This window comes from Oligella ureolytica DSM 18253 (assembly GCF_000373745.1).
Classification (GTDB): domain Bacteria; phylum Pseudomonadota; class Gammaproteobacteria; order Burkholderiales; family Burkholderiaceae_B; genus Oligella; species Oligella ureolytica.
The window spans coordinates 1-57,671 of sequence record NZ_KB892302.1; the positions used below are offsets into that span (position 1 = coordinate 1).

Here is a 57,671-nt window from a genome sequence, read left to right on the forward strand (position 1 = left end):
GACAGCCATAAAATCAAAGTTATTTAAATGCTTCCCGATGGGTAGTGTGGCATCTTTTAGGTTGCGTGCTAAACGTTTATCCTCGCGTGCCAATAGCTCCTGATGGCATAACTCAGCCAAGTATTGCTGGGGTGACCATTGTTCTTTAGTCGCTTTATCTGCCACGCTCTCCCAGAGCGTGCCAANCGTGGCTAATCTTAGCTGCTTTAGCATCAAGGGTAAGGAAGCGGTATTTCTATGCATGATGGGCTCCAAACAATTGACTGTAGTCTTGAAGCGAGTGCTGTTTAATCGCTATGCTAGGCGGCATCGCAATGATGCGAATGAATCGCTCTTCACACTGCCGGATGGTGGGTAATTGTCGCTGTCTTATCCCCTCCAATACATACGTTTCTAATGAATGCTCGCAGTCATGTCGGTGAGCTAGGTACAGCAATTTAACGATGTAATAACACGCCTCATCAGCCGATAAACTGTCATCCACATAGTGCCAGATGCTTTTATAATTGTCGTTAGGCAAGATATCATCGCGTAGCTTACTATGCCTAAATGCCAATGGTTTNTTATTGAGCGCATCAATGATGTGCCGGTAATTGACGCTNCGTGCACGTCCTGTCTTGTTNCGTGTNTATAGACGNTCTAATTCTAGNACTTGCTCCATCCCAAGATATAGNGCTATTCGTTGNTCATATACCCTAGCAAGTAGTCGATTACCGATGAGTCGTGAGGGAACGGTGTAGGTGACGCGTTTTAAAGAAATGGTACTCGTTCTGCTGACACTGACATAGTGCTCTGAGTAGTTGTCGCTAGGGTACGCTGGGAGCGCTTGTAATTGACGCTGCTCCAAGGCAAACTTATCGTGCACGCGTTGGTTACGTCGGTCGATGAGACTCTGGATAAAAGCCTGATACTCAGCGCGACAATTAAAATTACTACTGCCTCGTAATTTAAGTGCTTGTGTAATTTGCGCTTTAATATGTCGGTGGGCAGACTCAATGGCACCGTTCTCATGAGCTACTCCACGATTATTACGGGTGGGTTTAAAGCCGTAATGCTTAGCGAAGTCATGATAACGTCCAGTAAAATCTTCTCGACTGGACATATTCTTATAAGCAGCACTTAGGCTATCGGTACGCACATCAAGAGGAACGCCATTAGAAGCTTGAAAGGCGTTCTGTAAACCCTCAGATAATGCCGTAAAACTCTCGCCACCGTAGACTACCTGCGCATAAGCCCAACCACTGGCTGGCAGACGATAATGAAATAATAAGTGCTTGAGTGGATCATCGGCAATGCGAACCCCTAAGTTGATGTACGTAAAATCCGCTATCCCCAATTCACCATAGCCATGTGTCTGCAGGAAGATAACGTCTTTAGGACTGCCGTGGACACTTCGCCAGTTAGCGATACGACGTTCCAAGGTACGCCGAGCGCTAGGCCTAAAGATGTCTTGATGGTGTTGGCATAAATAATCAAAGATTCCCACAGGGGTAATCTCATTATCCTCACGAATCCATGGCAAAACGATACTGTCCCAAACTGCTTGTAAAGGATCGTCACGAGTACGCCAGTGGCGTGGTTGCGAGGACTTGGGCTGAAGTTGGTTGTGTTCAATACGCCTTGCGCTGCGCTCAGAGATGCCCGCTTTAGCAGCGGATACTGCTTGAGTGTGTTTCTTTCTAAAATCCATATAACGCTTAACTTGTTGCTTAGTAATCTTACTACCAGACACAGTAAAACCCTCCGTTTTNTCTGTGTCTGACCTTAGCAGATTAACCGGCCAACATAATTGTCGCTACGCCGGTCAAGTTAATTGTCGCTCTATACACGACAGTAGCATTTCACCTAAAATGATTATCGTATTAATGCTGTTATGCTACTTTGTTTTGGGTATGTTTCTGGATGATTTTGCAATTGCCTTTATCACAGTACCTATTTTTGTGCCTATTGTAAGTGAACTAGGTTTTGATACCGTTCGGTTTGCTATCTTATTCGTATTGAGCATGCAAACGGCTTATCTAACCCCACCATTTGGTTACAACCTCTTTTATATGCGATCGGTGACGCCCAAAAATATATCTATTTATGATATTTATGTAGCTGCCTTACCGTTTATTTTATTACAGACTTTTGGCTTAATTATTGTGTTCTTGTTTCCGGAAATTGCATTGTGGTTGCCAAATAAATTGTTTTAATCAAAGAGGCTAATCTTTCATTCGCCTAACTTAATAGGATCATTCAGCTGAATTTGGACGATTTGGAGTAATGCTATTTTGGCATATGCCGCTTAAAAAACTCCCATATCAATTGGCTTGAGTTGGGACCATGTGTCGAGTTAAAGGGCAGGTGAGCATCACCACCTGCCCAAGCATGGTTTAAGTGCCTTACTTTTATCAGCTCAAGAATTCTTTTGGAGCCAGCACGATAAATTGTTTGGTGATATTCCTTATTACTACCGGCAAAGTGCGTTTTGCTCAGTCCAGCCATATCCATTGGTAGATTATTCATATATAGAAACTGCTTAACGAGTTCGTCAGCATTACGCTGATTGACCACCGTATCCCGTTGGCCTTGAATAATTAGGGTGGGTATCAGATGTTTTTCATGTGGATTTAGCGGTGCTATATAGGAAGCGAGGGCTTGGTCACTATCTAAGTGGCTATCTTGCATGACGTTGACTGCTGTTAGTGTATCGTGAGCGCGACCTAAAACCGGGCAGCTGTGCATTGCCACGGCTGCAAATTTATCGGGGTAACTGGCTGCTAAGACGCCTGCCATTGCCGCCCCTGCAGATAGGCCGGCTACATAGATCTTTTGTGGATCTAAGTCATGCATAATAACCGCACTGCGGATGATTTTCATGATTGTATTCGCTTCGGCCATGCCGGGTCCATCGATAATATGATGCCAACGCCAACAGTTACTGATGTGGTTTCGTCTACTTTGTTGGGGATAAAGCACCACAAAGCGATTGCGCTGTGCGATGACATTCATTTGTGTGCCTTGAGCAAATAAAGCGGCATCTTGTTGGCAACCGTGCAGCATGACGACTAAGGGCATGCGTTTGCTGTCAGCTTTGCGTGCTGTTGAAGAAGGTTTGAAAATAAAGTAATCGAGTCTAGAGATGAGCTTGTTTTGATTAAAAGCCGGTGCGATAAAAACGTGCTTTTTCCATTCGCCGCGTTTTTGCGGTTCCGGTCGTGTCAACAAGACATTAGCTGCTTTTAGCTGTTCAGGCAATATTGTTTGGGCATGTTTTGAAATATTGCCTTGGAGCTTTAAAAGTTGTCTTGTAGCCTTAATAACGGATTGTTTAGAACGGGGGCGTTTAGCCATTTATTTTTTCTCAACAGGGCGTGTGACATAGTTAGAGAAGAATTTTAAAATCGTCTCGCTGGAGTTTGGCCCATTGTCCGTGTTAAATGGTAATGAGGTATCACCACCCGCCCATTCATGAGCCATCTCATCAACCTCCATTACCTTAACAATGGGCATTTTCTGGTGGTAATAGACTTTTTGAGTATAAGCATGAGGTGTGTCAGGATTATGTCGTGTCACGGTAACTTTGGTGTCTAGGGGTAAGTCATTTAAATAAAGTGCTTGCTTACTGAGCGCGGTGGCATTGCTGATGTTAACGACATCATCTTTTGCTCCATGAATAATTAGCGTGGGTATGTCGTGTGGCTTAGGTTTTGAAAAGGTTTTAAGAAAGGAGGTTAACTCCTCATCACTTTCGTTAATCAGGCCTCCCATCACTGTTAAGCCACTACGGACATCACGTGCTTGTCCAAATACCGGGCCGCTATGTAGGGCAACTGCGGTGATTTTTTCCGGAAAACTAAAAGCAATCGCATTTGCCATACCGGCGCCGGCTGACATGCCAGCCACAAAGACATTATTTGAATCGATTTTATATTTTTTGATGGTTCGAGAGATTAGCTCCATAATCGTATTGACTTCAGCCATACCGCTGTCGGAATCTAGGTTATACCATCGCCAACATTGAGCAAAGTTATGTCGCTTATTTTGCTGAGGATACAGCACAATAAAACCATACTTTTGTGCATATAAGTTCATCTGAGTGCCTTGTGCAAAGACACTGGCATTTTGGTCGCAACCGTGTAACATAACCACCATACCGCGATGCTTTGCTTGCTGTTTGTTATCAGCGATACTTGGAATAAAGGTATAATATTCCAGTTCGTTCACAAATTGTTCGGTCGTATTTTCCGGCGCTGTAAATACCGATCGTTCCCAGGTCCCCACATCGACAGGGTCTGGATGCAATACAGTCATATCACTCGACTGAAAGCTAGTAGGAAGTAAGTGCCTGACATTGTTCATAAACTCTTTTTGCATGTCATAAAAAACTTGAGTTTGCTTAAAAAAGTTTGATGCACCTGCCATAAAGGGATTAAAAACCATCAATTTGTTATGTCCTATGCAAAGAACAAGCTACCCGATAGGGTTAGCTATTCTATTAATTGAAGAATCTCAAGGCTCTAGCATAGCAACCTCTACTCTTGGCTGGCAAGAGCAATTATTGACTGTACAGTGATTATGAATCAGGATCTTGTTTTTATGGAAATGGCGTTGCAGCAAGCAGAAAAGGCGGCAGCGCTTGGCGAGGTGCCTATAGGCGCCGTGATTATAGGGCCGGATAATCGTTTGCTTGCCGAAGGTTTTAATCAGACCATTTATCGCAATGATCCGACGGCCCACGCTGAAATAGTCGCACTGAGACACGCAGCATCCGCATTGGGTAATTACCGTTTAACTGATTGCACGTTGTATGTGAGCTTGGAGCCTTGTGCCATGTGTATGGGAGCCATTTTACATAGTCGTCTTAAACGCGTGGTTTTTGCTGCGAGTGATGCAAAAACAGGGGCATGTGGTAGTGTGATTAGCTTGCAGTCTGAGCCTAAACTAAATCACCATTGTGTGGTGACTCAGGGGGTGATGGCTGAGGCTGCAGCCACTATGTTGAGAAATTTTTTTAAAGCAAAGCGTTTAGCCAAAAGAGGCTGTTAAATGTGTCATTACTTATATAATACAGCGGTAGTTTTTAAGGATAAAGTCTGATGGATAATCACGAGCACAGCGGCAAAAGTTTTCTTGAGCAAACAGCAGAAGAAGAGTTTAATAATGAGCAGATAGTATCTGATGAGGCCAACGACGTGCCACCCTATGTGGCAGAGTACGATGAGCAGATACCACTCTATATCCTATCCCCGTCTAGTGCTGTAGCGGATATCTCAATGTTTGATACAGCGTCAGCACGCCTGACAGATTATGGTTTTGATGTGCGGCGTGACCCGATGGCAGACGCTAAAGAGACTCGCTTTGCAGGTACGGATGAGCAGCGTGCAGCAGCTTTTAGTCGCGCGGCGTCCAGCGGGGCAGAGGTTGTTATGGCCAGTCGAGGTGGTTATGGTCTTAGCCGTATTTTGCACCTCATCGATTGGGAGTTGCTTGCCAAACACCCTAAGCGTTATGTCGGTTACAGCGATTTTACTGCATTTAATTTGGCTCTTTTAGCCAAAACAGGGATGAGTAGTTACACCGGGCCGGCAGCGATTCCTGATTTTGGTCACACTGAGGTCGATGAGCTAACCGCTGAGCTTTTTGTCGAGTCAATGCGCGATGAACTCGAAATTTTATGTTTTGAAGCCGAGGGCTCAGACGAGGTTGACGTTCGTGGTACCCTGTGGGGCGGCAATTTAGCGATGATCTGCTCCCTGATCGGTACCCCTTATATGCCTAAAATAGATAATGGCATTTTATTTATAGAGGATGTTTCTGAACATCCATACCGTATTGAGCGGATGCTTTGGCAGCTCTGGCAAGCCGGCGTTTTAGCTAATCAGCAAGCAATTATGTTAGGTCACTTTACTGATTATCAGTTAGTCGTGCATGATAATGGTTTTAATTTCAACTCGGTAATCCAATGGCTTCGCTCAGTGGTCGGGATTCCTGTGGTGACCGGCTTACCTTACGGCCATGGTGAGGTACGTGCTACCTTGCCCATTGGCGAAGAGGTTGGATTAGCTACGCAAAATGATATTGCTTATCTGGTATTAAAAGAGCATGCGCACGGTGATGATGAACATGCGCATCATCAGCACGATCATCATGACTAGATTTTATAAAAATAGCTTAAGCTTAAAAGGAAAAATTAATTGATATCCACATCGAATTTGACCATTCAATTTGGTCCTAAACCCTTATTTGAAAATGTTAGTGTAAAGTTTTCTGATGGTAATCGTTATGGTTTGATTGGGGCAAACGGCTCCGGAAAATCAACCTTTATGAAAATCATTGGTGGTGATTTAGAACCAAGCTCCGGTTCTGTGACGTTAGAGCAGGGTCTACGGTTGGGTAAGTTACGCCAGGATCAGTTTGCTTTTGAAGAACACCAAGTGATTGATGTGGTCATGATGGGTCATACTGAAATGTGGGCTGCCATGCAAGAACGTGATGCGATCTACATGGATCCTGAAGCGACTGACGATGATTATATGCGCGCGGCTGAATTAGAGGCCAAGTTTGCCGAATATGATGGCTATACGGCAGAAGCCCGTGCGTCAGAGCTACTGTTAGGGCTTGAGTTTCCCATTGAAGAGCATCGCCTATTGATGAGTGAGATTGCGCCGGGTTGGAAGTTGCGCGTCTTGTTAGCGCAGGCACTATTCTCTAATCCTGATGTCTTGCTACTCGATGAGCCTACCAATAACTTAGATATTCATACCATTCGTTGGTTGGGCGATGTACTGGATAGCTATGATTCAACTATGATTATTATCAGTCACGACCGTCATTTTTTAAATCGAGTCTGTACGCATATGGCCGATGTGGATTATGGTGAGATTCGTGTTTACCCGGGCAACTACGATGACTATATGTTAGCTTCAGCACAAGCGCGTGAGCGTTTGTTAGCTAACAATGCTAAAGCCAAAGAGCGTATGGCTGAGTTGCAAGATTTTGTCAGCCGTTTCTCTGCTAATAAATCAAAAGCTCGACAAGCCACGTCACGCTTAAAGCAAATTGATCGCCTCAAATCTGAGCAGGTTGAAGTAAAGCCTTCGTCGCGACAAAACCCTTTTATTCGTTTTGAGCAAAATAAAGCCTTGCATCGTCTAGCGGTTAGCGCTGAGAAGGTCAGTAAAAGTTATGATCAACCGGTGATTAATAATTTTAATGCCATGATCGAAGCAGGGCAAAAGGTCGCCATCATTGGTGCTAATGGCGTTGGTAAGACAACTTTATTAAGACTCCTAGCGGGTGATATTAAACCGGATAGTGGTGAGGTCAAATGGGCAGAAAATGCGGATATAGGTTATATGGCGCAGGACGTTTCTGATCAGTTTGAAGCGACGGTTAATGTATTTGATTGGATGACAAATTTCCGCCAAGCAGGTGATGATGACCAAGCTGTACGATCAGTTTTAGGTCGTTTGTTATTTTCAGCTGATGATATTATTAAGCAGGTTTCAGTGCTTTCCGGTGGTGAAAAGAATCGCATGACCTTTGGTCGCCTCATGCTAGGCCGTCATAATATTTTATTATTAGATGAACCGACTAACCACTTGGATATGGAATCAATTGAATCATTACAAATGGCGTTGGAGAAGTACAAAGGTACCGTTATTTTGGTATCCCATGACCGCCAATTTGTTTCGGGTATCGCTGACCGAATCATCGAGATTATGCCAAATGGTGAGATTGTTGATTATTTAGGCGATTATGATGGTTATTTGGCTTCTCGCGGTTTAGAGGATTAATCTTAATTTTTTGAGGTCAATTTTTGTTAGAACTGATAGGTACGGTCTCTTACGAAGAAACAATTAAAAAAAGTCTTTTTATCGTTCATGCTGCTCCGGTGCTGTCGGCCGAAGAGGCGCTGCGTTTTGTTGAGGAGCATAGCAAGGTCGATGCTACTCATAATTGTTGGGCATTCCGTATTGGTGATGAGTATCGTTTTAATGACGATGGTGAACCCGGTGGTACCGCAGGGCGTCCAATTTTAGCTGCTATCGAGGGGCGTGACTTAACCAATATCGTTGTTTTAGTGATCCGTTATTATGGTGGCATTAAGTTGGGCACAGGTGGTTTAGTGCGTGCTTATGGTGGAACCGCTGCTAAGTGTTTGCATGATGCCCCTAAGCGAGAAATTGTCGCTATGAGCCGTGTACTTTGCGATTGCCCGTACTCTGATATGGAGCGGCTTAAAGTGCAGCTACAACAAGATGGTGTGGTATTGGTTTCAGAAGATTTTGATGCGGTAGGTGTCAAGTGGGAATGGCTTATCCCCGTGACAAAAGTACCGGAGCTTGAAGAAATTCATCGTAACCTCACAAGGGGACAAGCCTATTGGAAAATCATTTCTAAAGAAGAGATGATTTAAATTTAAAAAAAGTCGACACATGATAGGTGCCGACTTTTTTAATATGGCATAAGAGCGCTTTTTATTAAGCTTGGTCTTGACCGCCATCCTGCTCTTGGGCCGCGATTTCGGCACGAACTTGGTCCATATCAACTTCTTGAACCTTTGTTAATAGGCTTTCAAAGTCAGCTGGGGCCAACGCACCAGGCTGAGAAAATAAAAGAATACGATCACGAAAGATCATTAGCGTAGGAATTGAGCGAATTTTTAGCGCTTGGGCGATTTCCTGCTCTTCGTCCGTATTTACTTTATAAAATTTAATATCAGTGTGCTTTTCTGCTGCTGCTTCAAAGGTAGGGCTGAATTGCTGACAAGGGCCACACCAGGGTGCCCAGAAATCGATCACCAAGGTGCCATCTTGATTTAGGGCATCTTGGAAAGTGTCTTTGGTTAAATCTTGATAACTCATAACTGTCCTTTTCTGTAAAGTGGGTGGGCAGAAACTTAAAGCAACTGCTAGACTGATTCATTATATTAAGATAGATTGAATAAATCCAAGTGCATAATCATATATTGTCCCGTCGTTATAGCGTGTATTGTACCTAGGCCATCCCGAAACGTATTACAAACAGGGTGGCTACAATGATTGTTGCAAAATGTAATTCTTTGGCTTTGCCTGTAATTAGCTTAAGTACAACATAGCTAATAAAGCCAAAAGCAATCCCTTCAGCAATTGAGTAAGTAAATGGCATGATCAATGCAGTGAGTGAGGCAGGGACAGCTTCAGTTGGATCTGACCAGTCAATTTCTACTAATTCTCGCATCATCAGGCCTGCGACGTAGAGTAACGCAGGGGCAGTGGCGTAGGCTGGAATGACACCGGCTATCGGTGAGAAAAAGAGCGATAGGAGGAATAAAATACCGACGACCATGGCAGTCATGCCGGTGCGACCGCCACTTTGTACGCCGGCAGCACTTTCGGCAAAAGCAGTGGTACTGCTGGTACCTAATAAAGAACCACCCAAGATCGCTGTACTATCGGCAAATAAAGCTTTGCCAAGGCGACTTGGCTTGCCCTCAGGCATCAGGCCGGCGCGTTTGGCGACACCGATTAACGTACCGGTAGCATCAAATACCTCGACTAAAACAAACACTAAAATGATATTAATAAAACCAACATGCAATACGCCCAAGACATCTAACTGCATAAAGGTAGGAGCCACAGAAGGAGGCATAGAGATAGGGCTGCTGGGAGCGTCCGTATAGCCAAATAATATTGATAAGATACTGACTGATAAGATGCCGATTAAGATAGCACCACGTACACGGAGTGTATCTAAGGCAACAATAATAAAAAATCCGATGATGGTAAAGATGACTTCATAGGATGTTAAATCGCCATGAGCGACTAGCGTTGCTGGATTAGCGACAACAATACCGGAAGTTTGTAGCGCAATAAAAGCGAGGAATAAACCAATACCTGCAACAATTGCTGAGCGCAGAGATTTTGGAATTCCTTCAATTAACCACGCACGAATGCCGGTTGCGGTTAAAATAATAAAGATTATCCCGGAAATAAATACAGCACCTAGCGCTTGTTGCCACGTGTATCCCATTGCTCCCACCACGGTAAAAGCAAAAAATGCATTTAACCCCATGCCTGGCGCCATACCGATTGGCCAGTTAGCAAAAAAGGCCATAATAAAGCAACCCAGTGCTGCCGCTAAGCAGGTGCTTACAAAAACGGCACCCTGATCCATACCAGCGGTGCCTAGAATTTGAGGGTTAACAAATATAATATACGCCATGGTCAAAAAGGTAGTGATACCGGCGACCAATTCGGTGCGAGCAGTGGTGTTGTGCTCTTTTAATTTGAAGATAGACTCAAACATAGTGCTTTGCGCTCTTTTAAATGGAAATAAAAACTAACTTTGTAAGGTAGTATTTTAATTCTTTACAAAAATTTATACAGCGATTTATGAATATACTCGGTTTTGAAAGTTCCTGTGATGAAACAGGTGTCGCCATTGTAAATACAGAACAAGGTTTGCTTGCGCACGCCGTACATAGTCAGATTGATATGCACAAGGCATACGGTGGCGTGGTGCCTGAATTGGCGTCACGTGATCATATCCGTCGGGTGCTGCCGCTAACATACGATGTATTAAAAAATGCTAGTTTGACGATTGAGGATATTGATGCGGTGGCTTTTACCGCGGGGCCCGGCTTATCCGGTGCTTTATTAGTAACGGCTAGCGTGGCTCAAGCCTTTGCTTGGAGTCATGATTTGCCGACGATTCCTATTCATCACTTAGAGGGGCATTTGCTGTCGCCGATGTTATCACCGGAGGTGCCAGAGTTTCCGTTTGTCGCTCTTTTAGTGTCGGGTGGTCATACGCAATTAATGCGAGTTGATGCTGTAGGTCAATATGAATTGCTCGGAGAAACCTTGGACGACGCAGCGGGTGAGGCGTTTGATAAGTCCGCTAAGCTCATGGGTCTGCCATACCCTGGTGGACCTCATCTTGCTAAGTTGGCACAAGGAGGAGACCCTAATCGTTTTCAATTGCCGCGACCGCTTAAGCATAGTCCGAACTTGGATTTTAGTTTTAGTGGTCTCAAAACGGCGGTGCTTACTACGTTAAGAAAACTGGAAAAAGAAGGTGAGGTGAGTGCTCAGGACTATTCTGATCTGGCGGCCGCAACTGAAACTGCCATTGTTGATGTCTTAGGCTATAAGTCAATTAAAGCGATGAAGCAAAGCGGCCTTAAGCGTTTAGTGGTGGCCGGTGGTGTGGGCGCTAATATCCACCTAAGAAGCTTTTTAGAAAAGCAAATGGCCAAACTAGGTGGTGAGGTTTTCTTCCCGCCTCTCGCACTCTGTACGGATAATGGCGCAATGATTGCTCACGCAGCAAGTGAGCGGGTAAAAGCGGGTTTGGTTGATTTGACTGAGCGCAATTACAGCACTCGTATCCGCACCCGCTGGGATCTCGCTGAGATTTAGCGATGAGTTTTTTGACGTTTTTTCTTTGTTGAGACAGTGGCAGCAGGCTTGATAACCGCTGCCTTTTTACTACCAATTTTGCTCTCTTTGCCGTGCAAAAGATTATCAATATTTTTCTTATGCTTGTAGACTAAGCAAGACACAATAAATAAAATAGCAACAAACCAAGGCCACGAGAAAGTGCCGTTACCGATATTTAAAAATAAATAATAAATAGGTGCCATGACAGCACTGACGATAGCGGCTAAAGAAGAATATTTGAATAATATCGCGATGAGCAGCCAAGTGATAATACAAATTAGTCCGAGTAAGGGACTAAGAGCTAATAACACCCCCACACCGGTCGCTACTCCTTTGCCACCTTTAAAACCAAGCATGATTGAATACACATGACCTAAAAACACGGCAATGGCGGCGATTGTTACTAGCCACGGGGAGAGGTGCCAATGCTGGACTATTTTTATAGTGATAAAGACAGTTACATAGCCTTTTAGCAGATCTCCCAGTAGAGTGATAATCGCGGCTTTTTTATTGCCACTCCGTAAGACATTAGTGGCGCCGGGATTGCCTGACCCATAGCTGCGAGGATCTTCGAGGTTAAGTAGCTTAGAACTGATGATCGCAAAAGAAACTGAGCCAATCAGGTAGCCGGATATAGCACAAATGACGGCAAATAATAAAGAGGACATGCTTGCTGACTCTTAAAATAGTTAATTAAGTTTTGTATTATATGGAAAAATATAAACTATCTAGCAATAGAGGCAAGAAAAATAATTTTCTAAACTTTTTTCATTGTAGTCAATGTCAGAGACTGTCTCTAAGGCTGCTATAATCTTTTAGTCTAAATTGATTTATCATTCTTTTTGGTATTTATGAGAAAACATATTCTTCTTTCTAATGATGACGGTTACAGCGCTAGAGGTATAGAGGCATTGTACGAAGCCCTCAGTGATATCGCTGATGTGACGGTCGTCGCACCTGAAACCAATCATAGTGGCGCCTCTAATTCATTAACTTTAAATCGTCCGCTGGCTATACGCCAAGCTAAAAATGGCTTTTACTATGTTAATGGCACGCCATCAGACTCGGTGCATGTGGCTCTAACAGGTTTAGTTGACAAAAAGATTGATTTAGTAGTAGCCGGTATTAATAACGGCGCCAATCTAGGCGAAGATACTTTATATTCTGGTACGGTCGCAGCAGCCACAGAGGGTTTCTTATTTGGCTATCCGGCCATTGCCTTTTCTTTGGTAGAGCGTGAGTGGCCACATTTAGATGCGGCGGCTGAGATTAGCCAATACATTGTTAAAAAGCAGTTAGAGAAGCCGCGCCAATCGCCTATGCTCTTAAGCGTTAATATTCCTGCTTTAGCGAGTCATGATCCAAATAATATTCGTATCACTCGTTTGGGTCGACGTCATCCTTCACAAGCCGTTGTTCCAACGATCAGTCCTAACGGTGAAACAATGTACTGGATTGGTTCGGTGGGTAATGTCCGAGATTTTGCCGATGACACTGATTTTGGTACGGTACAAAATGGTCACGTCGCGATTACTCCTTTGGATTTGGATCTAACCCATCATGACGAAATAGAATTAACTCAACGCTGGATTCACAGTTAGCAGTTTTAGTTTTAATGACAAAAAAATCTTTAACATTTAGACCGCATTTGCGTGATGGGCAGATTAAGCGAGAAGCAGCTAAGCTCGAAGGGATGGGAATGATTCGTAAGCCTGTTGTGTCTGCAGCTAATAGCAATACTCGCATTCTTTCAGCGAATCGTCCTTTAATTGACGGTTCGCTTAAATCGTCCCGTTCGCCGACGCAGTCAAGCTGTCGTATTTCTGTAAATATCGGGCTCAACTCAACACGTATGCGCGAGTTGATGGTGGAGCGTTTGCAACAACAAGGTATCAGTAATCAGGCGGCACTGGAAGCTATGTTAGCGGTGCCGCGTCATGCTTTTGTGGATCAGGGCTTAGCAAGTCGGGCATATGATGATGCGGCTTTGCCCATTGGGTTTAAACAAACTATTTCCCAGCCTTATATCGTTGCGCGCATGGTGTCCCTAGCGCTCGAAGGCGCTTCAAATCAGCGTGTCTTGGAAATAGGGGCTGGGTGTGGTTATCAAACGGCGGTGCTAGCTGAGGTTTATCAGCAAGTGTTTGCGATCGAACGCATCCGTGGTCTTTATGAGTTAGGCTCAGAAAATCTTGCTCATTTGCCTTATACTTCGCATATTCATTTGAAATATGGGGATGGTCTAAAGGGGCTGCCACAATATGCGCCATTTGATGCTATTGTCATTGCTGCTGCGGGCTTGGAAATTCCCCAAACATTATTAGATCAATTGGTCATCGGTGGGCGCTTAATTGCCCCGGTGGGTGACGCACGGCAGTATTTAGTCATGTTTGAGAGGGTGGGCCAACAACGCTGGGAAAGGCATGAACTTGAAGAAACGCGTTTTGTGCCTTTGCTTCCGGGTATTCAGTCTTAATAAAAAATGTTACCCTCAAGAAAGAGTCGATAGGCTACAATTAATTTAATATAGCGAATTTTCCGAATTTTCGTTAGATAGTATCGTAATTTTGATTTTTAAAGTCCCTTAGTGAAAAGGTTTATTTGATGAATAGAAAAATATATACCGTCGGAGCAATATGTTTTTCAGCTTTATTGGCTGCTTGTGGTTCTAGCTCAAAAGCCCCAATTACATCGGCTGGTGGTTCAGGCGCTACAAGTTCAGCCGGTACCTACGTCGTTCAGCGTGGTGACACTTTGTATTCAATTGCGCAAAGACATGGCACGACAGTAGCGAATCTTAGCAGTCTTAATCGTATTAGCAATCCATCACAGTTGGAGGTTGGTCAGCGCTTAACTGTTCGTGGCGGTACGGCTGCTCGCTCGTCGGCGTCAACAGCAACTGCGAGTAGGGCGTCTGCAGCCAGCTCTTCTCAACCTACGCGTGCGGCTGATGCAGCGGCCATATCTTGGGAGTGGCCGGTGCGTGGCAAGGTCATCACCCAATTTTCCAATACGACACGTGGTATAGATATCGCCGGTACTGTCGGGACACCGATCAATTCAGCCGCTGATGGTACTGTGTCTTATGTGGGTAATGGTTTGCGTGGTCTTGGCAATTTGGTGTTGGTCACGCACAGTAACGGATTCATCACTGCTTATGCACACAATAGTCGCATTACAGTACAGACTAATGAGCGTGTCAAAAAGGGTCAAAAAATCGCTGAGTTAGGTGATACTGATGCGACGTCTCCTCGCTTACATTTCCAGGTTCGTCGTAATGGCACACCCGTCAATCCTCTTTCTTACTTACCTCGATAGTTTTTATAAGTTGTTATGAGCCCACACCTTGTCTTTGACCTTGAAACTATTCCTGATGCGCATGGTATTCGTCAGTTAATGCAATTTGATGAGGAGTTATCGGATGCTGAGGTGGTGGAGCTTGCGCAGCAGCAAAGACTTGAGCAGACAGGTTCAGATTTTATGCCGTTGCATCTTCAGAAAATTGTCGCGATTGGGTGTGTTTTTAGAAATAAAAACGACTTCCACGTGAAGTGTCTTGGTGAGCCTGATGACGATGAAGCAAGCTTGGTGCGTAGTTTTTTTAAAGTCATTGATCATTACACGCCGACGATCGTCTCATGGAATGGTTCCGGCTTTGATTTTCCGGTGCTGCATTACCGAGCATTAATTCATGGCATAGCTTCTAGGCGTTATTGGGATAAGGGTCAAGATGATCGTGATTTTAAATTTAATAATTACTTAAGTCGTTATCACGACAGGCACGTTGATTTGATGGATGTGTTGTCTGGCTATACGTTTAAGGCCAATGCACCTTTAGATCAACTGGCCAAGTTGTGTGGGTTTCCCGGCAAGTTGGGTATGGATGGGAGTCAGGTTTGGCCGACATGGCTTGCGGGTGGTATTGATGAGATCCGAGCTTATTGCGAGACGGATGTTGTCAATACCTGGCTCATGTATTTGCGCTATCAACTACTAAGATGTGATCTTGATCAGGTCGCTTACGATGAAGAGATTCGCTTGGTCTATGAGTCTTTATCTGCGATTAGCGATCGCGCTCCTTGGGATGAATATCTTGCCCAATGGGACCTGTAATTAACTGAAATATATCAACCGATTTTGAAATCTTTTTGAAACTCCTCCTACGTTAAACTGATTTTGATTGTTAACCAATAGGAGTTTTTTCATGAAGATTAATTCATTATTAAAAGTATCTGCCATTGCTTTAGGCCTTTCATTAGCCGGCACAACAATGGCTCAATCAGCCCCTGATTCTCAGGCAGCCGAAGCAGTCAGTCAACGCGCTGACAAAACAGAACGTGGTCATCACGCTCACCAGGGTGACAAATCTCGACGAGGACATCACCATCATGGCATGAGAGGTGGCAAGTATCATCATGGTTTTAAGGGCGATGTGGGGTTATTAGTACCGGGCTACGGTCCAGTTAGTCAAGAGTTTACTGATACCTTGGCTTTGTCTGATGATCAAAAATCTAAAATCGAAGCACTTAAAGCAGAGATTAAGCAAGCAATGGAGGAGCGCCGAGAGTCTAAAGAGCATCCATTTGCTGCAGTTGAAGAAAAGCGTGCTAAGCAGTTAGCTGAACAAAAGCTTGATCCTGAAGCCATGCTTAAAGAGCGCCAGAAAATTAAAGAGTCTATGCAAGAGCGTCATGAGGAATTCACCGAAGAGTGGCTGGCGATATGGAATGATCTAAATGATGAGCAACAAGCTAAAGTTGCTGGTTATTTCCAAGAGCAAGATGCTAAGCGTGCTGAACGAGCAGAAAAAAGACAGCAGAAAAAGCAAGAGCGTAGCGAACAAAAGTCTCAGTAATTAAAGTTGTATAAGTTGTTCAATGTGTTTCTCCAACAAATCAACTAAGTAGTAGACTTCCCCTTAGCGGCATTAGAGATTAATTTCCTAATGCCGTTTTTTTTAATCATCATGAATCTCGGGTAAAATAGCCACTTAGCTTTATCAGGTGAGATATGTCCGAAGTTTTAACGATTGAATCTATGGATCTTGAGGCGCGTGGTGTTGCGCGTCGTGATGGTAAGACAATTTTTGTAGTTGGTGCATTGCCGGGCGAAAAAGTACTGGCTAATGTTTATAGAAAAAAGCCTTCTTATGAACTTGCTTTTGCTGAAAAAATCTTAGAGCCTTCTTCGTTGAGGGTGGAGCCGCCTTGTCCTAATTACGGGATGTGCGGTGGATGTGCGATGCAGCATCTTGACCCCAGTGCGCAAGTTGCGATTAAGCAAAGAGCGTTAGAAGACTGTTTTAAGCATATTGCTAAGCTGAAAATACCACAGATTTTACCGGCGATTTATGGTCCATCATGGCAATATCGCTATCGTGCGCGTTTGTCTGTGCGTTATGTGATTAAAAAAGGTACTGTTCTAGTTGGTTTCAGAGAGCGTAAGGGTAGGTATATTGCTGATATGACCGAATGTTTGGTGCTACCTAAAAAGGTATCGGATATGTTGGCTCCCTTACGTCAGTTAATTGCTTCTTTGACTGTTAAAGAGAGAGTCCCTCAAATTGAGGTGGCCGTCGGTGATGAATCGTTGGTGTTGGTGTTGCGCCATCTAGACCCGCTAATAGCAGAAGATATCACTAACTTAAGGCAGTTTGCACTTGAGCACGGAATTAGTTGGTGGTTGCAACCTGAAGGGCCTGAGAGTGTTTATGCTTTAGAACCGGAAGACGAAGATAGATTAGCCTACGGCTTGCCTCAATTTGATTTGCGAATGGGGTATAAACCGGCTGATTTTACTCAGGTTAATCCTTTAATTAATCGTGCCATGATCGCCAAAGCCTTAAGCCTGTTGGCTGTTGAGCCGGAGGATAGAGTTGCTGATTTATTTTGTGGACTCGGTAATTTCAGTTTACCCTTGGCAACTCAAGCTAAAGAAGTTGTGGGGATTGAGGGTAGTGCAACCCTAACCGCACGCGCAACCGAAGCGGCTAGAGCTCATGGTCTAGAGGATACAGCCACTTTTTCGACATTGAATTTATTTGAGGTTGATGTGGAGTGGCTGAGAGCACTAGGTTACTTTGATCGTATGTTGATTGACCCACCACGTGATGGTGCCATGGCAGTCTGTACCGCCTTAGCAGCTTTGAGTGCAGAGGAACGGCCTAAACGTATCGTCTATGTATCCTGTAGTCCTTCGACTTTAGCGCGCGATGCCGATATCTTGGTTCACCAAGGGGGTTATCGCTTAATTAGTGCCGGGGTGATTAATATGTTTCCGCATACAGCTCATGTTGAGTCTATCGCTGTATTTGAATATCATCTGGGTGACCCGATTCCTGAGCTGAAGGTTGAGGAAGTCGAGGAAGAAGAAGTTGTGATTGTTTAGTAGATAGCGTGCTTTGTGATAGTAAAGAAGGCTCCGGCAGTGATGTGCGGGGCTTTTTTATATTATCTTTATCTAATTTTTCTAAAAAGGTAATAAATTTTAGACATCAAATATTTTCACCCTATAATAAGTAATTGAGAAGCATTTTATTTTGAATATAAAATTTCAAGCTAACTTTGTATAAGATAAGAGGCGTGTGTGGAGCAGTTGACAGACTTAAAAGCAATCCTACATTCAAAAAGAGCCAATATCTATTATCTGCAGTATTGCAGAGTCATGCAGAAGGACGGTCGAGTCCTTTATCTCACAGAAGAAGACAAGAAAAATCTTTATTACAACATCCCTATAGCTAACACGACTTGCTTGTTGCTAGGAACTGGTACATCTATTACTCAGGCAGCTATGCGTATGTTAGCTCAAGCCGGCGTGTTAGTTGGTTTTTCCGGAGGTGGTGGCACACCGCTACTGATGGGCTCAGAAATAGAATGGCTAACTCCCCAAAGTGAGTATCGTCCTACGGAGTATGTCCAAGGATGGATGAGTTTCTGGTTTGATGAAGACAAACGCTTGGAAGTAGCAAAAGAGTTTCAGATTGCACGTTTGCATTTTTTACAAAAACTCTGGTCAAAAGATAGGGAGTTAAAGCAGGAAGGCTTTGATTCTGGCGAACCTATCATCAAGAGCCTTGTAGAAGAGTTTTCGATGAAGATCGCTACAGCCGATAGAGTAGGAAAATTACTGCAATTAGAAGCGGAAGTCACAAAAAAATTATATAAATTTGCTGCAGGAAGAACTGGTTATCAGGACTTTAGTAGAGACCGTGATGCGACAGACAAAGCAAATGAGTTTCTCAATCATGGCAATTATTTAGCCTATGGTTTAGCGGCAACCACGCTCTGGGTTTTGGGGATTCCACATGGTTTTGCAGTAATGCACGGTAAAACTCGCCGTGGTGCTTTAGTGTTTGATGTTGCAGACCTTATTAAAGATTCAATTATCTTACCCTGGGCATTTATTTGTGCTAAAGAAAAAGCTACAGAGCAAGAATTCCGACAACAGTGCTTGCAAGCTTTTACTGATCATAAGGTTTTAGATTTCATGTTTAATGAAGTAAAGCGAGCTGCTCTTAAGTACACGTCACAAAAAGCTGATGGTGAAGACTTATGATGGTTGTTTTGGTTTCACAGTGTGAGAAAAATGCTTTAGCTAAAACCCGCAGAGTCCTTGATGCTTTTGCTGACCGGATAGGGGACAACACTTGGCAAACTGTTATTACCGAAGAAGGTCTTCAAGCAGTCAAAAAACTATTACGAAAAACGGCAAGTAAAAGTACAGCCGTCAGTTGTCACTGGATACGTTCTAGATCAAGAAGTGACCTCTTGTGGATCGTTGGCAATAGAAGAAAATTTAATGAACAAGGTATTGTGCCGGTTAATTATACGGAGATGGATGTTTTTATGGATGTTGTAACAGATAAACCCAAACAAGGCGTGTTATATGCCAACACTCACTTGCAGCTATTAAGTGAACACTTATTTGCAATCGGGTATGTTGCAGAACAGTTGCATCGAAGATTATTTCCTGAAAGTAGTACACAACTTTCATTTGTAAACTTTGTTGCTGGTTCTCTACATGATCTAGGTAAAGTTGACCCAAAATTCCAAGAATGGGTCACAAATCCAAAAAAGAAAGCGTTTATACCTGAAGATGGCCAACACATTGATGATGCTAAATTTAGCTTTGATAAACACCCAAGGCATAATGAAATATCATTGCTGCTGTATCACCTTCTTGATAGTACGGAGCTAAAAGCATTAAATCTTAGTAATAAACGCTCTGTGAAGCATGCGATTTATTGGCATCATGCCAAGCCATATCGTAAAGAAAATAATGGTTTTGACTCTTATAAAGATATTTCTAAAAAGCTGCTAGTAAACCAGCAAGGTCTAGGTTTAAGCGATATAGTCACACAAGCACAATCTCTCCTTAAACAAGTTATTGCTATTGATAAAAAATATAGAAACTCAAGCAATAGTCTCCTAGAAAAAATCTGTTTGATTGAAGCTGTAAATGAGTTGGAAGAGAATCTTCCTGATGCACCACCTTTACCAAGTTATAAAGAGTATGAGTTAGAGGAGTCAGTATCAAGCAATAGCGATAATGTAAAAGTTAATGCTTTGAATAATATTGTGCGTGCTTGTTTGATTACTGCTGATCGTAAAGTATCTGCTTTAAGTGCAGCAGAATTACATTCTGCTATTTTTGAGCGGAATTTAGACGATATTGTTACTGATTTGCTTGACGTTGAATCGACTCTATCTAGTGATATTGATGCATGCCTTAGCGCCTTTTTTCCTAGTAGTGAACGTAGCAAAAAACAAAGTGATATCGCTAGGCAACTAACTACTGCAGAAGATGTTGCTGTACTAGCTGGGGCTGCTGGTTGTGGTAAAACTAAAATTGCATTGGAGTGGGCAAAGTTGCAAGGTGCGAAACGCATCATTTGGGTATGCCCTCGAGTGCAAGTGTGTCAAGGTTTGTTTTATGAGTTAACCTCTGAGCAATACCTACCTAACAGTACCATTGAAATCAATACTGGTGAGTTTAAGTTTCATAATCAGTGGGATAACCCAATTCCTGATGAAGAAAACTTTTCTGGCGATATCGTTATCACTACCATAGATCAAATTCTCGGCTCAGTGATAAGTCACACTAAAGCTAATACTCTTATTGATTTTTTAAACGTGCATGTGGTGTTTGATGAGTTTCATGAGTACGTGAATATGCCATCGTTTAATTTGTTATTTGCTGAACTTATCGCGGCTAAAAAAATGCAGCAACAACAGGCAAATACCTTATTAGTATCGGCTACACCACATTATGTTTTTGTTGAAGACTTATTGAACATTCATCCGGATGATATCAAAGTCATGCCATCGTTTAACAAAAGTCAGTATCAACTCGATTTCAAAATTTTTGATGACAGTAAACTTGATAACACTAACCCATTATTTGAACAGCAAAGCAACTGTACATTTGTGATCAGTAATATGGCGCTAACTGCACAAAACAGTTTTATAGCTAATCAACATAGCGAGAATGCAGTACTGTTGCATTCAAAATTTATTAAAAGTGATAAACGAAAATGGTTTGAAGAGGTATTCGAGGCATTTAAACGCAATGGTACACGAAAATATGAGGTATTACGTAGTGGTCCTATTGTCCAAGCTTCACTTAACATTAGCTGCGATTATATGATTGCGGAAATCGCTAGTGCTGAAGATTGCTTACAGAGATTAGGACGCTTAGATCGTTTTGGTGAGAATAGTAATGTAAATATTTATACACTAGCTGTGCCAGAATCTATCGCCAATGGCAGGGGGAAAAGTTCAGCAGCAAATTTTTTAGGAAAAATGTATGTGCTAAGTTCGGTAAGGGAGTGGTATCAATTTTTACATAATGAGCTTACTGACAGAACATTTACCCTGCCAGACATTTATCAACTTTATTTCAACTTTCATCATAATGAGCGCGAGCGAAGTTTCATAGAGAGCGATCTTGTCGCAGCACTTAAAAATAGTGTGCAACAAATTAATGCAAAAGTGATCGATCCGATCATAGCGTCACCGAAGAAAAATAAAAATCAAAGTCGTAGCAAGATTAGTAAAACATCTTTACGCGGTGACAATCGATTTGTGCAATTGGCGCTAATCGATTTAACAAATTCAACGCCTGAATTCTTAGAAAAGTACGCTTATTCTATACCCTTAGATGATGACAGCGATATTGATAATCTTACATACTCTACTAGTGCTATCTCTGGTTACGGTCAAAGTGATAAAGACTTACTATCCCATATGTTTAAAAAACACCATAATATTATGGGTGGGGTGAAGTCATTCAAAGATAGTATTTTGCTGAACGATGCGAGAAATCCTGAGTTTCCGATATATTTAAGCTACACAACTAATGATTTGATAGCGGTGGGCGGCGAGAGTTCTCGACATCCAAACGCTATTTATTACGCAGTGTGCGACAAACAACCCATAGGCGCAATGTCTATCAATCAAATTAATCAAACCACAGAAGATGAGGAATAAACAATGGAAAAAGTAACAGGAATTAAAAGCGTAGACTTTAAAATTAAAGCATTAGGCCATGGTGTAGTGAATTGGAATGGCCCAACTACCTTAACTGGCGATAGTGGAAAAACAGTAGATAACCATACTTTGCCAAAATTAAGAGGCTACACAAACTTAACGGGAAAAATAAAAGAGGATACTGGTTATAAATATAAAAAAGAGGCAACTGACATTGATTTTAAAAAAACGCCTCTATACATCAGTCAGAATTGTATTCGACATCATTTATTTAAAGAGCAAGCATTTGATCTGCATTTTGCAGGAGAAAAAAACTTAGAAAAAGTATTGGCTTCTATTACTGGCCTTGTTCGTGGTTATGTTGTCCCTTCTAGCCAATGTAAAAGAACTAGTCCATTATTAATAGAAGATTTTGTAGATCAATTAGGAAATGGCAACTTTGAGCAGTTTGGGCAAGCAGGTGAGAGGGATAGCTCATCATTCTTTTCTAAAACTACTTTTGGTGATACTGAATATTTATCTTATGGTTCAATCAGTATTGAACAATTGCAATTTATCTCATTAGATAAAAAGTTTGATCGTGCAAGCATGATCATTAAAGAGGGACAAGGTGAAGAAGTTGCAGAAAAAGTACAAAATTTTATTAAAGAACTCAATCCATCATTGAATCCAATCGCTACCTTTCATAGTAATTATGTTCGCAAAGGTACAATCTTCGAAGAAGGTGAGTGCGGGATTTTGCTTAATAACGATGCAATACAAGCAATTATTGAGCATACGTTGTCACGCATTGCTAATTTAAATATTCGCCAGGCTAAAGGTTATATGTATGTTGATGAAATTACTGTCGATTATAACGATAGCCATAAGATGATGCGCATTAAGCGCGATGAGTCTGAGATTGTTAGCGAACCACAGGTTGAATATGCACAATATTTTTATGCGAAGTAGGTGGCTAATATGAAAATAACCATAGATTATGATTCATCATGGCGAAATTCATTTTTAGGAGGTTCAAATAATGAGCCTGTACCAAAAAAAGGCAGAGAGTTTTTGGGCTCTATGACTAATCTGAAAAAAGAAGGTAATTTCAAATTTCGCGACAATACGCTAGATACAGTTATGGGATTATTGAATCGTTTAATTGGTGATCAACGAAAACTCTATCAAGCACGTAGCAAAATGTATGAAAACTCTTATTATTTTGAAGATCTTGAAAGTAAAATCTCTTTTGAGGATAAGCCCAAATTCACGAATGAAATAACTTTTATTCGTAACATGAATGGTAGTACGGATCAAAATTCATTTACTGGAATGATTAAAGTAGCCGACCCTATTTTTACGTCTGATTATTCAAAAGATTTTTGGGGAGTATTAAGTTTAGATACGCAAAAATTATGCAGATATATTGTTGATGACATAATGATAGATGAAAACATTCAACTAGATCCAATTAGTATTATTGACCGTCTTGAGTTTTTAAACAAAGAAAAACCTTTGGAAAATCAGGATGTTGTTGAGAATGCAGTGAATTCTTTAAAGTCAACGTTCCCTGATATTGATTATTTTAATAAAAAAGGTCAAGTTATAACCCTTAGCCTTTATTGTTCAGCTTTGTATTTGCAATTAGTTAGATTAGAAGATAAGTATGATATGTCTTCTGCAAAAACTAAAGCCGGTGGGATAAGCGGTATCTCAAAACGAGGGTTTACTAAAAAAGACTTCATGGATCGTTTTACGACCGGACCAAAAAAAACGATATGGGGGAACCCTTATATTAAAAAAGAAAAGATAAAGGGCGAAGGAGAAGTAACATCCATGATGACTAAAGCCAGCGGTCAACTAGAAATCATTATCGATGTCGAACGTGAAAAAGGACTCGAAATTAAACAAATGATAGAGAATGCCGGTGTGTCTTCTTTTTATTTGGGAAAGAAAGGTTTGGCTTATGTATCTAATATCAGGGTATAAGGAGATACTATGAAATATTATATTGAAATAACCCTTATTGATGATAGTAAGTATTCTCTGCCCCAACTATGGGGCAAGCTTTATATGCAGATTCATTTAGCATTAGTAGAGCAACAAAACCCAGACAAAACGGTAAATATTGGCGTAAGTTTTCCTGAGTATCAATACACTGCAAAAGGGGGGGTAGAGTTTGCTATCTTAGGTTCAAAATTACGTGTTTTTGCTAATACTGAAGATGAGCTAGTAAAACTTAACTTAACTCAATGGCTAGAACGCTTAACGAATTATGTGCATATTAAAAGTGTTCAGCCTGTACCTGAAAAGTCTAATTGTTATTTGTTAGTTAAACGCTACCGAGTTGACATGAATTTAGAGAGTTTAACTCGCAGGTTTATGCAACGAGAAAGTAAAAGAACGGGCAGAGAAATTAGCTTTGAAGAGGCTAGAAGTATACAAAATCAGCGTTTTGCTAAAATTAATAACTTAACCATACAAGAGGCTGAAAAACATTATGAGGAGCCAAATGTAAAGAACTTACCATTCATTAAGTTGAAAAGTTTGAGTTCAGGAGAGGAATACTCTTTGCTAATAGAACAGATTAGCTCTGAGCGACAACGTATTGGTAGCTTTAATACTTATGGGTTAAGTAGTCAAAGCACTGTTCCACACTGGTAGTGTAAAAATACCTTTATTTTTTTCTTTAAAAATTTGGAATAAAAATCAATGAGTTACATTAGGTAGTAATATTTTGGTAAAAAAAGGTTTTATCAATAACTACTTGATGTAGCTTATATTTTTCGGTTATTATTGTTGTTAGCCACCGCACAGGTGGCTTAGAAATATTCTAATAGTAGTAAGTGCTGAAGCTAACCGTTAGCCACCGCACAGGTGGCTTAGAAAGAAACGGAAAGTGAGCTCATCGAGTGGGTAAAGTTAGCCACCGCACAGGTGGCTTAGAAAAAACGTTTTGTGTATAGCGAGGTTCATGTTCAGTTAGCCACCGCACAGGTGGCTTAGAAATAGTAGTGATACTTTAAGAATCGCCTTTAAAAGTTAGCCACCGCACAGGTGGCTTAGAAATTCAAAAATTGCGATAACTTTACCCTACCTTTGTTAGCCACCGCACAGGTGGCTTAGAAAGCATGGCATTTGCATGTACCCCACACCGTAGAGTTAGCCACCGCACAGGTGGCTTAGAAAAAAGACATGATTACTGATTTAGAAGCCCTGCAGTTAGCCACCGCACAGGTGGCTTAGAAAGCTACCGTCTGCAGCTTCTGATATGCGTCTAGGTTAGCCACCGCACAGGTGGCTTAGAAAATATTGACTTGCCCCTCAGTCGCAAATGTGCGGTTAGCCACCGCACAGGTGGCTTAGAAAAACTAACTGGCTATTAACCAAGTATCCAGACGGTTAGCCACCGCACAGGTGGCTTAGAAATTCGGGTGGTTTTTTTGTGTCTATACAAATCAGTTAGCCACCGCACAGGTGGCTTAGAAAACTCGTTGGCGTCTCGCTTAGTCTTAAATCGCGTTAGCCACCGCACAGGTGGCTTAGAAACAGAAGTAAATGGCGAGGAGTTCTTATTCATAGTTAGCCACCGCACAGGTGGCTTAGAAAATCAGAAGCGACCGGTGGCTCAGTGATAACAGGTTAGCCACCGCACAGGTGGCTTAGAAAAATCATCACTCGGTCGTCTGCAATGGCTTCTAGTTAGCCACCGCACAGGTGGCTTAGAAAATCAGAAGCGACCGGTGGCTCAGTGATAACAGGTTAGCCACCGCACAGGTGGCTTAGAAAAATCATCACTCGGTCGTCTGCAATGGCTTCTAGTTAGCCACCGCACAGGTGGCTTAGAAAGAATAATGGCTTAAGCGAATACTCAGGACATGGTTAGCCACCGCACAGGTGGCTTAGAAAATATGAATCAGCACTTACAAGAAAATGTGTGGGTTAGCCACCGCACAGGTGGCTTAGAAATACTCGCCGACATGAATATTTTGTTCTTACCCGTTAGCCACCGCACAGGTGGCTTAGAAAATCATCTCAAAGTCTTCAGCAAGAGCTGCTTCGTTAGCCACCGCACAGGTGGCTTAGAAATAATTTTTAATGAACAAACTAATTAAGTAAAAGTTAGCCACCGCACAGGTGGCTTAGAAATTGATATTACTTTCGTTAATAGCTAGCAGCGAGTTAGCCACCGCACAGGTGGCTTAGAAATGCTTTTGAGGATGAGCTAAGAGCAGCTTTATGTTAGCCACCGCACAGGTGGCTTAGAAATCAATCGGATCACACGGAGTTAGCGACTGATAGTTAGCCACCGCACAGGTGGCTTAGAAATGCTTTTGAGGATGAGCTAAGAGCAGCTTTATGTTAGCCACCGCACAGGTGGCTTAGAAATCAATCGGATCACACGGAGTTAGCGACTGATAGTTAGCCACCGCACAGGTGGCTTAGAAATGAAGATTGGAAGCGCTTTGCTCCAATGCGAAGTTAGCCACCGCACAGGTGGCTTAGAAATCTTCAGAAAGTCTGTGGATTTGACTAAACCCGTTAGCCACCGCACAGGTGGCTTAGAAATCCCATCACAAGCAATGTACAGCCCAGTTAAAGTTAGCCACCGCACAGGTGGCTTAGAAATAAATATCATTCCCCAAAAGCAGCTTCCATCGGTTAGCCACCGCACAGGTGGCTTAGAAATGCATCACCAACACCTCCCACTGTCTGCAAATGTTAGCCACCGCACAGGTGGCTTAGAAATGCAGCTAACACCAAAAGTACCCGCGGCAAAAGTTAGCCACCGCACAGGTGGCTTAGAAAAACATGCCTCCTGTAGCAGCCCAGTTTTGTGCGTTAGCCACCGCACAGGTGGCTTAGAAAAAGCAAGATGTGCCGGCCGGCACTCCTGTGTCGTTAGCCACCGCACAGGTGGCTTAGAAATGAAAAGATAGTGTGTATCGCTCTCCTGCAACGTTAGCCACCGCACAGGTGGCTTAGAAATTACTAAGCGACAACCACTAATTCCAAGTGAAGTTAGCCACCGCACAGGTGGCTTAGAAATTACGGTGTACCGGCAATACGAGGGACACATAGTTAGCCACCGCACAGGTGGCTTAGAAAGGAACGATGCTGCAAGTAAAATCAGTCGTACCGTTAGCCACCGCACAGGTGGCTTAGAAATGCTGTTGCGTCACTTACGACTGAGTCTCAGCGTTAGCCACCGCACAGGTGGCTTAGAAACGTGGTTGCTATTGATTCTGACGACAACAAAAGTTAGCCACCGCACAGGTGGCTTAGAAATCTAATGCTTGAATAGTGGACTCAAGGCGATAGTTAGCCACCGCACAGGTGGCTTAGAAAAGTAGACAGACCAGGCTTGCCCTACGCTAATAGTTAGCCACCGCACAGGTGGCTTAGAAAACGAGGATAATTAGTGCCAACAAGTAAGTTGTGTTAGCCACCGCACAGGTGGCTTAGAAATCTTGAATGATAACTGCATCGCTCGTACCACTGTTAGCCACCGCACAGGTGGCTTAGAAATAACGATTTTAGCGACAGACATGAGCAGCATCGTTAGCCACCGCACAGGTGGCTTAGAAATTTTTTAACGCGCTAGGCGTTGGCGTGGTGGAGTTAGCCACCGCACAGGTGGCTTAGAAAGTAAAAAAATTAAACAGTCGTCGCAAGCAGTAGTTAGCCACCGCACAGGTGGCTTAGAAACCTCTAGAAGTGCGTTATTGTGTGTCGATACCGTTAGCCACCGCACAGGTGGCTTAGAAATCATAGCTAGGCCGTTTGCATGTGCTTAAGCGGTTAGCCACCGCACAGGTGGCTTAGAAAATTGGCTTTTAAACTTTTACATTAAAACAACAGTTAGCCACCGCACAGGTGGCTTAGAAAATTTTATTTATTCCTTAAAGGCAGCCTGACGGGTTAGCCACCGCACAGGTGGCTTAGAAAATCTCCCGTAGCAAACTGAAAAGGTACCTCTTGTTAGCCACCGCACAGGTGGCTTAGAAAATTTACATATCTTGCGAATCTTGTTTAAGTTAGTTAGCTACCGCACAGGTGGCTTAGAAAATTATTATCAAACCGACCTAAAGCCCAATGCAGTTAGCCACCGCACAGGTGGCTTAGAAAAAAGGCGTTATCCGCTTGGAAGCCCTCTAGCTGTTAGCCACCGCACAGGTGGCTTAGAAATTAAACTGATATTAATCAATTATTCAATTGTAGTTAGCCACCGCACAGGTGGCTTAGAAACCAGTCAGCACTTTGTGTTCGCTGACACAATAGATGTTTTTTAATTGAGTTTATTAGAGTGAAGCTATGGAATGATAGAGTGTAGCTTCTACAGTGATACGCTTATAGAGCAGTTTATCAAAGGAATAATTACGCCTACTAAGCAGTATCCTGCCATTTTAGTACTAAATTGAGCGTCCTATAAATATAACATATCACCGAAGTTATCAACTTTGAGCACAAGATATGTGATGCCAATGCTTTGACTATGGATAAAAAGCTCAGATTACCGTCTTTTAAATAGCAGGCATTGCAAAAGTAAGGCGCTTTTTTTATATTATTCAAGACAGTTCATAAATTAAACTGTTATTTTGTCAATTCTTGACGTGATTAAGCCCAAATTTTAAGGTTCAGAAAACGCCGCATTACGACAATAGCTTGCTCTCAGTCACTAACTAAAATGGAGTATATAAGTGTCTTTTCTACTGGTTTTTCTTGGTGGTGGTTTAGGATCTGTAGCACGCTATAGCGTCAGCATCATGACGACCAAGCTATTTGGTATTCAATTTCTCTTAGGCACTTTATTAGTCAATGTTCTTGGTTCTTTTTTGATGGGATTAGCTGTCGAGTATTGGGCTCTCAAGAGTGGTTTATCAGAACAAACTAAGCTTTTTCTTACTACCGGTTTCTTTGGTGGTTTTACTACATTTTCTGCTTTTTCATTAGAGCTTGTTTTGCTATGGTCAAAAGGTGAGTTTTTACAAGCGACCTTGTATGTCATTGCATCAGTATTACTTAGTGTTGCGGCGTTATTTGTTGGAATGGCACTTATACGCTAAATGGCATACTAAGCTCACGATGGTCTTTGGGTTAACCCTAATCTATCTTGCTGTTTTCTGTATAAGCCCGTCTTTTGGGCTTCTCTGCTATTAATGTGGTGCCTGATGATGGGCCTAAAGACGTGATTTCAATAACATAGTAATTTGCTTTTGCTGTATACTCAAGTGGGTAAAAAAATTCACAATACTTATTTGAGGTTTTTAAACTCAACGTGGTTAGACGAAAAAAAATTCATACAAGACAAATGGCCATCGAATCTTATGAGAGAGACGATGGTCTTTGGGATCTGGAGGCTAAATTAGTTGACTTCAAAAGCTATGACTTTACAAGGTCAGATGGTTCGGTCAGAAAGGCAGGGGAGGCCGTTCATGATATGACTATCTGTCTAACAGTAGAGGATAGCGGTTTGATTGTTGATGCCAATGTCCACTATGACGCCGCACCTTACGGCGACGTCTGTCGGTCCATCGAGGAAGCATACAAGGGCTTTATTGGTTTACATCTATTAAAAGGCTTTCGTCACAAGGTTCGTGATAAATTTGCAAAGACGCAGGGCTGTACACACATGAGTGAGTTGTCTGTATTGATTCCTACTGTATTTGTTCAGAGTTTATCACGTAAGCGTATTAATGACGCGGTTGATGGTGGGCGCCGACCATTTCAGCTCGAAGGTTGCCATGCCTACTCTTTGGATTCCCCAGTTGTTAAAAAGTTTTACCCCCAATGGTATGTACCCAGTACAGACTAATGTGTAGTAAATTAAGTACTTTATTTTGGATAAAGTTTTTTCAATATTTCTTATAGGTCATCTATGAATATTCATGAGTATCAAGGCAAGGAACTATTAAGAAAGTTCGGCGTTAATGTACCTCGCGGTATTCCGGCTTTTACGGTAGAAGAGGCTGTTAAAGCAGCTGAAGAGCTAGGCGGTCCAGTTTGGGTTGTTAAAGCACAAATTCATGCCGGCGGTCGTGGTAAAGGCGGTGGTGTTAAATTAGCTAAATCAATCGATGAAGTGCGCGAACTGGCTAATGAAATTCTTGGTATGCAATTAATTACACACCAAACCGGCCCTGAAGGTCGTAAAGTTCAACGTCTTCTTATCGAAGAAGGCGCGGACATTAAAAAAGAGTATTATCTCGGTATCGTTACTGACCGTGGTACGCAGAAGAATGCTGTTATGGCTTCTAGCGAAGGCGGTATGGATATTGAAGAAGTTGCTGCCGAAACGCCGGAAAAACTGTTAAAAGTTTTTGTTGATCCTGCGACCGGATTGACTGCAGAAGATGCAGAGCAATTAGCTCGTGGTATTGGTATTCCTGAAGAAGCCATTGCTGAAGCGGTGGATCAATTCCAGAAGCTATACCAAGCCTACTGGGAAACTGATGCGTCATTAGCAGAAATTAACCCATTAATTTTAACTGGCGATGGCCATATTCGTGCGTTAGATGCGAAGTTTAACTTTGACTCCAATGCGTTATTCCGTCAGGAAGAAATTGTTGCTTACCGTGATTTGGATGAAGAGGACCCAGCTGAGATCGAAGCAAGTAAATTTGATTTAGCTTATATTCAGTTAGATGGTAATATCGGTTGCTTGGTCAATGGTGCCGGCCTAGCCATGGCGACCATGGATACGATTAAGTTGTTTGGCGGTGAACCTGCTAACTTCTTAGACGTTGGTGGCGGTGCAACAGCTGAAAAAGTAACTGAAGCGTTTAAAATCATGTTGAAAAACGACGATGTTAAAGCTATTTTAGTTAATATTTTCGGTGGTATTATGCGCTGTGATGTAATTGCTGAAGGTGTTATTGCCGCGTGTAAAGCAGTTAATCTAGATGTACCTCTTGTGGTTCGCATGAAAGGTACTAACGAGGAGTTAGGCAAGAAGATGCTAGCCGAGTCCGGATTGCCGATTATCAGTGCCGATACGATGGCTGAAGCAGCAACTAAAGTTGTTGAAGCTGCCAAATAAGATAGAGGATTACACATGTCAATTTTAATCAATAAAGATACCAAAGTTATTACTCAGGGGATCACAGGTAAGACTGGTCAATACCACACACGTTTTAGCCGTGAGTATGCTAATGGCCAGGCAGCTTATGTTGCAGGCGTAAATCCTAAACGCGCAGGCGAGGATTTTGAGGGTATTCCTATCTTCGGTACGGTACAAGACGCTAAAAATGAAACTGGCGCTAATGTCTCAGTTATCTATGTACCACCTGCAGGTGCAGCGGCTGCCATTATGGAAGCAGTAGAAGCTGAGTTAGATCTAGTGATTTGTATTACTGAGGGTATTCCTGTCCGTGATATGTTGGAAGTACGCAATAAAATGCGTGCAATGAACAGCAAAACACATCTACTAGGCCCTAACTGCCCAGGGATCGTTGTTCCTGATGAGCTTAAAATCGGCATTATGCCTGCACACATTCACCGTAAGGGTAGTATTGGTGTGGTTAGCCGTTCAGGTACCCTAACCTATGAAGCAGTTGCTCAATTAACTGAGCTTGGCTTAGGTCAGTCTGCAGCAGTCGGTATTGGTGGTGACCCGATCAATGGTCTTAAGCACATCGATGTGTTGAAGATGTTCAATGAGGACCCAGAAACCGAAGCGGTTGTGATGATCGGTGAAATCGGTGGTCCGGATGAGGTTGAAGCTGCTCGTTGGGCTAAAGACAATATGACTAAACCGGTAGTTGGCTTTATCGCCGGTGTAACAGCTCCTGCTGGTAAGCGTATGGGTCACGCAGGTGCGTTAATTTCAGGTGGTGATGACACCGCTAATGCTAAGTTGGCAGTCATGGAAGAGTGCGGTATCAAAACGACTCGCAATCCTTCAGAAATGGGTAAATTACTTAAATCTATCCTATAAAACTGACAGGCATTAGTTGAACCCCTAGTTATGTGTTGTGTAACTAGGGGTTTTTTGCTGTGCTAATTTTCTGAGAAATTATTAATTATTGAAAGCATTATCAACTTTCATTGAGTTATAATTTTTCACTTATTCGTGTAAATCAGGAACAAAGGAACATGATTGAATTTATTCAGATGATTCACTGGGGTGCAGTGTTTCAGATTATTTTAATTGACATTCTTCTTGGCGGGGATAATGCAATTATCATCGCATTGGCTTGTCGTAATTTAGAGAAAAGCCAACGCGTCAAGGGTATTCTTTGGGGTACAGCCGGTGCCATTATTATGAGAGTGATTCTTATCGCTTTCGCCATGTCGTTGTTATTAATTCCGTATCTAAAAATTATTGGTGCCATACTATTATTATGGATTGGTATCAAGTTGCTTGTTCCTCAAGATGAGCATCACGAGGTCAAGGCGAGTGGGAATGTCTGGGGAGCTGTACGGACTATTTTAATCGCTGACTTAGTGATGAGTTTTGATAATGTAATTGCCATTGCCGGTGCTGCCCAAAATACGGCAGATGGTCATCAGTTGTTCTATGTGATCTTTGGTCTGTTAGTGAGTGTGCCTATTATTATCTGGGGTAGTGCGCTCGTGCTTAAATTAATCGATCGATTCCCATGGGTGGTTATATTCGGTGCCGGTTTATTAGGTTGGATTGCCGGTAGTTTAATCGTTGGTGACGTTGCGGTTAAAGACCACTTCTTTGATGGCGCTGCAGCTCCTTCCACAGTCAAGTATGGTGCTGAAATTATCGGTGCGCTGTTTGTTGTCGGTATAGGGTTGTTATGGGCAAGAAAGCAAAAAAATAATTCTAAGGATGCTGTCGCAGGGCAATAATCACTTAAATTGATTGTGTAACTAACCACCATGTGTGTAGCTTTGATATCATTAATTAAAGTCTAGCCTTGGTGGTTAGTTGTTTTTGAATATTAAGAATAGAATTGAGAGTACATTGAAGTTACCTGAAAAAATCGTTATTGCGACCCGTGCCAGTCGTTTAGCTCTTTGGCAAGCCGAGTTTGTTCAAGACGCTTTGCAGAAGCAGTATCCCGGACTAATCGTTGAACTACTTAAGATGACGACTAAGGGTGATCAGATTATTGATCGCAGCCTATCAAAAATCGGCGGTAAGGGATTATTTGTTAAGGAGCTGGAAACAGCGCTACTTGATGGTCGTGCTGATTTAGCGGTGCATTCACTTAAGGATGTGCCGATGGAGCTTTATGACGAATTCTCTCTAAGCACCATCTTAAAGCGTGCTGATGCGCGTGATGCTTTTGTTTCAAATAAATATGAAAACTTGGATGACTTACCAGAAGGTTCTGTGGTGGGTACATCAAGTTTGCGACGTGAGTCGCAAATTCGAGCGCGTTATCCTAAGTTAGTGGTACAGCCTTTACGCGGTAACTTAGATACTCGCCTTGGCAAGTTAGATGCGGGTGAGTATGATGCCATTATTTTGGCTGCTTCGGGTTTGGAGCGCTTAGGTTTAGGCGCGCGTATTCGTTCACGTCTGTCTTTAGAGCAGAGTTTACCTGCAGCGGGACAAGGGGCACTGGGTATTGAGGTGCTTAACACTCGTGACGATATGAAGGAGCTATTGTCTTTTCTATCTTGTCATGAAACAACGGCAGCAGCTACTGCAGAGCGAGCTATTTCCCAAGCTCTAGGTGGTTCGTGTCAGGTGCCTATCGCGGCACATGCTGTGGTAGAGGATAACCAGCTTTATTTAAGAGCGATGGTGGCGTTGCCGGATGGTACTGAAAGCTTATCAACCGATATTCGAGGAGAGCTGGATAAAGCGCAGGAATTAGGTGATAAAGCGGCAAATGACCTATTAGACCGAGGTGGTAAGAAGCTTCTAGCAAAAGCGTTGGAGCAGAGTGCTGCACGTCAATTCTAAAATTTAAATTTTGCAGCGTTGCCTTTCGCTTCACCTTTTATATGTCCTTTGATTTAGTCATTAATACGCGTCCTGCACATAAAAACTTAGAACTTCAAGCTTTATTAGCTGATTTTGACGTTTTGAGTTTGCCTGCATTGTGTTTGCAGCCGTTGGACTTTGAGCTGCCTGATGATTGGCAAAGCAGTGATTTTGTTTTTTTCGTCAGTCAATATGCGGTAGATAGTTTTTTTAATAGGCTTAACGCTAAAGAAGTTAGCTGGCCTTCCACACTTTTTGCGGCTGCTGTAGGACAAGTTTCAGCAGCGGCTTTAATTAATCATGGTGTTGCACCAGATAAGGTGTTGCTTGCGCCAACCGGTGACTCTGATTCTGAGTCTTTTTTGGATTGGTTTGAAAAAAAATACCAGGTGCCTAAACAGGTCATGATTGTGCGTGCTCAGCAGGGGCGTAATTGGTTAAATGAGCAGCTTAAGCAGCGCTCTGTAAAAACCTCTTTTTTGACGGTGTATAAAAGAGCTCCTGCGGTTTGGACAGAACAGCAAATACAGCCTTTATTAGCGCTACTTCACAAAAATGAACATGCACGAGTTTGTTGGTTATTAACAAGTCGTGAGAGTGTCGATGCCATAATTCAACAATGGCTAAAGGTACCTACATTTGCAAAGCTTTGTTGGGCGCATGAGTTTTTGGTGTTTCATCCCCGCATTGCAGAGCATCTAGAGCAAAAGAGAGTTCAATTTGCTCCATCGCAACATCGTGCGCTTAGTGTGCATTTGACTCAGCCGGATAATCCAAGTATCGCAGAAACTCTTATTAGCTTAATATAAAGCAAGGATATATGGAGTGAGTATAGCTACGAGTCACTTCGTCTTATTGGACGATATTATTAATGAAAAAGCCACTTTGCTAAGTGGCTTTCAGCATCATTTGAGTTTTGCTGCTGACGAGCTGGTAATGCTCGATATAGCCTTAGATACAGGCTGGAAGCAGGGCTTGTTTTCATTTCTCTACATACCCTATGAGTTTGGTGCTGACCTTGTCAATGAACAGCTTAGTTCGCCTAACGCTTCAGATAATCATATTCATATATTTTGGTTTTCCCAAAAACGCTATTTATCGGTAACTGAAATCACTTATTATTTAGATAGCTATTCTACGGCAACAGCAGGCATTGCAGAGGCCAATCTTTCTATTGATGCAGCAGCATATACTAAGAAAATCACAGCGATTCATGAAGCAATTAGCCGCGGTGATGTGTATCAGATAAACTTTACATCTAATCTGGACTTTAAAACATACGGTCATCCTGCTGCTTTGTATAGACGTTTGCGCCAACAGCAACAAGTGCCGTACGCTGCACTTGCTAACTTGCCTTTAACCAATCGGCCATGGTTGCTTAGTTTGTCCCCTGAATTGTTTTTGGATATTCAAGCGGATGGTTTGATTAGGACTAAGCCGATGAAGGGTACAGCACCTATTCTTGGTGATGGCTTGGACGAAGAACGAGCGGTTAATTTGCGGGCAGATCTAAAAAATCGCGCTGAAAATTTGATGATTGTTGATCTGCTGCGCAATGACCTCGGTCGAATTGCTGAAACAGGTCAAGTCAAGGTACCTGCTTTATTCGAGGTTAATCGCTTTGGTTCGGTTTGGCAAATGACGAGTACGGTAGAGGCTAAGATTCCGTCCAACAGCGGCTTTTCATCATTATTAAAGGCGACATTTCCTTGCGGATCCATTACAGGAGCACCCAAGAAAATGAGTATGAAACTCATTAAGGAGCTTGAAAAAAGAACACGAGGGATTTATACAGGAAGTATTGGATTAATCGAACGTAATGCCGATGCGCATGAACCCGGTGCCTTGGGTTTCCATGGGCAACTTAATGTCATGATCCGTAGTTTCCACTTGCGAGAAGGAAGTGAATGCTTTCAAGCCTCCATGGGAGTAGGATCGGGGATTGTTATTGATAGCAAAGCAAGTGAAGAATATGACGAATGTTTCTGGAAAGCCCGTTTTATCCTAGGTTTACCGCCTGAATTTGCTATTTTTGAAACAATGCGCTGGAGTCAAGGCGATTGTGAGCTATTGGCACGTCATAAATTGCGATTATTTAATTCTGCTGTATCGCTCGCCTTCTTAACATCCACGACCAAGTTAGAACAGGCTTTTTTACATCTTATTGAGCAGTTACCCCTGACCGGTGAATATCGATTAAAGATCGCGTTAGAGCCACTGAGCGAACGTTATGAGCGTTTTAAGGCAGATTATAGTGTGGAGGTTAATTCTCAGCTCACGCTTTCTGCCACGCTTTATACGCTGGAAGAATTGCCTAAGGAGTCGATGCTTTTACTTTATAAGCACGCCTCAGCATTTAATCCCTCGTATTTGAGCCGTCACAAGACGAGTCAGCGCACATTGTATGATGCCGCTTTGGCAGAGGCGATCCAATACGGTGCCTTTGATCAGTTATTATTTGATCAAGAAGATCATCTCTTAGAAGGCGCTAGAAGTAATGTGTTTTTAAAGATAAATGATGTATGGTATACCCCAAGCACTGAGCTACCGATTTTGAATGGGGTGATGCGACAAGAGGTACTGGCTGATACGAACGCTTATCTAAGTACAGCAAATGTGATTGAAACAAAAATTACCCGACAGGCGCTTCTTGAGTCTGAAGAAATCATGGTAAGTAATGCACTTCGAGGGCTTTTGAGGGCGAAATTGCTGATAGTTTAAATTTTGTCAATTGGCAATTGGATAAATCATGCTAAATTGCAATAATGATTAATCTGTCATTATGATTGGTATAGAATCAAAAAGATAGTAAACTTTTACTTTAGCTAAGTAATGGCCACACTAGGTGTAGAGCTAACGATAACAATATAAACTTTAAGTGGCTAATAACTAATTCATCTGAAGGAAGATTAAATATGGCAAAAGGTCGTAATCGTAATAATCAAACAGGTAATCGTCCTGAGGATATTGAAGAATCTACTGATGCAGAATTTCTTCAAAATGATGATCAAGTCGATATTGATTTAAAAGACGAAGAGGAGCAAGCAATAATGGCTAACGAGCCGTCAAAGCAAGATGACGATGACATTGAAGTAGCAGAGGAAGCACAAGATAATTCAACGACTGCTGTGAATGGTGGTCCTGATCAAGACACCATTACTTCTGATGCAGAAAAAGCTAAGAAAAAAGGTAGTAATGCAGTTTGGTATGGTGTCGGTGTAGTGTTAGTCGCTGCGGCCGTTGCCGGTATTTATTACTCGAACCAAAGCGATGAGAGTAGCAATGACCCAACCGTAATGAGTCAATCAGCAGAAGAAACTGAGGCTGTCCCAGCCGAAGCGACTGCTTCTGAAGAATTGACTGGTGACTCTTTCATAGAGGATGAATCAGCCACAGACTTAGCAAGTTCTGATGATGTCGTTGAGCACCAGACAGGTAAAGAAATAGCTGAAGATGAACATACGCCTGATGCCACAGCGGATGATAGTGAGTCTTCATCAGTCGACGAGCGTCCTGCGGAGCAGAGTGCTGCTGTTACCCCTGAATTGGGTATTGGTGCTTTTGAGCAAGAAGAGCTTGCGACAGGCGAAAAAGAGCCGGAGGATGTGACATCAATGGATGAACCAAATGTCGACCGTGTGGATGGTTCTGAAATTGAAGAAGTTGAAAATGACGCACTCAACGATACAAAATCTGAGAGTGAGGCAACTTCTACTGAGCGAGATGTAATATCTGAGGAAACTACTGATGCCGCACTTAATCCGGAAACACAGCAAGAAGAGGATATAAGCGATATTCAGGAGGCTGAAGCGGCATCTCAATCTCAAGAGACAGAAACAGAAGCTGAAGCCGGCGCAGTAGACGACGCAGCTGAGGATTATGTTCAGCAACAACAGCAAGTTCAAGCCCAAGCGATTGCTGCAGTAGAAGAGCAGGGTTCACAAGTGATTGCTGAGTTAGAGCGTGAGTTTGAAGTGCTTGCTGCTCGCCAGCAGCACGAAATCCGACGCCTGCAGCAAGAATTGTCCAGTATGCAGCAGCATTTACAAGATACTAATGCCAGCGCTGACGGTCTTTTGTTAAATGATGTTTCTCGATTGTTGCAGTCAGCAGAAAATGAGCTGCGATTCAATGGCAACGTAGCAAATGCCGTATCTATTCTTACGGTTGCACAGCGTATCGCTGCTGAGTCTAAAAATACTATGCTGGATGGTTTAGTCGGAGCGATTGGTGCCGATATCGTGACGTTGAGATCGAGTGAATCTGCGACAGTTGAGGACATGTTTAGACAGGTACAACAATTGTCAAGGTTAATTGATTTGGCGCCTTTAAATACCCCGGATTATTCCTCTCATAGCCACCTTATGATGCCAACTAAGTCGACGGCAGAAAGTTCTGAATTTGCAGAGGCCGCACCTCCAGAGTCTAAAGAGGTTACGACAAATGCAGATGCTAGATGGTACGAGCGCACCTGGTCACAGACGAAGTCTCTGGCCAGCACAGCATATAGCGCCATTGCCAGCGATTTGGGTGAATTAGTCCGAGTCGAGAAGCTTTCTGAGCCGGATTCCGGTCTGCTATCTGCGGAACAAGCAGGTATTATGCGCAATAACCTTAAAATGCAGCTAGGTTTTGCTCAGCAGGCGTTAATGAGTCGACAGCAAGGTATTTGGCAGACATCATTGGCATCTGTAGCAGAGTCTTTGCAGCAGTATTTCCGTCAAGATTCAAGCGAAGCTATGCAAGCTCAATCAATGTTAGCTGATTTAGTAAAAGCATCGGTGCAGCCCACTATGCCAGATATTTCTCATAGTCGTAGAGCGCTATCAGAAACTTATGAGCAGCTTCGTGTTCAACGTTCTTTCCAGGAGTAATTTATGAAAGCTGTGATTAAATTACTACTGTTAATAGTGCTCGCTGTTGCCGTTGGCGTCGCTTTGCAAGATACCACGGGTTATATCAGTCTCGTCATCAATGATGAGCGCCGTACGGTTAGTCTCGTCGTGGGTGTGCTGTTTCTCGTACTTCTGTTCTTTATAGCCTATCTTTTGGTGCGCATCGTTTCTCGTCTTTTAAATGCCCCCAAAAATATTGAAACCTGGCGTGAAAAGCGTCGTACTAAGCGTGATTTAGATCTCCTAGAGCGAGGCTGGATGGGTTGGTTGGAAGGGCGTGTCGATATCGCTGAAAAGGACTTTAATAAGTTGCATAGTAAAACACGCAGTGAACAGCGCCAAGTACTTGCCAGTTTGGCAGCAGCTAAAGCGGCACATCAGATAAATGACGATCTGAAACGTGATGAAATGCTTCAATTAAGTCATGATACCGCAATGAGTTATCCTGAATTATTCGACGCGGTTAATACGGTCAAGGCGGAGATTTTATTAGATCAGAGTAAGAGTGACGAAGCGATTTTAATTTTAGAAAAGCTTAATGAAACGCATCCTAATCAAATTCATATTCGTAAATTGCTTTTACGTGCATACAAACAAGCAGGCCGTCTGCGTGAGGTGATAAAAGAAGCACGTTACCTTGAAAAGAAAAAGAAAATTGATCCGAGTTATGCTAAAGCTTTAATAGAAAATTCTGCGACGACGATAATTTCTTCTCCATCAGAGTTGTTATGGGAGTCTGTTTATGAGCAGTTGACTTCTGAAGAGCAAAGTAAATCTGCTATCGCGATTGCCGCAGCGCGTCGTTATGCCGATCGAAATGATTATAAGCAAGTGATGAAGGTGTTAGAAAAATCGTATGAGGCTGAGTATGACGAGCAGATTCTTCAAGAGTACGTCAGTTTAGATGTCAAAGAGCAGCAGCCTCAACGCCTTGCAAAGATTCAAAAGTGGTTAGAAAACGATTCTCAGAACCCGGATTTGTTGCGTGCAGCGGGTCATTTATGCCTTTTAGAGCAGCTTTGGGGCCAAGCGGAGCGCTACCTAATTAAAAGTGTAACGATAGAGGATGACCCTAGAACCCATGCTCTGTTAGGTACCTTGTACGATCGATTGTCTAAACCTGAAGAAGCTCTAAAGCATTGGCGTCATGGCTCATCAGCTGTTGTTATGTTGCCCGGTGCTTCGGCCTTGCCATCGGCCGATACCAAAAATGATCCCTTAGGGCCGCCTGATATGAAAAGTTTAGATGGTCCCGATGACCATTTTATTTCATCAAGAGCTAAGTTACAGACAATTGATAAAAACGAATTCTCAGAAGATAAGAATTAGCGTTTGTTTAGCTTCATTTCAAGATAGTATTAATATAAATTTAGAACGATATTTCAAAAGGTGAATTATGAGTTTAGTAAACGTTCCTGCCGGTAGTAACTTACCAGAAGAGTTTAATGTCGTGATCGAGATTCCAATGAATTCTGATCCGATTAAATATGAAGTTTGTGGTGATACCGGTGCGGTAGTTGTCGATCGTATTATGCTGGCAGCGATGCATTACCCGTTGAATTACGGCTATATTCCACAAACATTGTCGCTCGACGGTGATCCGGTTGATGTGTTAGTAAAGACACCATTCCCTATTCAGGCAGGTTCGGTGATCAGGTGTCGAACCATTGGCGTATTAGAGATGGAAGACGAAGCAGGTGTCGATGCTAAATTAATTGCTGTGCCGGTGGATAAAATTTATCCGCTCTATTCATCAATTAAATCAATTGATGATTTACCTGAACTAGAGCGTGCGCAGATTAAGCACTTCTTTGAGCATTATAAGGATCTGGAAGCAGGAAAATGGGTCAAGGTGACTGGTTGGAATTCTGCTGAGGTTGCTAAAAAAGAAATTAGTGCTAGCGCAGAGCGTTTTGAATCTAAATAAATACGGATAAGTATATAAACTAGTCGTATAGATGGGCTGCATCGTTTTATCGGTGCAGCTTTTTTTATGTTGAATCGTTGCTTATATGGCTTTTTTGACGAATTTAATAAGATTGAGATATTTAATATGTAAATTAGTTTTTCATCAGTAGAAAGTTTATTGGCTACCGACTCGCTTGCTAAATAATATTCAGTATTTTTTTACTATGTTTATTATTCAAATAAGCGATGATATACAGCTCCTTACGCGAGGTTCTTATTGGCTGGTTAAACGTAGTCAACGAGCTTGTTTGACTATCGTACACTTTTTGCATGATGTATTTGTTGTAATAATATGTCGCATCTTTCTGTTATTGGTAATGGTCTTAGGTGTGGTTGACGGTTAAACTTTGTGGACTTTCTTTTATTTGGTGTTATTAATATTTAATTTTTAGGAATTTAGTTATGAAGTTAAAATTATCAATTGCTATTCTATTTGCGTCTGTGGCTCTGGTTGCTTGCGGTGACAAAGAATCAACTACTGAACCGACCGTTTCGTCCAACCAGCCAGAGGTAACAGCACCGGTTGAAGGCAATTCTAATATTCCACAAGCGTGTATTGATTACTTTGATACGGTGGAACGTTTTATCGCTCAGTATCCTGATGTTGGCGCTTCATACCAAGCAGCTATTGATCAGACCAAATCACAAATTGAAAGTGCCGCTGATGCTGACAAAGCGACTTTTGAATCAACTTGCCAAAAAGCATTAGAAACGTTTGAATCACAAACAGCAAATATGCCTCAGTAAATTTTTGGCATAAATTTTAACCACGTATTAACAGAGGTGGCGTTATGAAATTAAAAGTATTAATAGCTACATTATTCGCTTCATTTGCCTTAGTGGCATGCGGAGAGGGTGATAGTAATAGTAGTAACGTTCAGAGTTCTAATTCTATTGATGGTCCAGCGACAACAGGGGTAGCAGGTACAACAACACCGACCCAATCATTGGCCGAGGAAGCTGAAGCAGCGAAGACTGTATCAGCTGATGATTCCAAGGCTGACGAGTCTACGGAAGTAGTTGAGAAAGAGGAAGAAGAGATTCCGGGCGCTGTGGAGCAATCTGCAGCGGCTGATGATGATAATCCGTTATCAACTATTCCTCGTGAGGATCTGCCACAAGAGTGTTTGGATTATTTCCAAGCGTTAGAAGATCGCTTAGCAAAGTTCCCTGAAGCCAAAGATGCCGCTCAGTCAGCAGCAGAAGAGATACGACAGGCCTTTGAAACGATGGGTGGTGATCTTGAGCAGTTTGCCCAGACTTGTAAAGACAGATATGAGGATTTTCAAGAGGCAAATGCGAAGTTAGATGAGTAATTGTTAAGGGAGTAAGTCCCTTAGTTTTACTTTCCAATAAAAAAGCTGTTAATTATGAAATGGCCTCTAAAAGTTGGACACAAGCATCCAACCTTTAGGGGTCAGTACAATTAAAGCAGCTTTTTATTGGAGAGCATTAAATAATTAAGATAATTTTGCCATTTGCTCTTTAACTTGAAGCAATTGTTCACCAAACTTAGCGACCCGTTCCTTCTCTTGTTCAACAACGGCAGCAGGGGCTTTTTCAACAAAGTTTTTATTGTTGAGCTTCCCTTGAGCTTTGTTTATCTCATTTTGAAGGCGTTCTACTTCTTTAGTTAAACGGGCTAATTCAGCTTCTTTATCGATTTCTACTTTAAGCATTAATTGACTTTGCCCTAAGCTTTGTACCGGGAAGCCTAGATCAGGCAGTTCGTCTACGATTTGAACTTCACTTAGTTTTGCCAATGCTTTCAAATAGGGTACGTAGCTAGTTAGCTTCTCTTTATCACCGACAGCTAATAGAGGTACGCGTTCTGCAGGAGATAATTTCATCTCGCCGCGGAGGACACGAATTGCTTCTACGTGAGCTTTCAAATCTTCTGCTTTAGCTATTGCGTCTGCGTCGATCAAGCTATCATCAGCTTGAGGGTACGGCCTGATGCTGATTGATGTTTTTTGTGATTTAGTCATGACTCCGGCGGCTAAAGCTACTTTTTGCCATAACTCTTCAGTGATAAACGGAATAATAGGATGCGCAATGCGTAATAACGATTCCAGCACATTGATTAAGGTGCGTCTAGTGCCGCGTTGCTGCGCTTCGCTTCCTCCTTGCAACTGAACCTTGGCGATTTCCAAGTACCAATCGCAATAGATATCCCATATAAAATGGTAAATAGCATTTGCTAATATGTCAAAACGATAATCAGCAAAAGCCTTGGCGACAGTTTTCTTGAACTTATGAAGTTCGCTGATAATCCAACGGTCAGCAAAACTTAATTCAGAGCCGGCGCGTTCTAGGTCATGACCTTCAACATTCATCAAAACAAATCGCGTCGCGTTCCATAGCTTATTACAAAAGTTACGATATCCACCACAACGATTTAAGTCGAAGTTCATATTGCGACCTGGTGTTGCGTAAGCGGCCATGGTAAAGCGAAGCGCGTCAGAGCCATAGGCCTCAATGCCCTCAGGAAAGTTTTTGCGTGTGCTCTTTTCAATCTGAGAAGCTTGCTCAGGGTTCATGAGGCCATAGGTGCGTTTGCTAATGAGTGTTTCTAAATCCACTCCATCAATAATATCAACCGGGTCTAAGGTATTGCCCTTAGATTTAGACATTTTTTGACCCTGTGCATCTAGAATCAAACCATGGATATAAACTTCCTTGAAAGGAACCTGACCGGTCATGTGCTTACTCAACATGATCATGCGAGCAACCCAGAAGAAAATAATATCAAAACCGGTGACTAACACATTAGATGGCATATAGCGACTGTAATCTGCTGTCTTTTCAGGCCAACCCATTGTGGTGAAAGGCACGAGGCCTGATGAGAACCAAGTGTCTAAGACATCTTCATCACGTCTTAGTGGACCCTCTACGCCTGCTTTTTTAGCTTGTTTATTAGCTTCTTGTTCTGTACGCGCTACAAAAACTTGACCATCTTCACTGTACCATGCAGGTATTTGATGTCCCCACCAAAGTTGGCGAGAGATACACCAGTCTTGGATGTTATTTAGCCATTGATTGTAGGTGTTGACCCAGTTTTCAGGATGGAATTTGATCTCTCCGCTACTGACTGCTTCCAATGCAACCTCGGTGATGCTTTTACCGGGGTTAAAGGTGCCTTCTGGTGCTGGTTTAGACATGGCGACAAACCACTGATCGGTCAGCATGGGTTCTAACACAGCCTTCGTGCGATCGCCGCGAGGCACCATCAGTTTATGTGGTTTAATTTCTGCTAATAGGTCCAAATCCGCAAGCGTATCCAGGATTTTTTTTCTGGCAACAAAACGGTCCAAGCCTTGATATTCGACAGGCGCATTTTCGTTGATTTTGGCATCGAGCGTAAGAATGTTAATTAGCTCTAAATTATGTCGTTGACCTACAGCGTAGTCATTAAAATCGTGCGCCGGTGTTACTTTGACTACACCAGTACCAAACTCTTTATCCACATACTCATCAGCGATGATAGGTATGATGCGTTGGGCGATTGGTAAAATGACTTTTTTGCCAATTAGATGCTGATAGCGCTCATCCTCAGGGTGCACCATCAGCGCTACGTCGCCAAGCATGGTTTCCGGGCGAGTGGTGGCGACAGTGAGGTGGGTAAGTTCAGCAGTCGGTTCCACTAGCGGGTAGCGAATATGCCAAAGCAGGCCATTTTCCTCAACATTTTCTACTTCGAGATCAGAGACGGCTGTGCCTAATATGGGGTCCCAGTTAACAAGACGTTTGCCGCGGTAAATTAACCCCTGTTCGTATAGGCGGACAAAGGTCTCGATCACCCCTTTGGACATACGATCGTCCATTGTAAAATACTCACGACTCCAGTCAGCAGATGAGCCTAAACGACGGAATTGAGACATCATGGTGTTGCCGGACTTTTCTTTCCAGTCCCAAACACATTCGACAAATTTCTTGCGACCTAAGTCATGCCGGGAAATCTTTTGGGCGTCTAGCTGGCGCTCTACGACGATTTGGGTTGCAATGCCTGCGTGATCAGTGCCCGGAACAAATACCGTATCAGAGCCAAGCATACGATGATATCGGATTAAACTATCCATGATTGCTTGGTTAAACGCATGGCCCATATGTAAGGTGCCGGTGACGTTGGGTGGCGGGAATTGGATAGTGTATGGTTTGCCGCTCAAAGGTGAGCTAGTTTGGGTAAATTGACCCGCTTTGAAAATACCTAATTCATTCCATTTATCGTACCAAGTAGATTCGATATTTTTAGGTTCAAAGCTTTTAGCAAGTTCTTCACTAAGAGGGGTTTGATTCATTTGATTACCGTTGTTAAATACTAGATTAATTCAAGATTTATAAGAGTATTGGTTTTTCTTATTTAATGCCTTATTTTAAGGTGTAAGAGCAACTGTTTGCATGTTAAAATGCAGGTTTGTGTAAAACAGCTGAAATTCTCTTATGATTTCTTATGAGTAGGCACCTTAGCTTCTTGTGCTAGAAGAGCATAAGGGGCGTATAAGAAAGCTCTCATAGGTGGGCTATAGAAAGCTTATTAGGCGCTGTTTTAGACATCGTTTTAAATTAATTTAAATTTTTCTTGGAGCATAATATGGCCGTTGAGCGCACGTTATCGATTATTAAACCTGATGCAGTTGCTAAAAACGTTATCGGTGAGATCATTTCTCGCTTTGAAAAAGCGGATCTTAAAGTTGTAGAAGCAAAAATGGTACAACTTTCTCGCGAAGATGCTGAGGGTTTCTACGCAGTGCACAAAGAGCGCCCTTTCTTTAATGACTTAGTTGAATTCATGATTTCTGGTCCTGTTTTTGTTCAGGTGCTAGAAGGTGAAAATGCTATCGCTAAAAACCGCGAGCTTATGGGTGCTACAAATCCTAAAGAAGCTGCTCCTGGTACTATCCGTGCTGATTTCGCTGAGAGTATTGATGCAAACGCTGTTCATGGTTCTGATGCGCCTGAGACTGCTGCTGTTGAAATTGCATACTTTTTCGGCAAGTAATTTTTATTTTTTACATGACTGATAAGCAAAATTTATTAGGAATGGACTTAGAAACCCTGACCTCTGAGTTACAAGAGGCAGGGCATAAGCCTTTCCGTGCAAAGCAGTTACTACGCTGGGTTCACCAGCGTAGTGAGGCTGACTTTTCTAATATGACGGATCTGGCCAAGGGCTTCCGTGCCCAGCTGGAGGACCGCTATTGTATACACTCACTTAGCCCGATACTAGATAAGACGTCTAACGACGGCACTCGTAAGTGGCTTTTTGATGTTGGTAACAACAACGCGATCGAAACAGTTTTTATTCCCGAAGATGATCGTGGTACGTTGTGCATATCGAGTCAGGCCGGTTGTACCGTAGCTTGTCCTTTTTGTTCAACCGGTTATCAGGGCTTTAATCGTAACCTGAGTACGGCGGAGATCATTGGTCAGTTATGGTATGCGCGTTCAGAATTGCAAAAAAATCAATCTGTGGCTCGTATTGACGGCCAGATGCCGGTTGAGCCGGAGCGAGTGGTATCCAACGTTGTCATGATGGGGATGGGCGAACCTCTTTTAAACTATAAGGAGTTATTGCCGGCTCTACGACTGATGCTTGATGATCACGCCTATGGGCTTTCTCGTCGTCGAGTAACGGTGTCCACGTCGGGTGTTGTGCCTATGATGGATCGTTTGGCAGAGGATTGCCCAGTTGCTTTGGCAGTGTCTTTGCATGCGCCCAATGATGAATTGCGCGATAGATTGGTTCCATTAAACAAAAAGTATCCTTTACGTGAGTTACTTGCAGCCTGTAATCGTTATTTAGAGCATGCGCCGCGTGATTTTGTTACTTTTGAATATATTATGCTTGATGGCGTCAATGACAGTGACCAGCATGCAGATGAGTTAATTGAAATAGCCAAGCAAGTTCGTTGTAAATTAAATTTAATCCCTTTTAATCCCTTCCCACAATCAGGGTTAAAGCGTTCCTCCAATAACCGTGTTCGGGCTTTTTCCGAGCGTTTGCAAAATGCCGGGATCGTTACCACTACTCGCAAAACGCGTGGTGACGATATTGATGCTGCCTGCGGTCAATTGGCGGGTGATGTCAAAGACCGTACCAAGATTACGCAAAAAAGACGTGATGACGAGGTAATTCCTGTGGCTGATGGGGTGATTCCTATTTACGAGGTGCGCCAGTGAGCTCTCAACAAGAAATGCCGGATTTAACAAGGGAGTCTGCTCCTCAACCTGAGTTGGCAGATTCCCTTAGCGGATTGCTACATGCAACGCGCATTCGTAAGAATTTAACAATTGACGATGTTGCCAACACAACAAAATATAGTAAATGGCAATTGCTAGCTTTAGAAGATAAAAATTGGGCTGCATTACCCGAAGGCTTCATTTTGCGATCGATTGTACGTAAGTACGCGGAAGCATTGTCAATTGATCCGGACGTTGCGTTAGAGCTACTGTCGCGTGAGACAGGAAATAAACCTAAAAATTCAGATTCTAAAAACTTAGTAAGCAGTCTGGACTACAAGATGTCGCCAACTAGTACCGACAAAGCCAAGACAAGAGGCTTTTCCATATCAACAATTATTTGGTTACTGCTGTTGGTCGCGATTATCGTTCTAGGTATCGCGCTTTGGCAAGAAGCGATTACCCTTGAAGATCTTAATTTAGGTTTTGTTAGAGACTGGTTTGATGCTGTATGAACAAGGAAATGAAGGCAAATTTTGAAGTAAGAGATACTCCTTATCCGATTGGCCCACTGAAGCGCCGTCATACCCATCAGGTTGATGTCCGTTGGCAAGAGCATGTGGTGTCGGTAGGGGCCTCTCATCCTGTGGTGGTGCAGTCGATGACAAACACCGATACTGCCGACCCGATTGCTACAGCCATTCAGGTTAAGGAGCTTGCTCAAGCCGGCTCGGAAATGGTGCGGATCACTGTAAATAGCCCGGAAGCAGCGAAAGAAGTACCTAGGATTCGTGAGCAGCTTGATAGAATGGGTGTTTATGTGCCTTTAGTGGGTGATTTTCACTTTAATGGTCATAAGCTATTAACTGATTATCCTGATTGTGCCCAAGCACTATCCAAATATCGCATTAATCCCGGCAATATGGGTGGCGGCAAGCGCAGAGACGATAACTTCGCCAAAATGATCGAGGTGGCTATCAAAAACGATAAGCCGGTGCGTATCGGGGTTAACTGGGGTAGCTTAGATCAAGACCTCATGGCCAAGATGATGGATGAAAATAATCAACGTGTCACACCTTGGGAAGCTCAGGCGGTGATGCGCGAAGCATTGGTGGTTTCTGCGATTACTAATGCCATGAGAGCAGAAGAGTTGGGGTTGTCTGCTAATAAGATAATTCTTTCTTGCAAAGTAAGTCATGTGCAAGATCTTATTTCGGTATATCGCAACCTGGCATCACGCTGCTATTATGCTCTGCATTTAGGTCTAACTGAGGCCGGTATGGGTTCTAAGGGTATTGTTGCCTCTACGGCCGCTTTAGGTGTTTTAATGCAAGAGGGGATTGGCGATACGATTCGCATTTCTCTTACTCCCGAGCCGGGTGGTAATCGTGCAAATGAGGTCATTGTCGCGCAAGAGATGTTGCAATCAATGGGTTTAAGGGCTTTTACGCCGATGGTCGTAGCCTGTCCCGGTTGTGGTCGTACCAGCAGCACGTTTTTCCAAGAGCTGGCTGATAAAATTCAACATTATTTACGTGATAGTATGCCGGAATGGAAGGATCGTTATCCAGGAGTGGAGACGATGAATGTTGCTGTGATGGGTTGTGTGGTTAATGGCCCGGGTGAAAGTAAGCATGCTGATATCGGTATTAGCTTGCCCGGTACGGGTGAAGTTCCTTCAGCACCGGTTTTTATTGATGGTGAGCGTCAAATGACTCTCAAAGGTGAGACGATCGCCGAAGAATTCCAAAAAATTGTTGAACAGTATGTTGATCGACGTTATGGTCAAAAACTCTAATTAAAAATAGTTTAAATAATAAGTCTTATGTCTAAAACGTTTAATAAAGTGAATGCTATTCGAGGCATGAATGATATTTTGCCTAATGAAAGTTATAAGTGGGAGCAGTTAGAAGCGACAATTAAATCACTACTTTCGCAATATGGCTATCAAAATATCCGTACGCCCATTCTTGAGCAAACGCGTTTGTTTGCGCGAGGTATCGGGGAAGTGACCGATATCGTCGAAAAGGAAATGTATACCTTCACCATGAACAAAGACGCTGATAAAGTAGATCCTGAGGATATGCTGACAATGCGCCCTGAGTTCACGGCAGGTGTCGTGCGCGCAGCGATTCAGCACAATCTATTATACGAGCGACCGGTTCGTGCTTATGCGATGGGTCAGGTTTTTAGACATGAGCGACCACAAAAAGGGCGTTATAGACAGTTCCATCAGTTGTCTGTCGAAGCGATGGGCTTTGATGGTCCCGATATGGATGTGGAAATTATTCTGTTATTGGCGCGTTTATGGCGCGCGCTGGGTTTGAATAATATTCGTCTTGAGCTAAATTGCTTAGGGCAGAGTGATGAGCGAGCCGAGCATCGTGAGGCATTAATTGCCTACTTGGAACAGCATATCGATAGTTTAGATGAGGACGCCAAGCGCCGTATGTATAGCAATCCTTTGCGTGTTCTAGATACTAAGAATCCGGACATGCAGGAGATGGCGGATAATGCCCCCAAGTTATTTGATTATTTAGGTGAAGCCTCAAAAGCGCACTTTGATGCGGTTTGTGAGCGTTTGGAGCAGGCAGGTATAGGCTACATTATCAATCCTCGTTTAGTCAGAGGCTTAGACTATTACAACCTGACTGTGTTTGAGTGGGTGACTGATGATTTAGGCGCACAAGGTACGGTATGTGGTGGTGGTCGCTACGATGGCTTGTTTGAGCTTTTAGGTGGTAAGCCGACACCATGCGTAGGTTTTGGTTTGGGTTTAGAACGTTTGCTTGAGCTCGCTGATGCGCAAGGCGCGTTTACTCCGTTACAAGAAACTGACGTTTATTTTGTTCACCAAGGTGAGGAAGCATCAAAAAAAGCGGCTTTACTTGCGGAGCAATGTAGAGATGCCGGATGGAAAGTAATGGTACATGCCGGTTCGGCAGGTTTTAAATCGCAGTTCAAGCGTGCCGATCTGAGTGGTGCCCGTTGGGCTATCGTGATTGGTGAGAAAGAGGTGGAGCAGGGTATCGTGGCGGTTAAACCGTTGCGTGAGTCGGAAAATGGTAGTATTGAAAATCAGTTTGAGGCGGCTCAAGCGGATTTGATTCAAATTTTAGCAGAAAGGAAGTAGCAAAGCATGGCTTTTGACTTAGAAGAACAGGAAAAAATTGACCGACTCAAAGCGTGGTGGGAGCAGTGGGGCAATATAATTAGTGGCTTGATTCTAGCTGTATTACTGGCTATTTTGGGATGGTACGGTTGGAACTGGTATCAAGCCAATCAAACTCGCAATGCCTTAGGGTATTTTGAAATTGTAGAAAACAATCATAGAGCGACTGAAGACGATGCGTTATATCGTTTACAAGAAGCTAATCAGATTTTACAAGATAAGTATCAGGGTAATATTTATGCCGGTAGAGGGGCTTTACTTTCAGCTCGTGCGTATCTTGAAAGACAGGATTACGCCCAGGCAGAAGCAGAGCTGCAACGTATTTTATATAACAGTAAGCGCTATCCGGAGTTGGTTGGCGTGGCAACATTACAGTTAGCAACCGTCTATATTGATCAAGCAAAGTTTGAGCCTGCAATGGCTTTATTAAATCAAGAGATGACAGGCTATGAGGCACTTTTTGCAGATAAGCGTGGCGATGTTTATTATGCACAGGGTGATGTTTCTAATGCTACTTCTCAGTGGTCACAAGCCGCCGAAGCATCAAATGCAAGTGGTGAGTTTGTACAAACGATGCAGTTCAAACTAAGTCTGTTAGGAGAGGTAAATGAGTGAGCCTATGGTTAAATTTAAATCAACTCGTTTGGTTGTGATGGCTGCCATTGCTGCAGTTAGTCTAACTGCTTGCGGCAGTCTTTTTACTCCTGATAGTCGTTTTGACCCGGTGAAGTTAACGTCTTATGAGCAAACGGCGACAGGAAGTATCGTATGGTCACAGTCTATAGGCTCTTCAGGCGATTATGGTTTTGCTCCTGTGATAGTTGGTGATGACGTTTTTGCAGCAACCCCCAATGGTAACGTTGCGCGCTTAGGCCTTGCCAATGGAGCGATACGCTGGAACGTTAACATCAGTAGCGATTTGGCAGCAGGTGTAGGCACAGATGGGCAGATCATTATAGTCACTACGCGCGATGGACGTGCCATCGCATTAGATGCAGCTAACGGTCAAACCCTATGGGAAACGCGCACCTCAACTGTTAGCTCTACGCCGCCAGTCGTTGGTGCAAATATAGTTGTTATTCGTAATGATGATTACCGTGTTCAAGGTTTTGATCGACAAAGCGGTGAGTTGCAATGGTCTTATATGCGTGCCAGTGTGCCTTTAGCACTAAAGACTGATACACGCATGGTCATTAGCGAGGGTTTTGTTATTGTGCCGTTGCCGGTTGGAAGGTTAGTCGCTCTCAATTTGGATAATGGTCGTCCCCTTTGGGATGTCAAAATTGGTTATGCCAAAGGTGCGACTGATTTAGACTCAGTGATTGATGTAGTCGGTCTACCGGTTCGTTTAGACGATGGCAGTGTGTGTGCTAATAGCTATCAAGGAGCCATTCTATGCTATTACGGCGGTAGTATAAATTCCGAACCACAATTAAAATGGGCTAAAAGCTTTTCAAGCTCAGTTGGTTTAGGGGCCTCGGCCAACCGTCTTTATGCATCAGGGATGCATGGAGAGGTCACTGCTTTTGATAGCGAGAGTGGTGATGTTTTATGGCAGGACAATGTACTTAGAAATCGCGGTTTGAGTAATCCTGTGTATTTTAATAATAAAATTTATGTAGGCGATTACGAGGGCTATGTTCATTTTTATGAACCAACCACTGGACAGCTGCAGGGTCGTATGTCAGTAGGCGATAGTCGCGCAATTAGATCACCACTGATGGCAACTCCTTATGGTGTGTTAGTACAGACTGGTGGTGGTCGTTTAGTTATGTTAGGTGCTCAGTGAGTTCAAATTTTAAGCCCGTAGTGGCTATCGTAGGCCGTCCTAATGTTGGCAAGTCTACTTTGTTTAACCGTTTAACGCGCTCGCGTGATGCCATTGTGGCTGACTACTCTGGTCTGACCAGAGATCGTCACTATGGTGAGGGTCGTGTTGGTGATTCACCTTATTTGGTGGTGGATACGGGTGGTTTTGAGCCCGAAACAAAAAGCGGCATTTTAGTTGAGATGGCAAAGCAGACCGAACAAGCGATAGTCGAGTCTGATGTCGTTATTTTCCTAGTTGATGCAAGAGCCGGTATCAATAGTCATGATCATGACATTGCGGTAAAGATACGTCGTATCGGTCGTCCAGTGCTGCTGGCCGTTAACAAGGCAGAAGGTATGCAACCGGGTCAAGCCGCAGCGGAGTTCTATGAGCTTGGTTTAGGTGAGCCTTACCAAGTTTCATCGGCACATGGTGATGGCGTGAGAGGGTTAATTGATCTGGCGCTGGAAAAGGCTCACGAAAGCTATGAGGCACATGCTGAACTCATAGAGGTATTTGACGACGAAGATGAGCTCAGCGTTCCCTTTGCGGAGCAAGACGAGCTGAGTGAAGAGGCTATCCTTGCTCTTGAAGCTGAGGCGGATGCCCTCGAAAGTGCTGATTTTAATGAGTCGGAAGCTCAGGCTGAAGATGATGCTGACTTGATCGAGCATCGCATTAAGTTGGCCATCGTAGGCCGTCCTAATGTCGGTAAATCCACCCTGATTAATGCTTTATTGGGTGAGGAGCGTGTGATCGCTTTTGACTTGCCAGGTACGACACGCGATGCGATTGAAATTGAATTTGACCATGGCGAGCGTAAATATACGCTCATAGATACTGCCGGTCTTCGCAAGCGTGGTCGCGTATTTGAAACGATTGAAAAGTTTTCAGTCATCAAAACATTGCAAGCAATTGAAGCGTCTAATGTGGCAGTCCTTGTCTTAGATGCGCAGAGCGAGATATCTGAGCAAGATGCACATATTGCGGGCTTTGTCCTCGAGAGCGGTCGCTCTCTGGTCGTCGCTATCAATAAGTGGGATGGGCTTGATGATTACAACAAAGAGTGGATTGAGCGCGAGTTCAATCGTAAGTTACGCTTTTTGAATTTTGCCAAAATGCATAAAATATCTGCGCTAAAAGGGCGCGGTATTGGTGCTTTGCTAAAATCAGTGAATCAAGCGCATGATGCAGCCTTCCGCAAGCTTTCGACGCCTAGACTAACTCGCGTATTGCGTGAGGCGGTGGATCAACAAGCGCCACCTCGCAAGGGGATGTTCCGTCCAAAATTACGCTATGCACACCAAGGGGGACAAAACCCTCCGTTAGTGATAATTCATGGTAATCAGCTTGAGGCAGTGCCGGATTCTTATCGACGCTATTTAGAAACCCGTTTCCGTCAAGCGTTTAAATTAGATGGTACGCCACTAAGGATTCAATTCAAGTCCACGCGTAACCCTTATGTCTAGTTGTTTGTTTGTCTACCCATAGTTTGAGTATAAAAATGAATAAGTTTTGGAGTCCTTTTGTTGATTCATTAGAGCCTTATGTGCCTGGTGAGCAACCTCGTGAAGGCGAATTTATTAAGTTAAACAGCAATGAATCGCCGTTTTCAGCTGCACCCGCCGTCATTGAGGCGATTAAGGCTGCTGCTGATGGTGCGCTACAGCTATACCCGGAAGCGGAGTCAAGTGAGTTACGTGGTGTCGTTGCTGATTATTATGGCATCAAACCCGAGCAAGTCTTTGTGGGTAATGGATCCGATGAAGCCTTAGGGCATGCTTTTAATGCGCTATTTAAGCATGACAGTAAAAAGCTTGTGTATCCTGATCTGTCATATAGCTTTTACCCGGTTTATGCTGGTCTTTATGGGATAGAGGTAGAGACGATTCCTGTAACTGAGGACTTTAGAATCAACATAGATGACTATTGTGCCCTGGATTCAACTGAAATTTCTAGCATAATTTTTCCTAATCCAAATGCGCCGACAAGTGTTGCGTTAACATTAGATGAAATTGAGCGTTTATTAAAAGCACAGCCTGATATTTTAGTTGCAATCGATGAGGCCTATGTGGATTTTGGCGCTGATACAGCCATTAAGCTTATCCAAGATTATCCAAATCTACTTGTTTTCCAAACCTTGTCTAAGTCGCGCTCTTTAGCCGGTTTAAGGGTGGGTTTCGCCTTTGGACAGGCTGAATTAATACAAGCGTTGGTGTGTGTTAAAAATAGCTTTAACTCTTATCCAATTGACCGTTTGGCGCAGGCAGGAGCTATTGCTGCATTTAAAGCAGAGGATTATTTCCAAGAAACTCGTCAAAAGATAATTCAATCACGTGAGAAACTCACGAATGATTTAACTGCACTTGGCTTTGAGGTTTTGCCTTCAGCAGCAAACTTTGTTTTTGCTACGCATCCTGAGCATCAAGCAGAAGATATTGCACTTGCATTGCGACAAAGAAAAATTTTAGTACGACACTTTAAAATTGCGCGATGCACCCCATATCTTAGAATAACAATCGGTTTGGAAGAAGAGTGCGAGGCGCTGGTCAAGGCTTTAAAAGATTATTTAAGCGCATAGAGCAGTGACTAATCTTTTAAAAAAATGTTAAAGTAATATCTTCCTGTATAAAATTACAATTTTAATCATATAAAAACTAATGGAGTCTCAATAATGAGCAATAAAGGACAATCATTACAAGATCCTTTCCTAAATACTTTACGTAAAGAACATATCCCTGTGTCTATTTATTTAGTAAATGGTATCAAGTTACAAGGACAAGTCGAGTCGTTCGACCAATATGTCGTATTGTTAAAAAATACCGTGACTCAGATGGTTTATAAGCATGCGATCTCGACAGTTGTGCCGGCTCGTGCTGTTAATTTGCAGGGCGATGCAGCTGATGAGTCAGAAGCTTAATCTCAGATTTTGCTGACACAAAAACCTTTTGCTTAGCTCTATAGCTCCGAGTAAAAGGTTGATAAGGCCCGCTCCACTAGCGGGTTTTTATTTGTACAAACAGAGCTGTTAGCTATTTGTAAGCTAATAACATAAAAGTTTCCAGGGTAAGTAGCAAGCCTAGTATGCAAGCATTTATAGTAGACGTTAATCTTTATGGTGATCTCGATTTTAAAGAGCATCATGAGGAATTTATTATGTTAGCCAAAGGTGCTGGAGCCAAAATCGTAGGTACCTTAGTAGCTAATCGTGATAGGCCGGATCCTGCGTTATTCTTGGGTAAAGGCAAGGTTGAAGAGGCGGTTGCGCTAGCACAGACAGCAGGGGCTGAAATCATTCTGTTTGGGCAGTCTTTGTCGCCGGCACAGCAGCGAAACTTAGAGCGAGAATTTAAGTGTAGGATTGTCGACCGTGTAGGCTTGATTTTAGATATTTTTGCCCTAAGGGCCAAGAGTCACGAGGGTAAGATTCAAGTTGAGCTGGCGCAGTTGCAATATATGCGTTCCAGGTTAACGGGCATGTGGACTAATTTGTCACAGCAACAAGGTGGTGTTATCGGTACTAGAGGTCCGGGTGAGACTCAGCTTGAGCTTGATCGGCGAGTAATTGGCGGTCGCATTAAAATCCTCACCGATCGATTACAAAAAGTACGTAAGCAACGAGATACACAGCGTAGACAGAGACTAAGAAGCGGTGCTTTTGTTGTTTCCTTAGTAGGTTATACCAACACCGGTAAATCGACTTTATTTAATGCCCTAACACGGGCTGATGCCTATGCAGCCGACCAGCTTTTTGCAACCCTAGACACCACGACTCGTCGCTTGTGGATTGAGGGTGCAGGGCAGATTACTATTTCCGATACAGTAGGCTTTATTCGTGAGTTGCCGCCAACATTAATTGAGGCATTCAAAGCAACTCTCGAAGAAACACTTTATGCGGATTTGTTGCTACATGTGATTGATAGCAGTAATCCACAAAAAGATGAACAGATTTATGAAGTAAATAAAGTCTTGCAAGACATTGGTGCACAACACATACCAACCATTCTTGTTTACAATAAGACAGATTTGACAGAGCAAAAGCCAAGACTTGAATTAAATGATTCAGGTCGCGTTAGCAGAGTCTTTTTAAGTGCGGCCGAGCGTGATGGCTTGGAGTTTCTTAGAGAGGCTATTGTCCTAACTAAACAGCAATTAGAGAAAACGATTGATGCTAAGTAAGATTTTTAATTTAAATGATCCGGGTTGGGGTAAAAAGCCCCAAAATGATGATGGTTCTCAGGAGCCTAAGCGTCCCCAACAAGACCCTAATAGCCCACCCGATTTAGATCAAGTTTGGTCTGATGTTGAAAATAAATTCAAAGCGCTTTTTGGTGGCGGTAACCGCGGCGGCGCTCCACGAGGTCCGGGGCAGGGCGGTAATAAACCAACCATGCAAATGTCCCCTAAGTTTATTCGACATGGAATTATTTTTGCACTAATTGTCGCGTTATTGTTGTGGCTTGCTAGCGGTTTTTTCATTATCCGTGAGGGTCAGGTTGGTGTGATTACACAGTTTGGCCAATACAAGCGGACAGTGATGCCGGGTTTCCAGTGGCATATTCCACAGCCTATCGAGACAGTAGAGTCCGTTGATATCGCTAATGTACGAGCATTCTCGGTTGGCTATCGTGATAACTCACGCAACAAGGTGCTGGCTGAAGCCTTGATGCTGACTGAAGATGAAAATATTGTCGATTTGCAATTTGATGTCCAATACCGAATCAAAGCGGGCATCGTTGATGTCCCAAATGGCGGTATCGAAATGGATAAAGCCTTAAGTCCTGCTGCCAGTTATTTATTTGCTACAGCTGATCCCGATGAGTCCGTGCGTCAAGCCGCTGAGACTGCGATGCGAGAGGTGGTTGGTAAGGAATCGATGAATAACATCCTTTACGAGAGCCGTACTCAGGCAGCTCAGGATGTGATGCGCTTAATGCAGTCTATTCTTGATCGATATAATACCGGGATTGAGGTAATTACCGTTGCTATTCAAAACGTGCAGCCGCCAGAGCAAGTACAAGCAGCGTTTGAAGATGCTATTAAAGCCGGTCAAGACAATGAGCGTCAGAAAAACGAGGGTCAAGCTTATGCCAGCCGCGTTATTCCTGAGGCGCACGGTCGTGCTTCTCGTTTCTTGCAGAGTGCTGAGGGGTATAGAGCGAGCGTTGTAGGTGCGGCAATTGGTGAAACCGAACGCTTTAAGCAAATTGCGGCTGAATACAATGTAGCACCGGAGATTACGCGTGAGCGTATGTATATTGAAGCAATGGGTGATATTTACACTAATACATCTAAAGTTTTACTTGATACAGCTGAACAACAAAACCCCCTCATGTTAATGCCTCTGGATAGTATGTTGAACCGTTCTTCTAAGCGTGCGACTCCAAGTGAGTCAGCGGCGCAAACGCAAGGAGCTTCGGACGGTTCTTTATTTGAACACGGTAATGTCGGTACTTCTACCAGTACTACTAATGCCAATACATCTAACACAAACGCCTCAGGAACTACCGATACACGCAGCCGTGAGCTAAGCCGTGATCGTGATGCGTCTGCACGTCGTTAATTACAGAGGATATTATTATGAAAAGACCTGTTTTTTGGGCAATATTATTAGGGCTTGCATTTATCATAATCTCCTCTAGTGTGTTTACGGTAAATGAGCGAAGCTATGCATTAGTGTTTAAATTAGGTGAGTGGCAGCGAACAGAAACTGAGCCTGGCCTTAAGTTTAAATTGCCATCGCCGCTTGAAAATATTATCTTTTTAGATAAGCGCATTCAGTCAATTGAGTCAAGAGATGCTGAGCGTATTCAGACCTCTGAGAAAAAGAACTTAATCATTGACTCCTATGTTAAGTG

The 57,671-nt window shown here is 43.0% G+C and carries 51 protein-coding genes and 1 CRISPR repeat array (1 of these 52 running past the window's edge); of the genes, 43 read left to right on the forward strand and 8 right to left on the reverse strand.

What is annotated here, in order from left to right; translation table 11 throughout:
- Both B092_RS15875 and istA read right to left on the reverse strand, forming a co-directional pair.
- On the reverse strand, positions 1–243 hold a 243-nt coding region (locus tag B092_RS15875), incomplete at its 3' end, for an ATP-binding protein (RefSeq protein ID WP_018574500.1).
- Entirely contained in the window at positions 236–1,732 is a 1,497-nt protein-coding gene (gene istA / locus B092_RS0106780) for an IS21 family transposase (protein WP_018574501.1), read from the reverse strand. The genes istA and B092_RS15875, both read right to left, overlap by 8 nt.
- A gap of 118 nt (positions 1,733–1,850) precedes the next feature.
- Between istA and B092_RS0106785 the strand changes: the two genes are divergently transcribed.
- Complete coding sequence (locus tag B092_RS0106785) at positions 1,851–2,195, forward strand: TRAP transporter large permease subunit (RefSeq protein WP_018574502.1); 345 nt, start codon at positions 1,851–1,853, stop codon at positions 2,193–2,195.
- Between the two features lie 73 nt (positions 2,196–2,268).
- Here B092_RS0106785 and B092_RS0106790 read toward each other — a convergent pair whose 3' ends face one another.
- A complete protein-coding gene (locus B092_RS0106790; protein ID WP_018574503.1) occupies positions 2,269–3,336 on the reverse strand; it encodes an extracellular catalytic domain type 1 short-chain-length polyhydroxyalkanoate depolymerase in 1,068 nt (355 codons plus the stop codon).
- The gene (locus tag B092_RS0106795; protein ID WP_018574504.1) at positions 3,337–4,425 is read right to left on the reverse strand and encodes an extracellular catalytic domain type 1 short-chain-length polyhydroxyalkanoate depolymerase; all 1,089 of its coding nucleotides are present in this window, start codon (positions 4,423–4,425) and stop codon (positions 3,337–3,339) included.
- 135 nt (positions 4,426–4,560) lie between these two features.
- On the opposite strand from B092_RS0106795, the gene tadA reads away from it, so the two are divergent.
- Genes tadA through B092_RS0106815 form a run of 4 tightly spaced genes read left to right on the forward strand, consistent with a single transcriptional unit; the run spans position 4,561 to position 8,404 of the window.
- Complete coding sequence (tadA, locus tag B092_RS0106800) at positions 4,561–5,031, forward strand: tRNA adenosine(34) deaminase TadA (protein ID WP_018574505.1); 471 nt, start codon at positions 4,561–4,563, stop codon at positions 5,029–5,031.
- 50 nt (positions 5,032–5,081) lie between these two features.
- Positions 5,082–6,140 (forward strand): LD-carboxypeptidase, encoded by a 1,059-nt coding sequence (locus B092_RS0106805; protein WP_018574506.1) that lies wholly within the window; start codon positions 5,082–5,084, stop codon positions 6,138–6,140.
- 39 nt (positions 6,141–6,179) lie between these two features.
- A complete protein-coding gene (locus tag B092_RS0106810; RefSeq protein WP_026253653.1) occupies positions 6,180–7,781 on the forward strand; it encodes an ABC-F family ATPase in 1,602 nt (533 codons plus the stop codon).
- 23 nt (positions 7,782–7,804) lie between these two features.
- The gene (locus B092_RS0106815; RefSeq protein ID WP_018574508.1) at positions 7,805–8,404 is read left to right on the forward strand and encodes an IMPACT family protein; all 600 of its coding nucleotides are present in this window, start codon (positions 7,805–7,807) and stop codon (positions 8,402–8,404) included.
- A gap of 64 nt (positions 8,405–8,468) precedes the next feature.
- On the opposite strand, the gene trxA is transcribed toward B092_RS0106815, so the two are convergent.
- Together trxA and B092_RS0106825 are read right to left on the reverse strand one after the other, a co-directional pair.
- Positions 8,469–8,852, reverse strand: a complete 384-nt coding sequence (gene trxA / locus B092_RS0106820) for a thioredoxin (RefSeq protein WP_018574509.1) — start codon at positions 8,850–8,852, stop codon at positions 8,469–8,471.
- A 133-nt stretch (positions 8,853–8,985) separates the two neighbouring features.
- Entirely contained in the window at positions 8,986–10,275 is a 1,290-nt protein-coding gene (locus tag B092_RS0106825) for an NCS2 family permease (protein ID WP_018574510.1), read from the reverse strand.
- Positions 10,276–10,361: 86 nt separating this feature from the next.
- Here B092_RS0106825 and tsaD point away from each other — a divergent pair, with 86 nt between their 5' ends.
- Positions 10,362–11,390: a tRNA (adenosine(37)-N6)-threonylcarbamoyltransferase complex transferase subunit TsaD gene (gene tsaD, locus B092_RS0106830; RefSeq protein ID WP_018574511.1), complete on the forward strand. Its 1,029-nt coding sequence runs from the start codon at positions 10,362–10,364 to the stop codon at positions 11,388–11,390.
- Here tsaD and plsY read toward each other — a convergent pair.
- The gene (gene plsY, locus B092_RS0106835; RefSeq protein WP_018574512.1) at positions 11,387–12,079 is read right to left on the reverse strand and encodes a glycerol-3-phosphate 1-O-acyltransferase PlsY; all 693 of its coding nucleotides are present in this window, start codon (positions 12,077–12,079) and stop codon (positions 11,387–11,389) included. The two genes, tsaD and plsY, sit on opposite strands and share 4 nt — an antisense overlap.
- Positions 12,080–12,262: 183 nt before the next feature.
- Between plsY and surE the strand changes: the two genes are divergently transcribed.
- The 24 genes from surE to B092_RS0106955 all read left to right on the forward strand — a co-directional run bounded on the left by surE (position 12,263) and on the right by B092_RS0106955 (position 41,967).
- A complete protein-coding gene (surE, locus tag B092_RS0106840) occupies positions 12,263–13,012 on the forward strand; it encodes a 5'/3'-nucleotidase SurE (RefSeq protein ID WP_018574513.1) in 750 nt (249 codons plus the stop codon).
- 92 nt (positions 13,013–13,104) lie between these two features.
- Complete coding sequence (locus B092_RS0106845) at positions 13,105–13,887, forward strand: protein-L-isoaspartate(D-aspartate) O-methyltransferase (protein ID WP_026253654.1); 783 nt, start codon at positions 13,105–13,107, stop codon at positions 13,885–13,887.
- 128 nt (positions 13,888–14,015) lie between these two features.
- Positions 14,016–14,729, forward strand: coding sequence for a peptidoglycan DD-metalloendopeptidase family protein (locus B092_RS0106850; protein ID WP_018574515.1), 714 nt, complete (start codon positions 14,016–14,018; stop codon positions 14,727–14,729).
- 15 nt (positions 14,730–14,744) lie between these two features.
- The gene (locus B092_RS0106855; RefSeq protein WP_018574516.1) at positions 14,745–15,524 is read left to right on the forward strand and encodes a 3'-5' exonuclease; all 780 of its coding nucleotides are present in this window, start codon (positions 14,745–14,747) and stop codon (positions 15,522–15,524) included.
- A 91-nt stretch (positions 15,525–15,615) separates the two neighbouring features.
- A complete protein-coding gene (locus B092_RS0106860; RefSeq protein WP_018574517.1) occupies positions 15,616–16,266 on the forward strand; it encodes a hypothetical protein in 651 nt (216 codons plus the stop codon).
- A 155-nt stretch (positions 16,267–16,421) separates the two neighbouring features.
- Positions 16,422–17,798 (forward strand): 23S rRNA (uracil(1939)-C(5))-methyltransferase RlmD, encoded by a 1,377-nt coding sequence (gene rlmD / locus B092_RS13900; RefSeq protein WP_018574518.1) that lies wholly within the window; start codon positions 16,422–16,424, stop codon positions 17,796–17,798.
- A 198-nt stretch (positions 17,799–17,996) separates the two neighbouring features.
- Positions 17,997–18,965, forward strand: a complete 969-nt coding sequence (cas1f, locus tag B092_RS0106870; protein WP_018574519.1) for a type I-F CRISPR-associated endonuclease Cas1f — start codon at positions 17,997–17,999, stop codon at positions 18,963–18,965.
- Entirely contained in the window at positions 18,962–21,898 is a 2,937-nt protein-coding gene (locus B092_RS0106875) for a CRISPR-associated endonuclease Cas3'' (RefSeq protein WP_018574520.1), read from the forward strand. Before cas1f ends, B092_RS0106875 begins: the two co-directional genes overlap by 4 nt.
- Positions 21,899–21,901: 3 nt before the next feature.
- Positions 21,902–22,849 carry a type I-Fv CRISPR-associated protein Cas7fv gene (cas7fv, locus tag B092_RS0106880; RefSeq protein WP_018574521.1) on the forward strand — a complete coding sequence of 316 codons (948 nt, stop codon included), beginning with the start codon at positions 21,902–21,904 and terminating at the stop codon, positions 22,847–22,849.
- A 9-nt stretch (positions 22,850–22,858) separates the two neighbouring features.
- Positions 22,859–23,869 (forward strand): type I-Fv CRISPR-associated protein Cas5fv, encoded by a 1,011-nt coding sequence (gene cas5fv, locus B092_RS0106885; RefSeq protein ID WP_018574522.1) that lies wholly within the window; start codon positions 22,859–22,861, stop codon positions 23,867–23,869.
- A 9-nt stretch (positions 23,870–23,878) separates the two neighbouring features.
- Complete coding sequence (gene cas6f, locus B092_RS0106890) at positions 23,879–24,544, forward strand: type I-F CRISPR-associated endoribonuclease Cas6/Csy4 (RefSeq protein ID WP_018574523.1); 666 nt, start codon at positions 23,879–23,881, stop codon at positions 24,542–24,544.
- Positions 24,545–24,681: 137 nt separating this feature from the next.
- A CRISPR array of direct repeats spans positions 24,682–28,129; the repeat unit is 28 nt; unit sequence GTTAGCCACCGCACAGGTGGCTTAGAAA.
- A gap of 452 nt (positions 28,130–28,581) precedes the next feature.
- Complete coding sequence (gene crcB / locus B092_RS0106895) at positions 28,582–28,947, forward strand: fluoride efflux transporter CrcB (protein WP_018574524.1); 366 nt, start codon at positions 28,582–28,584, stop codon at positions 28,945–28,947.
- Positions 28,948–29,192: 245 nt separating this feature from the next.
- A complete protein-coding gene (locus B092_RS13905; protein WP_018574525.1) occupies positions 29,193–29,696 on the forward strand; it encodes a DUF2889 domain-containing protein in 504 nt (167 codons plus the stop codon).
- 63 nt (positions 29,697–29,759) lie between these two features.
- Positions 29,760–30,920 (forward strand): ADP-forming succinate--CoA ligase subunit beta, encoded by a 1,161-nt coding sequence (gene sucC, locus B092_RS0106905; protein WP_018574526.1) that lies wholly within the window; start codon positions 29,760–29,762, stop codon positions 30,918–30,920.
- Between the two features lie 15 nt (positions 30,921–30,935).
- Positions 30,936–31,817: a succinate--CoA ligase subunit alpha gene (gene sucD, locus B092_RS0106910; RefSeq protein ID WP_018574527.1), complete on the forward strand. Its 882-nt coding sequence runs from the start codon at positions 30,936–30,938 to the stop codon at positions 31,815–31,817.
- A 158-nt stretch (positions 31,818–31,975) separates the two neighbouring features.
- Entirely contained in the window at positions 31,976–32,701 is a 726-nt protein-coding gene (locus tag B092_RS0106915; RefSeq protein WP_018574528.1) for a TerC family protein, read from the forward strand.
- Positions 32,702–32,816: 115 nt separating this feature from the next.
- Positions 32,817–33,767 carry a hydroxymethylbilane synthase gene (hemC, locus tag B092_RS0106920; RefSeq protein WP_018574529.1) on the forward strand — a complete coding sequence of 317 codons (951 nt, stop codon included), beginning with the start codon at positions 32,817–32,819 and terminating at the stop codon, positions 33,765–33,767.
- Between the two features lie 41 nt (positions 33,768–33,808).
- A complete protein-coding gene (locus tag B092_RS0106925) occupies positions 33,809–34,597 on the forward strand; it encodes a uroporphyrinogen-III synthase (RefSeq protein WP_018574530.1) in 789 nt (262 codons plus the stop codon).
- A gap of 16 nt (positions 34,598–34,613) precedes the next feature.
- Positions 34,614–36,509, forward strand: a complete 1,896-nt coding sequence (locus B092_RS0106930) for a bifunctional chorismate-binding protein/class IV aminotransferase (protein WP_018574531.1) — start codon at positions 34,614–34,616, stop codon at positions 36,507–36,509.
- A 194-nt stretch (positions 36,510–36,703) separates the two neighbouring features.
- Entirely contained in the window at positions 36,704–38,662 is a 1,959-nt protein-coding gene (locus tag B092_RS0106935) for a uroporphyrinogen-III C-methyltransferase (protein ID WP_018574532.1), read from the forward strand.
- Between the two features lie 3 nt (positions 38,663–38,665).
- Positions 38,666–40,012: a heme biosynthesis HemY N-terminal domain-containing protein gene (locus tag B092_RS0106940; RefSeq protein ID WP_018574533.1), complete on the forward strand. Its 1,347-nt coding sequence runs from the start codon at positions 38,666–38,668 to the stop codon at positions 40,010–40,012.
- A gap of 67 nt (positions 40,013–40,079) precedes the next feature.
- Positions 40,080–40,610 carry an inorganic diphosphatase gene (ppa, locus tag B092_RS0106945; protein WP_018574534.1) on the forward strand — a complete coding sequence of 177 codons (531 nt, stop codon included), beginning with the start codon at positions 40,080–40,082 and terminating at the stop codon, positions 40,608–40,610.
- Positions 40,611–41,053: 443 nt separating this feature from the next.
- Complete coding sequence (locus tag B092_RS0106950) at positions 41,054–41,398, forward strand: DUF5339 family protein (RefSeq protein ID WP_018574535.1); 345 nt, start codon at positions 41,054–41,056, stop codon at positions 41,396–41,398.
- Positions 41,399–41,442: 44 nt separating this feature from the next.
- Complete coding sequence (locus tag B092_RS0106955) at positions 41,443–41,967, forward strand: hypothetical protein (RefSeq protein WP_018574536.1); 525 nt, start codon at positions 41,443–41,445, stop codon at positions 41,965–41,967.
- A gap of 144 nt (positions 41,968–42,111) precedes the next feature.
- On the opposite strand, the gene B092_RS0106960 is transcribed toward B092_RS0106955, so the two are convergent.
- On the reverse strand, positions 42,112–44,949 hold the full coding sequence (locus B092_RS0106960; RefSeq protein WP_018574537.1) for a valine--tRNA ligase: 2,838 nt from the start codon (positions 44,947–44,949) through the stop codon (positions 42,112–42,114).
- Positions 44,950–45,242: 293 nt separating this feature from the next.
- On the opposite strand from B092_RS0106960, the gene ndk reads away from it, so the two are divergent.
- The 13 genes from ndk to hflC all read left to right on the forward strand — a co-directional run.
- Positions 45,243–45,650: a nucleoside-diphosphate kinase gene (gene ndk / locus B092_RS0106965; RefSeq protein ID WP_018574538.1), complete on the forward strand. Its 408-nt coding sequence runs from the start codon at positions 45,243–45,245 to the stop codon at positions 45,648–45,650.
- Positions 45,651–45,664: 14 nt separating this feature from the next.
- Positions 45,665–46,831 (forward strand): dual-specificity RNA methyltransferase RlmN, encoded by a 1,167-nt coding sequence (rlmN, locus tag B092_RS0106970; protein ID WP_018574539.1) that lies wholly within the window; start codon positions 45,665–45,667, stop codon positions 46,829–46,831.
- On the forward strand, positions 46,828–47,346 hold the full coding sequence (locus tag B092_RS0106975; RefSeq protein ID WP_018574540.1) for a helix-turn-helix domain-containing protein: 519 nt from the start codon (positions 46,828–46,830) through the stop codon (positions 47,344–47,346). Before rlmN ends, B092_RS0106975 begins: the two co-directional genes overlap by 4 nt.
- Positions 47,347–47,354: 8 nt before the next feature.
- On the forward strand, positions 47,355–48,629 hold the full coding sequence (ispG, locus tag B092_RS0106980) for a flavodoxin-dependent (E)-4-hydroxy-3-methylbut-2-enyl-diphosphate synthase (protein WP_026253655.1): 1,275 nt from the start codon (positions 47,355–47,357) through the stop codon (positions 48,627–48,629).
- A gap of 27 nt (positions 48,630–48,656) precedes the next feature.
- Positions 48,657–49,964: a histidine--tRNA ligase gene (gene hisS, locus B092_RS13910; RefSeq protein ID WP_040608257.1), complete on the forward strand. Its 1,308-nt coding sequence runs from the start codon at positions 48,657–48,659 to the stop codon at positions 49,962–49,964.
- A gap of 6 nt (positions 49,965–49,970) precedes the next feature.
- Positions 49,971–50,618, forward strand: a complete 648-nt coding sequence (locus B092_RS0106990; RefSeq protein WP_018574543.1) for a YfgM family protein — start codon at positions 49,971–49,973, stop codon at positions 50,616–50,618.
- Complete coding sequence (gene bamB / locus B092_RS0106995; RefSeq protein ID WP_018574544.1) at positions 50,611–51,792, forward strand: outer membrane protein assembly factor BamB; 1,182 nt, start codon at positions 50,611–50,613, stop codon at positions 51,790–51,792. The genes B092_RS0106990 and bamB overlap by 8 nt, the downstream gene beginning before the upstream one ends.
- Positions 51,789–53,282, forward strand: a complete 1,494-nt coding sequence (der, locus tag B092_RS0107000) for a ribosome biogenesis GTPase Der (protein WP_018574545.1) — start codon at positions 51,789–51,791, stop codon at positions 53,280–53,282. Before bamB ends, der begins: the two co-directional genes overlap by 4 nt.
- A 35-nt stretch (positions 53,283–53,317) precedes the next feature.
- On the forward strand, positions 53,318–54,394 hold the full coding sequence (gene hisC / locus B092_RS0107005; RefSeq protein ID WP_018574546.1) for a histidinol-phosphate transaminase: 1,077 nt from the start codon (positions 53,318–53,320) through the stop codon (positions 54,392–54,394).
- Positions 54,395–54,487: 93 nt separating this feature from the next.
- A complete protein-coding gene (hfq, locus tag B092_RS0107010; RefSeq protein WP_018574547.1) occupies positions 54,488–54,733 on the forward strand; it encodes an RNA chaperone Hfq in 246 nt (81 codons plus the stop codon).
- A gap of 164 nt (positions 54,734–54,897) precedes the next feature.
- Positions 54,898–55,992 (forward strand): GTPase HflX, encoded by a 1,095-nt coding sequence (gene hflX, locus B092_RS0107015; RefSeq protein WP_018574548.1) that lies wholly within the window; start codon positions 54,898–54,900, stop codon positions 55,990–55,992.
- Positions 55,982–57,376: an FtsH protease activity modulator HflK gene (hflK, locus tag B092_RS0107020; RefSeq protein WP_018574549.1), complete on the forward strand. Its 1,395-nt coding sequence runs from the start codon at positions 55,982–55,984 to the stop codon at positions 57,374–57,376. The genes hflX and hflK overlap by 11 nt, the downstream gene beginning before the upstream one ends.
- A gap of 17 nt (positions 57,377–57,393) precedes the next feature.
- Positions 57,394–57,671, forward strand: partial view of a protease modulator HflC gene (gene hflC / locus B092_RS0107025; protein WP_018574550.1) — the 5' end (the start) only. It continues 604 nt past the right edge of the window; only the first 278 of its 882 coding nucleotides appear in the window; the start codon lies at positions 57,394–57,396; its stop codon lies beyond the right edge, outside the window.

Bases quoted from the DNA above. Each gene is read 5' to 3' on its own strand.
- cas5fv (WP_018574522.1), top strand. From the start codon at position 22,859: ATGAAAATAACCATAGATTATGATTCATCATGGCGAAATTCATTTTTA.
- sucD (WP_018574527.1), top strand. From the start codon at position 30,936: ATGTCAATTTTAATCAATAAAGATACCAAAGTTATTACTCAGGGGATC.
- B092_RS0106825 (WP_018574510.1), bottom strand. From the start codon at position 10,275: ATGTTTGAGTCTATCTTCAAATTAAAAGAGCACAACACCACTGCTCGC.
- B092_RS0106950 (WP_018574535.1), top strand. From the start codon at position 41,054: ATGAAGTTAAAATTATCAATTGCTATTCTATTTGCGTCTGTGGCTCTG.
- trxA (WP_018574509.1), bottom strand. From the start codon at position 8,852: ATGAGTTATCAAGATTTAACCAAAGACACTTTCCAAGATGCCCTAAAT.
- plsY (WP_018574512.1), bottom strand. From the start codon at position 12,079: ATGTCCTCTTTATTATTTGCCGTCATTTGTGCTATATCCGGCTACCTG.
- ispG (WP_026253655.1), top strand. From the start codon at position 47,355: ATGAAGGCAAATTTTGAAGTAAGAGATACTCCTTATCCGATTGGCCCA.
- hflK (WP_018574549.1), top strand. From the start codon at position 55,982: ATGCTAAGTAAGATTTTTAATTTAAATGATCCGGGTTGGGGTAAAAAG.
- tsaD (WP_018574511.1), top strand. From the start codon at position 10,362: ATGAATATACTCGGTTTTGAAAGTTCCTGTGATGAAACAGGTGTCGCC.
- B092_RS0106955 (WP_018574536.1), top strand. From the start codon at position 41,443: ATGAAATTAAAAGTATTAATAGCTACATTATTCGCTTCATTTGCCTTA.
- hisC (WP_018574546.1), top strand. From the start codon at position 53,318: ATGAATAAGTTTTGGAGTCCTTTTGTTGATTCATTAGAGCCTTATGTG.
- ndk (WP_018574538.1), top strand. From the start codon at position 45,243: ATGGCCGTTGAGCGCACGTTATCGATTATTAAACCTGATGCAGTTGCT.
- B092_RS0106940 (WP_018574533.1), top strand. From the start codon at position 38,666: ATGAAAGCTGTGATTAAATTACTACTGTTAATAGTGCTCGCTGTTGCC.
- B092_RS0106855 (WP_018574516.1), top strand. From the start codon at position 14,745: ATGAGCCCACACCTTGTCTTTGACCTTGAAACTATTCCTGATGCGCAT.
- B092_RS0106845 (WP_026253654.1), top strand. From the start codon at position 13,105: ATGGGAATGATTCGTAAGCCTGTTGTGTCTGCAGCTAATAGCAATACT.
- cas7fv (WP_018574521.1), top strand. From the start codon at position 21,902: ATGGAAAAAGTAACAGGAATTAAAAGCGTAGACTTTAAAATTAAAGCA.
- B092_RS0106790 (WP_018574503.1), bottom strand. From the start codon at position 3,336: ATGGCTAAACGCCCCCGTTCTAAACAATCCGTTATTAAGGCTACAAGA.
- B092_RS0106915 (WP_018574528.1), top strand. From the start codon at position 31,976: ATGATTGAATTTATTCAGATGATTCACTGGGGTGCAGTGTTTCAGATT.
- surE (WP_018574513.1), top strand. From the start codon at position 12,263: ATGAGAAAACATATTCTTCTTTCTAATGATGACGGTTACAGCGCTAGA.
- B092_RS0106785 (WP_018574502.1), top strand. From the start codon at position 1,851: ATGATTATCGTATTAATGCTGTTATGCTACTTTGTTTTGGGTATGTTT.
- B092_RS0106860 (WP_018574517.1), top strand. From the start codon at position 15,616: ATGAAGATTAATTCATTATTAAAAGTATCTGCCATTGCTTTAGGCCTT.
- rlmD (WP_018574518.1), top strand. From the start codon at position 16,422: ATGTCCGAAGTTTTAACGATTGAATCTATGGATCTTGAGGCGCGTGGT.
- rlmN (WP_018574539.1), top strand. From the start codon at position 45,665: ATGACTGATAAGCAAAATTTATTAGGAATGGACTTAGAAACCCTGACC.
- ppa (WP_018574534.1), top strand. From the start codon at position 40,080: ATGAGTTTAGTAAACGTTCCTGCCGGTAGTAACTTACCAGAAGAGTTT.
- hflX (WP_018574548.1), top strand. From the start codon at position 54,898: ATGCAAGCATTTATAGTAGACGTTAATCTTTATGGTGATCTCGATTTT.
- sucC (WP_018574526.1), top strand. From the start codon at position 29,760: ATGAATATTCATGAGTATCAAGGCAAGGAACTATTAAGAAAGTTCGGC.
- B092_RS0106875 (WP_018574520.1), top strand. From the start codon at position 18,962: ATGATGGTTGTTTTGGTTTCACAGTGTGAGAAAAATGCTTTAGCTAAA.
- B092_RS0106990 (WP_018574543.1), top strand. From the start codon at position 49,971: ATGGCTTTTGACTTAGAAGAACAGGAAAAAATTGACCGACTCAAAGCG.
- bamB (WP_018574544.1), top strand. From the start codon at position 50,611: ATGAGTGAGCCTATGGTTAAATTTAAATCAACTCGTTTGGTTGTGATG.
- B092_RS13905 (WP_018574525.1), top strand. From the start codon at position 29,193: ATGGCCATCGAATCTTATGAGAGAGACGATGGTCTTTGGGATCTGGAG.
- B092_RS0106795 (WP_018574504.1), bottom strand. From the start codon at position 4,425: ATGGTTTTTAATCCCTTTATGGCAGGTGCATCAAACTTTTTTAAGCAA.
- B092_RS0106935 (WP_018574532.1), top strand. From the start codon at position 36,704: ATGGCAAAAGGTCGTAATCGTAATAATCAAACAGGTAATCGTCCTGAG.
- B092_RS0106925 (WP_018574530.1), top strand. From the start codon at position 33,809: ATGTCCTTTGATTTAGTCATTAATACGCGTCCTGCACATAAAAACTTA.
- B092_RS0106805 (WP_018574506.1), top strand. From the start codon at position 5,082: ATGGATAATCACGAGCACAGCGGCAAAAGTTTTCTTGAGCAAACAGCA.
- hisS (WP_040608257.1), top strand. From the start codon at position 48,657: ATGTCTAAAACGTTTAATAAAGTGAATGCTATTCGAGGCATGAATGAT.
- hfq (WP_018574547.1), top strand. From the start codon at position 54,488: ATGAGCAATAAAGGACAATCATTACAAGATCCTTTCCTAAATACTTTA.
- tadA (WP_018574505.1), top strand. From the start codon at position 4,561: ATGAATCAGGATCTTGTTTTTATGGAAATGGCGTTGCAGCAAGCAGAA.
- cas6f (WP_018574523.1), top strand. From the start codon at position 23,879: ATGAAATATTATATTGAAATAACCCTTATTGATGATAGTAAGTATTCT.
- B092_RS0106850 (WP_018574515.1), top strand. From the start codon at position 14,016: ATGAATAGAAAAATATATACCGTCGGAGCAATATGTTTTTCAGCTTTA.
- B092_RS0106960 (WP_018574537.1), bottom strand. From the start codon at position 44,949: ATGAATCAAACCCCTCTTAGTGAAGAACTTGCTAAAAGCTTTGAACCT.